Here is a 57,462-nt window from a genome sequence, read left to right as displayed (position 1 = left end):
GCTTGGTAAAAGTGGAGCAATCGCAGCTTGCGTTTGAATACCATTCGCATGAAGTTCTTTAAGAGCTCGTAGTCGCCCTCGGATGGCAGGTGCTTGTGGAGAAAACTGCTTTCGAATCGAATCTTCATCTGTTTCGATTGTGATGCTTACGAGTAGACGGTCCTTTAATTTTTGGAATAAGTCCAAATCACGAGTAACCATTGGACTTCTCGTTTGAATGAATAGAAAGTCAGGTGGGTCTTCAGTAAGTGCTTCTAAGAGATTGCGAGTTAACTCTTCTTTGTATTCAATCGGCTGATAAGGATCAGTACTAGAAGACATAAAAACCGTGACCGGTCCTTTTTGTTTTTCACGTCGTAGTTCTTTTATGAGCAATGATTTAGCATTTGCTTTTACATCAACGTAGTCACCCCACGATTGTTCCCGAAAAAGGGCGATTGGCATTTTCCTTACGTAACAATAAGAACAGCCATACGCGCATCCGACATAAGGGTTCAGGGTGTGACTGTATCCTTGAAGAAAGCCAGAGGCTTTCGTAAGAATCGTTCTTGCTTGTTTATGCAAAATCGTCTTTTCTCGCATGAATGATCACAACCCTTACTGAAGTTTAAATACCGATGAGAGTGAATTTTAGTGTACTAGAAAAAAGGATGAGAGTCTCACAAGAACTTCTTGTCTCCTACACATGAACTACAGATGAGCCCTTTAATGTAAGAGGTAGATCAACAAAATGCTGCCCCCCAGCATTCTCATTTAGACGATGAAACGTTAAGGAAAGTAAGGCATGTTTAGGAAAGGAGCGGATACGTAGTGAGTACCTTCAGTTTAAGGTGCTCACTCTTTTTTTAGATTTAGCACGTAGTGTATAGTAAGAAGTAGATAATGACAGATCAAAGTTGGAGCGTTAAGAACATGAGTAGAATATTAGTAGCTGAAGACGACCTTGAGATTCAAGAAATCGTTAAACAATTTCTAATGGCTAACGGGTATGAAGTGGTAACCGCAGACGACGGACTTAAAGCGTATGAAGCGTTTAAGCGCGAACCATTTGATTTATGTATTGTTGATGTAATGATGCCTAATATTGATGGAATCAAACTTGTTCAAATGATTCGCAACACGTCGTTTGTGCCAATTATCATGTTAACGGCATTAGGTGAAGAACAAGATCAAGTCCGTGGTTTTGAGGTAGGGGTAGATGATTACATTACGAAACCATTTTCATTTACGATTCTAACTGCTCGTGTGGAAGCGGTATTAAGACGCACGAATCACCATCATGAAAAAGAAAAAGACTATTATGTACACGAAGAATTAAAATTAGACGCTCTTGGTTACCAAGTGTGGGTAAACGATGAGGAAATTAGTTTAACGACGAGAGAGTTTGATATCTTAAAACTGCTAATGGAAAACGAAGGAAAAGTCTTGACGAGAGAAACGATCGTTGAGCATGTGTGGGGGTATGAGTACCTTGGAGAAACTCGGATGATCGACACCCACATAAAGAATCTGCGAAAAAAGTTATCAACGGATCGAATTATGACAGTAAAAGGAGTCGGATATAAGTTACATGTTACCGACCATTAAGCATCTTTCACCAAAGCGAATAACAGGTAAAGTTTTTCTCATTACCGCTGTTACACTCGTCACATTAGCACTCGTTTTCTATGCATTGCTGTATTTGTTTTTACCGAGTTTTTATGAACAATACAAAATTCAAGAAGTTGATGAACAGATTGAACGCATCGTCTTGCAAGCGAATGAAGAGGAGGCGACGTTCCAAGAAACGTATGAACAGTTAGAAGCACTTAGTTGGAATCAAAACGTCTACTTTTATTTATTAGATGAGAACTTTCATCCGCTATTTTCCCTGAACGCTCGCACGTTTGAAATTGAAGACGGACTCGGCAATCGCACGACTGCTGTTCAACCTCCTACGTTAGAAGGGTTTTTAGAGGGTTATAGTCAAACCGTACCGATCACCATTGAAGGTCGAGCGTTTCATTTGTTCTTTAATGCATCGTTGCAACCTGTCAGTGAAGCAACGGAAGCGTTATTTTTGTTTTTGCCATACATTCTTATTGTAGCGATTATTTTATCAATCGGTTGTGCGTACTTCTTCTCGAGACAGATTACAAAACCGTTGCTTAAGTTAAATGCATCAGCTCAATCACTCGCAAGGTTGGACTTTTCGAAAACGATTAAGCACGACAGCGATGATGAGATTGGAGAGTTATCGAAAAGCATTAATCAAATGTCAAATAACCTTGAAGAAACGTTGCTACAATTGAAATCTGCAAATGAAAAATTGCAATCAGACATCGAACGAGAGCGTGAGATTGAAGAACGTAGACGAGAATATTTTTCTGCTGCCTCTCATGAATTAAAGTCACCGATCACGATCTTGAAAGGACAGATGGAAGGAATGATCCATAACATTGGCCCTTATCAAGATCGCGATCATTATTTGAAAAAGTCGTTGAATACAACTGAAGAAATGGAGACGCTCGTACAAAACATGATGCAACTGTCACGATTTGAACGAGACTTGCTCAATCAAAAACAAGTCGAAATCGACCTTGTTCACGTCATTCAAACGACGCTTCATAAGTTAGATTACTTTAGAGAAGAGAAAAACATGACGACGAACGTTACGCTTCCAGACGAGCAATTCGTCATCGGAAATGAAGAGCTCGTCAAACGAATGTTGTATAGCGTCATTCATAATGGGTATATGTATTCTCCTGCTGGAGGGAATCTCACAGTTTCAATAAAGGAATCTGGGGATGAAACGATTGTAACGGTAAACAATGATGGTGTTACGTTGAGTGAAGAGGAGCAAGACATGATCTTTAAACCGTTTTATCGTGTTGAGAAATCAAGGAATCGCCATACGGGTGGAAGCGGTATTGGTTTGTATCTCGTTTCTCAAATGGCGAAAGCTTTAGATGTACGCTACGACGTAAGTAGCTCTGAACATGATGTTACGTTTCGGTTTACGTTTCAGAAACGTGAATAGAGGCGTGTCATTAGTGAAAGAGTGAAATTAACTAACAAGCAGACTCAATTACTCTGAGTCTGCTTGTTTTATTCTAATTTATAAAGGTTGGTTTTCTTTTCCTTATAATTCTTGCTTGTGTAGTATACAATCAGTATTACTGCTGGCATCGTTGACCATATTATTTTGATATTATCCAATAGTATAGCTGCGGTGATTATCGTAACAATAAAAAAGGAGCAATAGATACTACGAGTGATTAGCCAATTTTTCAAATTCTTCACGTCTTCTGCGGACAAAACAATACCAACTCCTTTAGTTCAAGTCCTTGATTATGATGCGATTTACCAATCGGATTACCGATTCATGAGGTTCCAGTACCAATATAGAGAAGAATTTGTTAGAAGTAAATAATAAGTTCGAATATTATAAATAAATACATCTTTTGTTTAACCTCTGCTAGTTCCGTAATAATGTCTCTTTTTAACCTGTTCGTAGCTTAAAGAACGTCACGTGATGAACAATAGACGAGCCAAGACTGGCTCGTCTATTGTTCAGCGAATATTTGTTTTTGATCCCATTTTCCGTAACGAAAGTAAAGATAGGCAAACAGACTACCGATGATTAAGCTGATACCCATTCCAATGCCGATGCCAACCTCACCGAACCAATGGGAGAATAGTGCAGTTAACGGATAGCGAAGCACCCAAAACGAGAGGATGTTTAAGATAAGCACTTGGTACATCGCTCCAGAGGCACGTACGATCCCATTCAAAACGAAATTCACACCGAGAAACGGATAGCATAGTGCAACGATTTGCAAATAACGTGTCCCAAAAGCGACTGCTTCTTCGTCTTGTATAAATAGTCTGACCCCTTGCTCCGCAAAAATCACGACAAGTAGAGCGATTGTAAACATAATCGCAAAGTTGTAGAGCACAGCGAGTGTAGCTAGTTGGCGGACACGATCCCAGCTTTGAGCACCGATGTTTTGTCCTGCGATGCTGTTAACAGCAGTTCCTAAAGCCATGGCAGGTAACAAAATTAAACTATCCAAACGTTGAGCGGCACTAAATCCAGCAACAACATATTCGCCAAACCCAGTAACAACACTTAAAATGGCGGCAACACCGGCTGAGATTACGGCCATTTGTAGTCCAGATGGGATGCCAAGACGAAAGATTAAAGATGCTTCGACTCGTTTAGGTAACGTAGGCAAAGAAAATGGGGCAAGCTGATGTTTAATGACATAAAATAGCCCATAAAAAAATGCGAGCCCTTGAGATGCAATCGTCGCATAAGCGGCGCCCTCAATTCCAAGATTAAACCCTACGATAAACAACGGATCGAAGATAATATTTAGAATCACGGCAATAAGTACAATCTTGAGTGGTGTTTTACTATCACCTAACGCACGAAGAATTGTACTAATAAAGTTGTACCCAAATAAAAAAATAATACCGATAAAGGTAATTTGTAAGTAAGCGATTGCTTGCTCTATAATCGACTCTGGTGTACCGATGAGTGAAAGGAGCGATTCTGAAAATACATAGCCTGCAATTCCAAACAGAGTCGCGATGACAGCCATGATGACGACAAAAGCATTTAAGTAAGAACGTAATCCTTGTTCATTATCTTTGCCTCTTTGTTGCGATAGAATGGTTAAAGAGGCATTGTTCAAGCCGATTACAAAAGACAAGACGGTAAACATTATGGTGCTTGAAATGGCGACGGCACCTAGAGAACTTGCTCCTAGTAAATTTCCGACCCAAAGGCTGTCAGTAATTTGAAAAGAAGACTGAAGCAAGTTCGTAATCATAATCGGACCAGAAAAAAACACGAGCGGTTTAAACAATGGACCTTTAGTGAAATCTTGCTGAGTGTGTTTCATGAAGTATTCCTTTCAAACGTTAAGGCGGTTAATCATCATTATACAAAAAAGAATGCAACTTTGTCTTGCAAAGCTGCACGTTGAATTTATTTATCCATTTCATGTTTGGCGTTTGCTTTCGTATCTTGTGCTTTTCCTTTTAATTTGTCTGTCTTTCCCTCTGCTTGCATCTTTTTGTTGTTTGTAGCTTTTCCTGTTGCGTCTTTTACGCTACCTTTCGCTTGGTTCGCCATTCCTTTAAGTTTATCCGTCGCTTTATCGCTCATGATTGATCCCTCCTAGATGTGTTATTCTCTTATTCACTAAAATGCTTACATTTAAACCGATTTGATAATAAATGACAAATTTATACAAATTCCCTATTCATGTATTCTGATGATTGGTATAATATCGATAATGTGATTGACGAGTTATGATGGATATTGTTTGTATTTAGAAATGGTCATGTGTAACATGAACTTCACATGTGAGAACTGTAAGAAAAGGGAGGGCTTGTGTTGAAAAAGAAAGTATCAGTAAGTGGTCTGGCGTTAACGCTCGTTCTGTTATCGGCATGTACGGACTCTGAAGAGACTGCTAGTGCAGAAGACGCGGGTAATGCTGTTGATGGCATAGAGACTTACATTCAAGATTTTCAAACAGAAGCGGAACAATTACTTAACGTTGAAGAAGATTTACAGTTGGATTTTGAAGAAGACTTAGCCAATGATAGTGAGGGAGCATTACTCGAAGGTACGGGTCAAGTAGCTTCGAATTTAAGTGATCGAGAGGACATTTTGCAATCGCTCGATTCAATACATAGCCAAATTAACCAGGAATTGAATACGATCGGACAAGCCATTGAGCATGTAGATGCAGAAGAACTTCCGAACGATATCGAAGAATTTTCAGTAGGGCTTTCAGATTATGGTGCGGAATTATCCCAGTTTATTGATGAATACCGTCACAACTTGAGCGCTCAAAGTGAATACTTTGAAACGCTAAGCAGTGAAGAAGCTGACTTTGCCGATATTACGGATGGGATTGAGAATGTTAACGATACTCACCGCGCAATGAATGCTAATTGGTACGAATTGGAAGATGCATTAATTAATATGCAAGAAATTCTAGCAAACTTTGAAATGCCTACGCCGGAAGAGGAGGGTGAATAAATGATCAAACCGTGGAAGTTGTCAGCATTCGTAGTAGCCGGATTTGTTGTTACAACGTTAAGTATCACAAGCGTGTCTGCTGAGGAAGAAGCTGAAGACACAGAACAAGACGTAGAAGAGACGGAAGAAGACTCAGAAGAAGCTGATGAAGATTCAGACGAAGGTTCAGAAGATGAAAGTGAAGCTAGGTTATTTGCAATTCCAGATGCTGAAGAAGATCTACTTACGTTACCACGTCTGATCCCAGACCGATTTACATATGATAGCGGTGTGAACATTGAGTACCCAGAAGATGGCGTCCGTGGAATTTTCTCAACGGCACACTCGGCTGGTGGCCAGAAATTCAATGAACTCGTTGATTTTGTCGACAGTACAGACTTAAACGCAATGGTTATTGACGTCAAAGATGACGACGGATTTATTACATTCGAAACAGACTCAGAGGATGAGCGTGTTCAAGAGAATTCACGTGATGTGATTACAGATGTCGAGGGAATGATGGATACGTTAGAAGAGTCACAGATCTATCCAATTGCCCGTGTCGTTGTATTTAAAGATACGATTTTAGGAAAACAAGAACCTGAATTGTCGTTTACTGAAGGAGGCAATGTGTGGACAAACCCAGGTGGATCTGCCTTTGTAAATCCATTCTCAGAAGAAGTATGGGAATACAACGTAGAAGTTGCACGCCAAGCGGCAGAAGCAGGCTTTAAAGAGATTCAATTTGACTATGTACGATTCCCAGAAGGGTTTGGCAGTCGTGATGATATGCTCAATTATACAGAAGGCAATTATGCTGACACAGATATGGATCGTTACGAAAAGCGGATCGCTGCTGTAACAGATTTCGTTGAATATGCTCGTGAGGAACTTAGAGAGTATGGTGTCAAAGTATCAGTTGATATTTTCGGAGTAGCAGCAATGTACGATGAACCAAACATCGGCCAAAGCTTTGCAGCAATTTCTGAGAACGTAGACGTCATTTCTTCAATGCCTTACCCAAGTCATTGGGGAGAAGGTAGCTTACCGGGTATTAGATACCCAGATTTGGAGCCATACAACGTGATGGACTATTATTCTCAAGTAGAAAATGAAGTATTAGAAGAACTTGATAACCCACCGGTTTCACGTCCTTGGTTGCAAGACTTTACCGCATCCTATTTGCCAGATGGACAATGGACATCTTATGATGCACCAGAAATTGAAGCTCAAATTAAAGCACTTTATGACAACAATATTTATGAATTCCTCCTTTGGAATGCAGGTAATAATTACACCCCAGGTGTTGATTATAAACTCGGTCTAGATATTGAAATTGCAGGTGCTGAACTCATGGAAGACGATGAAGAAATGCCTGAAGAAGATTCCGAAGAAGAATCGGATGAAGAAGACAGTGACGACGAATAAAACTCATTGCCCTTGCGAAATAAATCGCAAGGGTTTTTAATTGTTTGAGATGCGATCATTTGTTCGTTATAATGAGATTTAGAAAGGGGAGAACATGCAATGTCGAGTGATCTTCAGTTTCCTGAACCGTATAATAATGTATCGAGAAAGATCATTCATGTAGACATGGATGCATTTTTCTCCTCAGTCGAAGAACGAGATAACCCTTCCTTAAAAGGGAAGCCTGTCATTATTGCGAAGCACCCACGAAAAACAGGTGGAAAGGGAATTGTTGCAACTGCCAATTATGAAGCTAGGAAGTTTGGGATCCATTCAGCAATGAGTGCATACGAAGCGTATGAGCGCTGTCCAGAAGGGATTTTTATTGAAGGAAATTACCCTGCTTACAAAGAGGCATCAGAGCAAATCCTACAAATCATGCGAAAAATCACCGATTATGTAGAACCGATGTCTATTGATGAGGCTTATCTTGATGTGACGAACAACAAGTTGCAAATTGATAGTGCTACCGTTGTCGCAAAGCACTTACAACGGCAAATTTACAAAGAGACGAGACTTACAAGTTCTGCAGGTGTATCCTATAACAAATTTATTGCTAAGATTGCCTCAGACCAGAATAAACCTGCGGGCTTAACCGTCATCCCTCCAGAAAAAGCGGTTGATTTTTTACGGGAGTTACCGATTGAAAAGTTTCACGGTATTGGTCCGAAAACAACATTTCGTATGCATGAATTAGGCATCTATTATGGGGAAGACTTGTATCAGTTAGATCAGATGGATTTAGTAAGGTACTTCGGTAAGGCAGGGATGTCTTATTATCGTAAGATCCGTGGAATCGATAACAAACCACTTTCGTTGACGAGAAATCGCAAGTCGGTTGGGAAAGAACATACGTACTTTTCGAACCTTTTCTCTGAGGATGAAGTAAAACGAGAACTCATGAGATTAAGTAAAGAAGTGCAAGCTGCACTCGAACGCCACGGGAAAAAAGGGAAAACAGTCGTTCTTAAAGTCCGTTACAATTCTTTTGAAACGATCACGAGGAGGATCAGTAATGCCACAGATTTCAAGTCAGCAGATAAGATTTATCAACTTGGCCAGAAGTTGTACGATGAAATTGGAGAAACAGATCAAGGAATTCGTTTATTAGGCCTGACGGTTTCTAACATAACAGAAGTTGAGAATGAACAAATGAAGTTGTTTTAAAGGTGATGATTCAAAAGGTTGAACGGAGGGTAGTGTACGTATAGGAGATCTTTACTACTTGTAAAGTTAAGTGTGTAAAGGTAATAATAACAATACGTTCATACTTAAAAGAGGTGCTACTATGATTTATGGATATGTAAGACCATACAGTCGGGATGAAGAAGGTTGGCTTCAAAATCAACTGCTAGAAAAGTATGGCGTCAACACGATTGTCCAAGAAGGGGATTTTGGTGAGGGTTCCGATAAAGAACTACATGATTTACTTGAGCAATTACAACCAAAGGACACGGTTGTTGTCGTTAAGCTTTCTTGTTTAGCCGCTTCGAGCGAATTATTACTTGAGATGTTAACGTATTTCGATGATAATAACATTCGTTTTATTTCACTGTTCGATGAAATTGATACGCTACGCTTAGGATCTGTCTATTTAAATGCGATTAAGCGAATGGATGAATTTGCTTTTGATGTACGTAGTGAGCGGACAAGACTAGGAATTAAGCGTAACAAAAAATAAACTTTATTTATTTTAAAATAATGGGTTTAAGCCGTGGTAGATCCGGGTATATGAGGATGTACCTTATTTGATTACCATCATTATATGGTTTCATACACTCGGATTTGAATCATTAATGAGAAGCATAGCCAAGTAGGCTATGTTTTACTTTCATGAGTTATTTTATCCAACAGAATGTACAATAGACACGCACAAATTTATCTTTAATAACCATTGAATATTACAGATTAGAGGAGAAGAGCATGAACGAGAACAATCAACTGTATACATACATGATCAAACGAAGTGAGGGCATTACTGAGCGCTGGTTTGAAGATTTGGAATCCGATGAAGGTGTGTATGGAAGTAAAAATGAAAGCGTCATTACGAAATTAAAGAAGCAAAATCATGATTTCCATATTCAATTTTTTAATTTATTCAAAGGTGACGGTGTTATACACGTTGATTCTTGGGTAGCGCGAGTAGCAAAGGATGAATATCATCAGAACACCCCATTAGATACAATTATTGGTGAATTTATGAACAACCAATTAATTTATATCGAATTGTTCGAAGAATATTTGCAAACTGTTGATCCGACAATGGATGTTGCTGAACAGCGGCATTGGCTAAAGGCAATTACGAAGCAGATGAATGATGTGATTGTTCAGTTTACGAAAGAATATGAATCTCAGTCGCAAATGCGAACGAGAGCACAACAAAAGACCATTGTTGAATTAAGTTGTCCGATTCTAATGTTGAGTCAAAGAACGGCACTTTTACCTGTTGTAGGAGACATCGATACATACCGCGCAAAGATTATGTTTGAACAAACACTTTCACAAAGTGCTGAGAAGAAAATTACTGAGCTATTTATTGATTTATCTGGTGTACCCATCATTGATACGATGGTTGCTCAACAAATCTTTCAATTAATTGAAGGTCTTAGACTTCTAGGTGTATCAACGACACTTTCAGGATTACGACCTGAGATCGCTCAAACAGCTGTACAGTTAGGAATACAATTTGAGAATATTTCAATTAAATCTTCTCTCGCACAAGTCGTCGAAGAACGTGGGATAATCGTACTGTTACAAAAAGTGAGTAAGGAAGAATCCTTGCTCACTTTTTGTTCAAGTATTCTTAGCCACATGTTAATTAGGTTCAAGATCGATACAAATCTTCATGAGTTTGTTGTCATTAATAACCGGATGATTCTTGATCGACATCAATCGCATCGAACATCGTATACGATTTCGTTTGTAACGGTTTCTCAGCAGGACCTTCAATAACTTCTCCAGTGTATGAAAACCGTGAACCGTGACAAGGACAATCCCACGTACGATCCCCATCATTCCAGTTTACTTCGCAACCGAGGTGTGTGCATGTTGTATCAACGATATGAAGTTGACCATCATCATCTCGATAAGCACCACTTCGCTGACCATTATGTTTAAATACGGTGCCAGTTCCACGTTCTAACTCGCCTAAAGATTGCTTCGTCCCATCTAGCTTTCCTTTAATCAAGTGTGTAGCGACGTTCAAATTCTCACGAAGAAACGTAACAATAGATGGATCTGCATAAAAACGTTTCGGATTATACAAATCGGCATAACGGTTTTGTTTTTGTTCTGCTAAGTCGCTTAAAATCATGGCAGCGAGCGTACCTGTAGTCATTCCCCATTTACGATAACCTGTACTTACATAGGTATTCGGATAATCGTCATGCATCGGCCCGATATACGGTAATTTATCAAGCGTCGTTAAATCTTGCGCAGACCAGCGATCAATCACTTGTTTGATCCCGAACGTTTCTTCAGCGAATTTCTCTAAAGCTAAGTAATGATGGGATACGGCTTTCCCTTGTCCTGCTTTATGACTCTCACCTCCGATTAATAGTACATCTTTCCCTTTATAAGAAGCTTTACGTATCGATCTCGTATTGGGTGATTCAGGATTTAAATACATCCCGTCATCGATCATTTGCATCGGCTCAATCGCAATCACGTAGGAGCGTTCAGCGGTAAGTCTGGAAAAATAAAAATGACTACCTTCATAAAAGGGGAAATGAGTACAAATGTACACATTTGAGCAAGTGATCTGATTGCCATCACTCGTCTCTACAACAGTTTGTTCACCGTGGTTTATGTTGACTGCAACCGTGTTCTCATAAATGGTTCCGCCTGCTCGAGTAATCTCATGAACGAGTGCAGAAAGGTACTTCGTCGGATGCATCTCAGCTTGGTTTGCCATTTTTAATGCTTTCTTTGATGAGAGCATATCAATTTGCGTATGTTCATACGGAATGTTTAACGCATCATAGGCTTTTTCTTCTTGTTCAAGCTTTTGAACGTAGCGATCACTTGTAGCATAAAGAATTGCATCTTTTTTTTCGTAGTCACAATCGATTTCAAGTTCTTGAATGGTTGATTCAATTTGCTTTGCTGCATCAGCAGCACCTTCATAATGGATGCGTGCATTGCTTTTGCCGATGTTTGATTTGAATTCATCGTAAATCAGTGCGTGTTGAGCCGTGATTTTAGCTGTCGTATGCCCTGTCGTCCCATCCATGAGTCGGTTTGCATCGATGAGGGTCACGTTTTTCCCTTTCTTAGAAAGCAAATAGGCGAGAGTAATTCCAGTAATCCCGGCACCGACGATGAGATGGTCAACTTCTATATCGGAATTTACTTTCGGGTAGGTGTGCTCGTGTTCGTCTAGCCAAATGCTCATACTTCTTCCTCCTTGACGGTTTGATTTTTTTAGTATTGATCAAATTGGAAGAAGTATACAGTCAAGAAGATGCTCTTTGAAAACGAACATCAACGAAGCGAATTTCTGAACGACTCCCTAGTCGAATGGGCGGTCCCCACGTTCCAAAGCCGGATGAAACGATCATTGATGTACCGTTATGTGTTTTTATTCCATAGTCTAGCGGGAACTTTTTATTCGTAACAAAGTGTAATGGTGATACTTGGCCTCGATGAGTATGACCGGAGAAGACAAGGTCAATGTGATCGTTAGTTGAAAGTTCTTTAAGATCGAGTGGTTGATGGTCTAAGACGATGCCAAATCGCTCTCGTGAAACATCTTTGACCATTTGTTTAGCCAGTTTACGATTTGTAGGATCTTCAGCATCTTTACGTCCGATAATTGAGATTGAATCTCCGAGGTAAACAATATCATCTTGTAACAAAGAGAAGTTTGCTTCTTTCATTCGTTCAATATATTCATCAACATCTTGACCGTAAAATTCATGATTTCCAAGCACAACAAACGTGCCGAGCTTGGATTTTAAGTGAGATAACTCATCAAACATTTTATTTCTCTTTAGCGGTTCAATGTTGTCTTCCATCACATCGCCAATGAGTGCAATGGCATCGGCATTCAGTCGATTTACTTTTTTTACGAGTTGTTGTATTCGGCGGTTGCCATTGATATTGCCTAGATGAATATCGGTAATGACAGCAATTTTAAATGACAATTCTTTAGAAGTTTTTGTGGACGTAATCGTGTGATGTTGAATAATCGGTGACCATGCATTACGATACATAACGAGTAACAACGTTATAAAGGTTACCAAGCCGACCAGGAGAATAATGTTTACTATTTCAGAGGTGAGTAGTTCTAAGAATTATAAACTAATAAGTAACAAGTCGATCGGAATTGCAATGTATAAAAAAGGTAAAAATAGACTCAAAAAAAGCGCACCGAAGACTTTTATAAAGCGTCCAATTGTCAGGTGGGCGATGAACCGACCAAGGAAAAAGCTAAGTGTAAAGGCGACAAATGGAACCCAAAAATAATACACATTCATTGCTAAAATATAATCAAATAAAAATGCGCCATTAAAACCGATGTACAAGCTAAGGAGAATAAATATTGGCGCAGCATATCGTTTTTTCATGTTCGCTAGCTCCCTATAAACGTTATGATAATGGCTTTTTAATTCCCTACATCATAAGGAGCGAAACGCAAATCCGTGAATATGATACGATGGCACTGAACGCAAATGGAGGTGCAAGGTCATGTTTATAAGACGTGCAACACTGAATGACGTAGAAGGTTTAATCGACATACGAAAGAAGCAATTAATTGATGAAGGTATTACAGCTGATCAGGGAATTGACGATCAATTGCGACAGTTTTTCATGGACAAGATTGAGTCAGATGACCTCATCCAATGGCTTGCTGAGGAACAAGGTGAGATCGTTGCTACGAGTGCAATTGTCTTTTATCAATTTCCACCTACCTATACGAACGTAAGCGGTGTGAAAGGGTATATTACGAACATATATACTAAACCAACACATAGAGGTAAAGGGTTTGGAACAAAAATGCTTGATCTAGCTGTGAATGAAGCGAAAGAGCGGGGAGTACATAAGTTATGGCTTGGTGCATCTGCGTTAGGAAGGTCAGTTTATTTAAGGTACGGCTTTGAAGAAACAGACGAATGGTTAGAGTTAAACGTTCCAAAATAGAAATTATGACGTTACATCTAGCCATCGTTTTGGTTTCATGTATAATGGGTATATAAAAATATACTAGCGCTGAATTGGGGCTTTAATGATGAGCTATGAAGACCGTAAGATTTTTCTAAGGGAGCTAGAATGGCTCGTTCAATTTCAAAATCGACTAAATGATCATGAACACTATGAATGTGCAAAAGCGATCGATGTAGAAATTGAAGAATTAACTGTCTTACTTAGAATCTATTAACTGGAAGCTAGCGAGTCGATGAACGACCATCAGAACTGTCTAAGAGTCATGTATCGTACGTTTATAAACCGTAATTAGAACCCTGGAGGGTTCTTTTTTTTATTAATTCATTAAAAAAAGCTAATTATCTAATATTTATATTGTAATTTGTCCGATAAGTTGTATACTTGTCATACAACTTACTTAAGCGCTTACATAAAGGGGAGGAATTTAGGTGCTCAAGAAAACAACGATTCTTGCAGGACTAGTTAGTACGTCAATGTTGTTGGCATCTTGTAATGAAGGAAATCAATATTTTTCAATTGCCACAGCATCGACAGGAGGTACATATTATCCAATTGGCGTAGGGATGGGAAATTTATGGACAGAAGAGTTGATTGACGAAGGAATACGCGCGACAGGTCAGTCTTCTGCCGGTTCGGTGGAAAATATTGATTTACTTAGAAAAGAAGAAGCGCAATTCGCAATACTTCAAGGGCTAATTGCTGACCAAGCTTATCAAGGAACATCGGTTTTTGAAGGGAACGCTTATGAAGACTTACGTTCCATTACGATGCTTTGGCCAAATGTTGAACACTTTGTTTTGATGAACAATTATGTTGAGACAGGTACGATCGCTGATATTGAAGGTCAGTCATTTTCTGTTGGACCACAAGCGAGTGGAACTGAACAGTCGACGCTTGCTTTAATTAATGGAATCGATCTTTCGATCCAAGATATTTCACCAGATTATCTTGGTTACGACGATACGATTTCATCCATGCGTGACGGTCGATTAGATGGAGGTTCTTTACCAGCAGGGGTCCCAGTAACGGCTATTACGGATATGTTTGCAAGTGGAGTCAATGCTAGTGTACTCGAAGTAACAGACGACCAATTAGATTCAATTAATGACGGACAGCCGGTCTTTTTTAGGTACACAATTGAGGAAGAGTCCTATCCAAGACAAGAAGAACCAATTGAAACGATTGCGCAATCAAATATCTTAGCTGTAGATAAACACCTTGATGATGAAAGCGTTTACCGATTGACGAAGATTTTATTTGAGAACTTAGAAACGATGTATCAAGTTCATAATTCCGCAAAAGCAATGTCTTTAGAAACGGCATTAGACGGAGTTTCTGTGCCGTTACATATCGGGGCGTATACGTATTTTGAAGAAGTTGGAATGGACATTCCTGAGGAACTAATTCCTCCAGAGGCAGCAGAATAATAAAACGGATTAAGGGGGACATGTGATGGCTGTAAATGATGCGACTGAAGTTAAAGAAAAGGACGTTGAGCAAGACCAAGCAATGATGGGAAGACAATTAAAAGGTTGGCAATACAAAACGATGGCTGTTATTGCAATACTTTTATCTGGGTTCGCCATTTACGTAAATAGTTTAATGAACATTCAAGAGATTTACCGAAACATTATCTTCTTGGCATTATTACTAATTTTAGCGTTTTTGTTGTATCCAGCTCGTAAAAAAGGAAATATGAAAAGATTCACAAAAATCGACCTTGCGCTAGCAATTATTAGTATAATAGGAACAGGTTATATTTTAATTTTCTATACGACGATCCATATTGATCGCGTTTCACAAGCGATTCCAATTGATTATGTTTTTGCAATTATTACAGTACTTCTACTACTTGAAGCGTCAAGAAGAACACTCGGAACGTTCATTCCAATTCTAGCTGGCGCGGCGATGATTTATGCTGTTTTTGGTCCTTATTTTCCAGGGATGTTCGGTCATGCAGGGTTCAGCATTGAACGTTTGCTTTATAGAGTGTACATGACAACAGAAGGGGTCTTTGGGTTAACGTTGTCAATTGCCTCTACGTATATCGTAATCTTTATTTTGTTTGGAGCATTTTTAAGTGTTAGTGGAGCTTCGAAGTTATTTAATGACTTAGCCATTGCAGTTGCTGGTCAACGACGTGGTGGACCTGCTCAAGTGGCTGTTATTTCTAGTGCATTAACTGGTTCATTAAATGGTAGTGCAGTGGCAAACGTTGCAACAACAGGTGCGTTTACAATTCCTTTAATGAAGCAAGTTGGTTTAAAGCGTAACTACGCGGCAGCCGTTGAAGCGACGGCATCAACAGGTGGTATGATGATGCCTCCGATCATGGGTGCAGCGGCATTTATTATGGCAGGGTTTCTTGGGGTGCCGTATGCAACCGTTGTTTTTGCGGCAATTATTCCGACATTCTTGTATTTTATTGCCCTCGTGTTTGCGATTGATTTAGAAGCGAAGAAGCAAGGGTTAAAAGGGATGAGTAAAGACTCTATACCACAAGTGTGGACGGTGTTAAAAGAACGAGGAGTTTTGCTATTTCCGATTCTCATCGTAATTGGGACGTTACTTGCAGGGTATACACCGTTATTTGCAGGCTTTGCTGGGATTATTTCAGTAATTGTTGCAAGTTGGTTAACGAAAGATAAAGAAACACGAGTAAACATATCGAAAGTTAAAGAAGCGTTTATTGGCGGGGCTAAAAGTTCTGTTCAGGTAGGGCTTGCGTGTGCGTCCATCGGAATTATTATCGCTGTTGTCACAATGTCAGGACTTGGATCAGCGATTGCATACAACGTCTTAAATGTAGCAAACGGCATGCTTTGGATTGCGTTATTACTCGTCATGGTAACGTGTATCGTATTAAGTATGGGTCTTCCTTCTACAGCTCTATACATCGTCGTTGCTGTAACTGCAGCACCAGCACTTATTGAAATGGGCATTAACCCAATTGCAGCGCATTTCTTCGTATTCTGGTTCGGTGCACTTTCAAATATTACACCGCCGGTAGCACTGGCTTCTTACACAGCAGCGGGTATTGCAGGTGCAGATGCAATGAAGACGTCTTGGACATCTGTAAAGTTAGCTTTACCAGGGTTTATCATTCCGTTTATGATTGCGTACAACCCAGTGATGGTCTTACAAGAGACGAGTACACACTCAGTGAATGCTCTGACAGTTACAACCACGGTTGTGACATGTGTAATCGGAGTGTTCGCGATGGCTGTCGCTTTAAGTGGCTATCTATCAACGGATTTGCAATTAATAGAAAAAATTACTTTCTTCGTTGGTGCAATTCTTTTAATTGCTCCAGGTATGATGACGAATGTCATCGGATTTATTCTAATTGGATTAACGATGGCTTGGCATATGATGCGTTCAAAACGTGAGGCAGCAGTAAACATGACCTCCTAAAAGGTGTGATCAAATGAGCAAAGTGTTTATCGAGCGTAAACACATTTCACAACAAGTGTTAGAACAATTAAAAGAAATGATTCAGAAAGAACCGTATCGTCGAGGGGTTAAACTACCTTCTGAACAAGAACTTTCTGACTTATTTCAAGTCAGTCGTTCACCGATTCGTGAAGCATTAAGCGTGTTAACCGCAGCAGGCGTTATTGAATCGAAACAAGGTGGCGGCAGATGGGTGAAAGATGTAAAGCTCGTCGATATGCTCTCGAATTTGAAAATGGGGCTCATTTCTATGGAGGAAGTACATTCTCTCCTAGAAATGCGTCACATCATTGAAACAGAAGCGGCGGCACTAGCGGCGACTCGTGCGAATGAACGTGATCTCATTCGCTTAGAAACCGCCTTATTACAATTTAAAGAAACGGTTCAAGATGAAACGGTCATTGGTAGTGAAGCGGATACGCATTTTCACTATGAAATTGTACGTGCATCAAAGAACCCCTTTCTCGTGTCATCACTTGAAAACATCGGGGAGTTGTTAAATCAAGCGATTGAGTATTCCCTTCGATTTAATATTGGAAAAACCGAGAAGCGTAGAGACGTTTATAAAGAACACGAAAACGTATTTCTAGCTATACAAAAAAAAGATGCATCAGGTGCTAGAGAAGCAATGAATATACACATTACGAATGTTCGTAAAAAACTAGGTGATAAGAGTCTGGATTAAAAAAGGATGAATATAGGATGAATGAGAACCGTAACGCAACAGAACTCGTTCAAAGGTTACGAGCGAAACAGCTCATTAATGAAAGTCGGATTTTAACGTCACTGTCTGATCGTGCGTCATATGCTTATGACGCATCGTTCGGACATCACATCCCTGAAGTTGTCATACAACCGACAGCTACAGAAGAAGTTTCAGAGATTGTTACACTCGCGAATGAATTACATGTTCCTGTGTATCCAAGAGGCCAGGGGACATCGTTAAGTGGTGGCCCAATTCCGGTGTATGGTGGCGTCGTGTTAGATTTCTCTCAATGGGACGATCGATTAGAAATTTATCCTGATGATATGATTGCAGTCGTTTCCCCAGGGGTGATTACGGGTCATATCGATGAAGCTGCAAAAGCTTTTTCAATGATGTATCCCCCAGATCCGAGTAGCATGAATGTCTCTACAATTGGAGGCAACCTCGCCGAAAATGCTGGTGGACCGAGAGGTTTAAAGTACGGTGTAACGAAAGACTACGTACTTGGCCTAGAAATTGTCACCGCAAATGGTGATATTATTCGTACCGGAGGTCAAACGGTCAAAAACGTCACCGGCTATGATTTAACGAAACTAATTGTCGGTTCAGAAGGCACACTTGCTGTTATTACAGAAGCAACACTGAAACTTGTCCCACGTCCAAAAGCAAATAAAACGATGCTCGTTTTATTTGACGATCTCATTGATTCTGGAAAAGCAATTAGTGCGATCTTACGTGAAGGCATTACCCCTTCAAAGCTTGAGATTATGGATCAAGCTTCAATAAAAGCTGTCGAAGCTTATCAACCGACAGGGCTGCCGATTGATGTTGAGGCACTACTCTTAATTGAGATTGACGGACACCCACTAGCCATTGAAGAAGAAGCTGAGCAAGTGCGAGGGTGTTGTTTGAAGAATGGGGCTAGGGAAGTACAAATTGCGAAAAGCGCTGAAGAAGCGAGTAAGTTTTGGCAAGCAAGAAAACTCGTTTCTCCTGCGATTGTGCAAGTGAAACCTACGAAAATCTCAGAAGATGCGACCGTTCCAAGAAGTAAGATTCCAGAGATGTTTCGTATTTTAAAAGAGATTAAAAACGCGAATAACATCGATCTTGTTGTGTTTGGACATGCTGGAGATGGCAATCTTCATCCGAATATTATTGCTGATGTTCGCGATGAAGAAGAGATGAAACGTGTAGAAAAAGCTGTAGGAGAGATCTTTGAAGCTGCGATTGAACTCGGTGGCACATTATCTGGAGAGCACGGAATTGGCACGATGAAAGCACCGTTTATGGAAATGGAACTCGGAGCAAAAGGTTTAGCAATGATGAAGACAGTAAAGGAGAGCTTTGATCCGAATAACATCTTAAACCCAGGAAAGATTTTTCCTGAAAAAGGCCAGAAGTTGGTGTTACGCGATGGTTGATAAACGACTTGCCTATCAAGAGACGTTTGATTGTGTTCAATGCGGATACTGTTTGCCTGCTTGCCCGACGTATCAAACGATGAACAAAGAAACGCATAGTCCAAGAGGGCGAATAAATCTCGTGAAAATGGCAGCTGAAGGAAAGATTAGTTACGACGATTTAAAAGAGCCGATTGACATGTGTCTCGGCTGCCGTGCATGCGAAACCGCATGTCCGACCAATGTTCAATATGGATCGATCTTAGAGTCAGCAAAAGAAGTTTTGCGCATAGAAACGAAACGTTCAAAACGTGAACGGTTCATCGAAAGCGCACTCTTTGAAAAGCTACTTCCTCATTCATCTATGCTTGCAATAGCAAAGTTCGGCTTATTGTCTTATCAACGACTACCTTTGCAATTTGTTGCACGAAAAACGGGTATTTTGAATGTAGTACTTCCTAAAGGAATGGTAGCTTTTGAATCAATTATACCGATGGCGGAGCGTTCTAAAGAAAAGAAAGCTTACGAAGAAGACGCACCACAGGGAACCGTTAAAGTCGCGTATTTTCTCGGCTGCTTAATGGATACGATGTTTTCGACGATTAATGACCAAGCCATTCAACTGTTACGAAAAGCTGGTGTTCATGTAACGGTTGTCAAAGACCAATCGTGTTGCGGTGCGCTTCAGTCGCATGGTGGAGATCTTAAAACGGCACGTCAGTTAGCAAAGAAAAACATTGAAGCTTTTGAAAGCGGATCGTTTGATTACATCGTGTCAAGTATCGGTGGCTGTGGTGCGATGCTCGTTGAGTATGATCATCTGCTTAAAGATGAACCCGCTTGGAAAGAACGTGCAGAACGATTTTCTAAAAAACATGCGGACATTTCTATGGTGTTGGCACAAAGCAATTTAACATATAATCACCACGTTCATCATACAGCTGTCTATCAACCGTCTTGTCACATGACTCATGTTCAAAAAAATGTCGATGCACCGTTGGAGTTAATCGCTAAAGTCCCTGGCTTAAATTATGTGCCAATGGACAAACAAGACCTTTGTTGTGGTTCAGCAGGGATCTACAACATCGTGAACTACGAAGCGTCAATGGACATTTTAGATTACAAAATGCCAGCGGTCGTCAGTGCGAAACCGAATTTGATTATTACGACAAATCCAGGGTGTCATTTACAAATGAAAATGGGTGTTGAGCGTGAAGGAATGAGTCATCAAATTCAAGTGAAACACCTCGTTGAAGTCATCGCAGAATCTTGTTTATAGGAGAGGGATAACATGCATGATTACACAATTATTGGGGGAGGAATTGTCGGTTTAAGCGTTGCTTACAACCTTCTAAACAACAATCCTAACTTAAAGGTTCAAGTCATCGAAAAAGAAAAAGAAGTAGCCTCACACCAAACTGGTCATAACAGTGGTGTCATCCATTCAGGTATTTATTACAAACCTGGCAGCTATAAAGCAAAGTTCGCAAAAGCTGGTAGCGAGTCAATGCGTGCATTTTGTCAAGAACATGACGTAGATGTGGATATATGTGGCAAAGTCATTGTCGCAACAGATGAATCTGAGTTAACAAATTTAGAGAATCTATATGAGCGAGGAAGAACGAACGGTCTTGATGTTGAACTCCTAGATGAAAAGCAATTAAAAGAGATCGAACCTCACGTTAATGGTATTAAAGCTATTCGTGTTCCAACGGCTGGAATCGTTAGCTACAAACACGTATCTGAGAAATTAGCAGAATTACTTAGAGTTAGCGGTGGCGCCATTCACCTAAGTGAAGAAGTGACATCCATTGTAGAATGTAATCAGTCTGTTACGGTTAGAACGAACAACAAAACGTATCATTCTCATTACCTCATTAATTGTGCGGGACTTCAAAGTGATCGTATTGCCAAGATGGCGGGGTATCATTTAGATATGAAGATCGTGCCATTTCGTGGAGAGTACTATAAGTTGAAGCCCGAGAAGCGTTACCTCGTTAATAATCTCATTTATCCTGTACCTAACCCAGAGTTTCCGTTTTTAGGGGTTCACTTTACGCGTATGATTGATGGAGAAGTTGATGCAGGACCAAATGCTGTTTTGTCGTTTAAACGCGAAGGGTATAACAAGACGGACTTTAACGCGAAAGACTTGTCTGAAGTGTTAACATACGGAGGCTTTTGGCGAATTGCCCGCAAATATATGAAAACGGGCATCGGTGAAATGGTTCGTTCCTACAACAAAGATGAGTTCGTAAAAAGCTTGCAACGTCTTATTCCAGAGGTGCAAAAAGAAGATCTCGTTAAAGCGCCAAGTGGGGTTCGTGCACAAGCACTCACAGTTGAAGGAAAAATGGTTGATGATTTTCATTTAGTGAATGGGAAGCGTTCACTTCATGTTTGCAACGCACCATCCCCTGCTGCAACTGCATCTTTAGAAATAGGGAAAGAAATTGCAAAGCAAGTCCTTATTCCTAAAACAAGCTAGAGACTATGAATTTCAGCAGTATTATACAGACTTTTGGTTGCTAATGTTACAAACGTATGATAGTTTAACATTTCGAATTCAAACTAATTACATCTTTTTACAATTTGTTTACAAGCGTATAATATATACTGAGCCAGAAATCAAGGAGGATCAGTGTGGTCGTATTGACTTGGGAGTTATACGCTTTGGAATACGAAATTCACGACATCAGGAACGAACTTAAACGATTACAAGAAGAGGCAGACCAAATAAAGCAAGCATTTCAAACGAGGCAACTTGAAAAGTAAGCGTACACGTGATGTGTGCGTTTTTACTTTGTTACAAAACTGTAAGAATTACGCAAGACAAATGACTACGTTTTTATTGGCTTGTTCGATAAAGTAGTAGATATAGCAGTGAATGAAGGAGGAGCATTTCTTGAACATGAATTTCGTGTTGCTCGTAGCTTTTTTTATTCTCGTTGTGGGAACAGTTGTTATTTTTCAAAGAATTGGGTGAGGAGACGTTTCATGGATGTGTTAAATCGGTTTGGATTGTTTAATGTATTTATCGTATTCGGAGGGTTGGTGCTCATCCTTCTTTATGTCGATTTTGACAATCCACTCGTGTTAGATGTAGTTATGCTCGTTGCATACGCGTTAATCGTTGCGATGCACTTAACGAGACTTGTGATGATTTTGAAGAACCGTTGACAATAAATTAGGAGTATGGCATGCTTTAGCTAAATCTAAGAAAGGAAAGGTACAACGTCGAATGTGGAACTAATTCTATTACAAACAGACAATAGTAATACAAATATGTATGAATCATGTCTAGAGATAGGACTAGTCTGCCCAAATGTACCCTTTCCAATAAAGCGAAAGAAAATGAATTCAAACGTGATTATGCGTTTGTTTTATTCGTGTACGTTTATAATGGATTAAACTCTCTCTAGACAACGCTGGAGGGATTTTTTGTTATTAAGAGCAAATCATTTAAGTTACTCAGTCAAAGGGAAATCATTATTCTCAATTGAACAGTTGCACGTATATGAAGGTGAACGAATCGGGTTGGTCGGCAAGAATGGTGTTGGAAAGACGACTTTATTACAAGTGCTAGCCAACATGAAATACGTTGACCAAGGTGAAGTGATTCTTAAAGGTACGTCCGCTTTTGTACCTCAAGAAGATGATCTGCCTAGTTTGGAAGCTGAGCACAAAGAAAGACATTTGTGGAATGTACCGCAGACGCCAAACAGTGGTGGGGAGAAGACTCGTTTGAAGATCGCACATGCGTTTGCAACGGAGGCAGAACTTCTCATTATGGATGAACCGACAAGCCATCTTGATGTAACTGGCATTGAACAATTAGAAGAACAAATCGTTAATGAATCTCGTACCGTTATCGTTACGTCGCATGATATCGCGTTTTTAAATAATGTTTGCACGACGATTTGGGAATTAGACGATGGGAAGTTGACGGCATTTACGGGCAATTATGATGCGTACAAAAAACAAAAACGCGAGAGGGTTGACGAGCAAGCTTTTCAATATGAGCAATATGTAAAAGAAAAGAAGCGGCTGCAACAATCAATTGAAGGAGTAAAGAAAAAGTCGGCTTCTGTAAAAAAAGCTCCTTCACGGATGGGGAATTCAGAGGCGCGCTTGCATAAGCGTAGCGCTGGTGAAACGAAAGCGAAGCTAAATCGGGCAGGAAAAGCAATCGATTCAAGAATACAGCAATTAGAAGTGAAAGAAAAACCTAAAACTGAAGCATTGCTTGTCTTTAATGCTGCGCAGTTTACGCCACTAAATGCAAAATACGTGTTGCAATTTCAAGATCAGCAATTGATAATTCCAAATCAGAATGTAGCTAAAAAGCTATCAGGTCATGTTCAACGTGGAGATAAACTAGCAATTATTGGTGAAAATGGAAGTGGGAAGACGACGTTACTGCGTAACATGTATAAAGACCGAACACGCTTTTCGGTTAGTAAAGCGGCGAATATCGGTTATTTTGATCAGCATCAAGAACAGGTTGATGGGGCTCGTACGATTTTAGAAAATGCGCTAGATCATAGTCCCTATGAAGAGTCTTTTGTACGTACGGTATTGGCTCGACTACAATTTCGTGGTGATGAGGTGCATCAACGAGCCGCTTACCTAAGTGGCGGTGAGCGGGTAAAGTTGTCACTCATTATGACGTTACTCGGTGAGCACAACGTTTTGTTTCTAGATGAGCCAACGAACTACCTTGATTACGCTGCCAAAGAAGAGCTTATAGAATTATTAATCGCTTTCCCAGGTACAATCATTTTTGTCACTCATGATCGCCAATTTATTGATGAAGTTGCGAGTCATACGCTCGATTTAAGTAAAGATGAAGCAAGGGTAAAAGATGTGAAGCACGTAGAAACTACACAAGAGCCAGAGACAATGGACCACATGCAATTAGACTTGCAAATTACAGAAACGTTAAGTCGACTTGCGACAACAGTTGATGAAGAGGAAAAAGCATTATTAGATCAGAAGTTCCAAGAACTGATGAATCAAAAGAATCGTCTGAAGTAGCGGGAAATGTTCCCTGTTAACGTTTGTCACCTATGAGGATAAACCACTTCTCGCAAGAAAACACTAACAAAAACGAGAAGGGTGAGATGATGAAACGAATTGTATTCCTATTTTTTCTGCTCGTCTTAATGACAGCTGCAGGTTGTCAAGAAGCATCACCAGATGTAATCCCTGATGATGAACTAGGTCGCTTGCAATACTTGAATTTGAATTCTGCCTATGATGATGGTGATGAACGTTATCCAAACCGAGGGCAATATGAATTGCCGGATTTGTACATTCATTATATTGATGTCGGTCAAGGAGATGCGACACTTTTGCATTCGGAAGATTTCACAGCACTCATTGATACAGGTAGACACGATCAAACGGATGTAGTTGATTATTTAGAAGAACAAAACGTAAACGAAATTGATTTATTAATCGGCTCCCACGTTCATGCTGACCACATCGGACAAATGGATAAAATTATTGAAGGATTTAATGTAAAAGAAATATGGATGAACGGGGATGACCACACGACTGCGACATTTGAACGAGTTGTAGATGCAATCCTTAATGCAGATGTTACCTACGAAGAACCGAGACACGGTGACTCAGAAATTTACGGGAATGCAACGTTTACCGTACTCCATCCTGAAACACTTACAGAACACAAAAATAATAACTCGCTCGTCATTAAAGTCGCTTATGGTGACCAAAGTTTTTTATTTACAGGTGACATTGAAGAAGGGGCAGAAAATGAACTTCTAAAACGTGATGTTACCTTACAAAGTGATGTACTCAAAGTATCACATCACGGTTCAAGCTCATCCAATAGTGAAGCGTTTCTTAATGCAGTGGAACCGAGTTTAGCGATCTATTCTGCAGGTGAAGGAAATCCATTTGACCATCCACACGATGACGTGTTAAATCGTCTAGAGGCGATTGGTACAAATGTGTATGGAACAGACGTTTCAGGCAATATCGTCGTAAAGACAAACGGTCGTGATTATTCGGTAAAAGCAAGTGAAGAAAAAGACGCAGGTACGTGTTACGCTGGTATGGTAGCTGTGAATCGTGCGACTGTTGAAGAGCTACAAGAAATTAGCCAAATCGGCCCTGCAAGAGCAGAACAGATTCTAAACTTGCGACCTTTCACATCTTATGAAGATTTTCTTCGGATTGAAGGAATTGGACAGGAACACCTTACATCGATTGAGCAACAAGGGTTGGCTTGCTTTGATGATTAGGAGGGATGAGCGATTACAGAAAAGCGTGCTGTTCTAGATCGTATTGAAGACGGGATTGCAGTCTTATTAGTCGGGAAGAGTGAACAAGAATATCATGTAAAAGCAAATGAGTTACCTGAAGGAGCTACAGATGGTACAGTTCTTGACGTTCAAATTACGAACGATCAAATTGTAGACATTGCAATTAATCAAGAAGAAACCGCAAATCAAAAAGCAAGAATCTCTGCTAAAATGAACCAATTGAAAAAGAAAAAAGGTGGAAGGTTCTCATAAAGAAAGACCGTCAATTTTGACGGTCTTTCTTTACCTTCGTCCTGTTAATAATTGAAATATAAAAATAACGAGTGCAACGACGAGTAAAATGTGAATAAGGTTGCCTGCAACATCAGCGATAAAGCCTAATAGCCATAATACGATAATCACGAGAATGATTGTCCAAAGCATTGCGTACCTCCTGGCGTTTTGGCCTTATTGAAAAGTACCCTTATACCTATGAAAACAAACCAGTAATAATGACCTGTTTTTATGGGAGGAAGATGTTGACAGTGTTTAGAAACTATCATATAATATAGTTGTCGCTGATAATGTTCCGTTAGCTCAGTTGGGAGAGCGCCACCTTGACAGGGTGGAGGTCACTGGTTCGAGCCCAGTACGGGACACCATAAGTGAATCTATAACTCGTTTTGAGTATAATAACGTAACCGCATTCTGCTACTAGTAGCAGAATGCGGTTTTTTAATGTGTGTTGTTCTTCAGTTCCTCAGGATGATTTCTATTTTGTTGAAAGTTGTATAAATGATAAATATACAGACATTTTTTGTCAAATATGTAGAAGTCGATTTGGTCTATGTGATAGGATGATGCTGAAAAGGGGAAAGGGGACTGGTTATGGATAAAGAAACACGGGCAGACCAACTACTAAAAATAATGGAAGCATTGAACTATTATACAGTATTAACAGGAAAAGACACTGACCAAGAGTTTCGTTACATTGCAGAAATGCTAGAAGAGGAATTGCAATTAAATATCGCAAATTAATCGTCAGAAATTCCCTCATTGAGGGAATTTTTTGTTATTGTTAGATAATAGAGGAGGCGATGATATGAAAGCTTTTTATAATGGAACGATTTTAAAAGGGGATGGAACCGAAGTTCATGACTCGGCTTTACTCATTGATCGAGGCAAAATTGTTGATATTGTAGGCGAAGATACGATTCCTGAAGACTCCACAAAGATCGATGTACGAGGCGGCTACATAACACCAGGTTTGATTGATGTTCATACGCACTTAGGGGTTAGCGAACAAGGAATTGGTAAGGAAGGTGCTGACTTTAATGAGACGAGTCACCCTGCCACCCCAGAAATCCGAGCGCTTGACGGGTGCAATCCACGTGAAGAAGGTTTTCTGCATGCATTAGCATCTGGCGTCACGACAGTTCAAGTATTACCAGGAAGTGCAAATGTCATAGGTGGAGAAATGTTTACGATGAAGACGGCAGGGGAGATCTTAGATGAAATGGTCATTCAGTCTCCGTCTGGAATGAAAGCAGCTTTAGGAGAAAATCCTAAAGGTGTGTATGGAGGCAAAGGAAAACGTCCAATTACACGTATGGGTGTTGCAGCAGTTTTTCGTGAGCAACTTTATGGAGCGATCGATTACATAGAAAAACGAAAACAAGGCAACGCAGACGTTCATTTAGGCTATGAACAACTTGCTAAAGTTCTTCGTAAGGAAATACCGTTTCGAATACACGCTCATCGAGCAGATGACATTATTACAGCGCTGCGTTTACAAAAAGAGTTTGGGTTTAAGTTAACGCTTGAACACGGGACAGAAGGTCATTACATTCCAGACTTCTTGAAAGAACAAGGTGTTTCTATTTCTGTAGGTCCGACGATGTCACCTAAATCTAAAGTAGAAACGAAAAACAAAGGTTGGCAAACTGTGATGGAGTTTGAACTTCGCAACATGAACTATGCGATCACCACAGATCATCCTGTCATAGCCATTAATTATTTAGTTCAAAGTGCAAGTGAGGCAGTAAAAGCGGGTCTAAAACAAAGCGCTGCGTTTCGTGCGATTACGTCTAACGCTGCAAGGCATTTAGGGTTAGAAGACCAAGTCGGTGAGTTACATTCGGGAATGGATGCAGACGTTGTTATTTGGACGGGCCATCCGTTTCTTTATACAACGACGCTCGTTAGCACGTGGATTCATGGAGAACGAGTCCATTCTTTTGAACAATAACTCGTTTTGCATGTATAGACGCCACCTGTTTGTGTCAAGGATACGAGTATACGAACGGGAGGCGTTTTTATGAAGAAGCTCTTAGTCGTTTTACTTGCAATGTTAATTGTAGGTTGTGCAAATGACGAAAGTGCACCTGAAAATGAAGAAGCTTATGAAGTAAGCGCAACACAGCAAGACCACGCTCCGCTTAGACCAACTGCCGTTGCAGAGGTTGTGAATACGAATTATGACCAAATTGGTGAAGCGAACTTTTACCAAGATAGCCAAGGGAAAACGGTCGTTCATACGAAAGTAGAAGGTTTAAAACCTGAAGGGTTCCATGGGTACCACATTCATGAAAATGGTGTGTGCGAAGTTGATGCAGAGGAAGGTCCGTTTATGAGTGCAGGTGGTCATTTCTCTTTGTCTGACCATGATCATGGACATCATACAGGCGATTTGCCATCACTTTACGTAAATGAAGATGGAACCGCTCAAGCGACATTTATGCTTGATCAATTTACACCAGAACAATTATTAGAAAACGATGTATCATTAATTATTCATGAAGGTCGGGACAATTTCGCCAATATTCCAGATCGCTACCAATCAAGTGAAAGCGACGCACCAGGTGCAGATGAAGAAACACGCTCAACTGGAGACTCGGGTGATCGAATCGGTTGTGGTGTCGTTGTAGCACCAGAGTGATGAAAAGCAGGACCGGTTGGTCCTCAGATTGTCTGATAAGATATGTACTGAAAAAGTGACTACTGTGGCTACGTTTACAAAAAGCGTAGCCACAGTAGTCACTTTTTATTGTGGGTACATCATCTCTATAACGTTTTGTTTGTTAGTGATTAAGAGGAGAAAGCGGATCTTTTTTAATTCAAATGGGATAGAGATTCGTCGTTATGGACAACTTAACGAAAACAGGAGGAATGATTCATGAGTCATTACGTATGTCCAGCGTGTAAAACGAACAAAACGCGTTTTCACATTATTGAACAGTCACCGCAAGCGGTGAAATTAGATCCTCAGAACGGGGACGTTGTTCAGTCGTATGAGCAAAGCGATCTTGATCCGTTTCACCTTCCTTATAAAGGACCACATAATCGAATTCAATGTGGAGCTTGTGGTTTAAACGAAGATGAACGCCAATTTATGAGACAATAATCGTACGTTAGTTTCAAAAATGAAGTCATAAAGAAAACCCTCTGCATCATGCAGAGGGTTTTCTTTATGACTTCGCGTATTGATCAATGACTTTCATGAGCTCATTTAACGTTTCTTCTTCTTTGCCGTTTTTAATGTCATGGACAACACACGTCTTGGCGTGGTGTTCTAAAAGCGAATACCCGACTTTCTTTAGTGCAGCTTGAACTGCGCTAATTTGAATTAATATATCTACACAATAGCGATCGTCTTGGACCATGTTTTGTAATCCGCGGATTTGTCCTTCAACACGGCGTAATCGCTTTAACATACGTTCTTTATCAGCATTCGGTTCAATAGGGTGTTTGGAATGTTCGTGTTCCATCATTTCTACTTCCTCATCCATCATCGTAACCTCCCTGTCATGCAACTTCTACTAACAGTATAACGGAGCAGAAGATGAATATCCATCGTATTATCGTGTTAGGCCGCATCCCGGAGGAAACGAGGGTAAAGGAAGAGAGCGATTGCAAGGCAAATGATTGTAAACACTAGCAATATCACTAATGAAGGAAGAATATTCACAAGTGTTCCACTTGATGCCATGACTTCTAAATATGCTTGATGAGCCCAATATTGTGGGAAGAAAACGCTCGCTTGTTGGACAAAATTTGGCATAAACTCGATTGGCATCCACAATCCAGAAACGATTGCTCCTCCTAAAGCGAGTACTTGTGTAATGGCGATCCCAGAGTTCTCTGAACGAACAGCCATGCTAATAAGTAAACCAATGGCAGTTGCTGTCATTGAAAGAAATAGTGAGAGTGTGAAGATCGCCATAAGATGACCAATCTGAACATCGTATACGAGCCATCCAAAGCCAAGGAGAATGACAATTTGCAACATCACAACAACGATAAACGCAAACCATTTTCCTAGTAAATAATGTAACGGGTGTTTTGGACTCGTCGCAAGTCTTGAAATCATACCTTGACGAAGATCTTTTAAAAGTGAAGATACCATTGATATACAGATGAAAAAGGTAAACATAACTGCGTAACCTGGCACGATGTGTGTAATTGCATCAACAGACTGGTCCTCGATTGTCACTGCTTCAAGTTGGAACGGCGCTGTAAACCATTCTTCAGCGAAAACATCCTCACCAACAGCATTACTTACGTTTTGCTGGCTTGCTTGTAAATGCAGTTGTTGGGACACATTGTCAATGATGCCATAAAGAGCGCCAGCAGTGTCTTCTTGTGTACCATCATAATGAAGTGTTAGCTGCTCTCCATTTATTTCAAGTAACGTCGAAATGTCGCCACTTTCGAGAAGTTCATTTGTTGAATGGGTTGAATCGATTTGTTCAAAATCAATCGTGTCAATGTGCTGTAGCTGTTCAATGAACGGATCTGTTAACATCGTGGAATCAGTTACAACGACATGGAGTGAGAGTGATGTTGTGTTCGATTGATTGCCGAAAATGGATGCGAAAATGACAATGAAGAAGATCGGTAACAATAAAGTCCAAAAAACCAAGCCTTTGTCTCGGAGCATTTTCTTTAACTCAAGTGAAAAATGTGCATTCATGACTGACCCTCCTCAGATAATGACTGGCCTGTTTTTTGTAAGTAGATGTCTTCCAAAGAGGGGGTCACCATTTGTAAATGGTGTACGTCAATGCGGTGTTCTTTCATTGTTGCTGTCAGTTGATGAATGAGTCGTAATGGATCGTCGCTAGGAAATACATAGCCATTTTTACTCTCTTTTGGTTCTCCTAAATGTTGAAAATGTTTGAGGTCACTCGTTTTAATGGACACTTCCACGGCTTTTGTCGTGTTTTTTTGTTTAATCGTTTGTGGAGAATTCATATCAATTACTTCTCCTTGATTGAGAAAACATACGAGGTCACAAAGTTTCTCAATCTCTTCCATATAGTGACTACTATAAATCACGGTTTTGTTCGATTTGATTAACGTTTTGACAACGTTATAGATTTCGTTTCGTGAGTTAGGATCGACACCGACAGTTGGCTCATCCATAATCAAGAGCAACGGATCGTGGAGCAACGTGCATCCAATGTTTAAACGGCGCTGCATCCCGCCAGACAATTGCTTGACGATCGTTTTTTTGCGATCTTCCAATTGAATCGTTTTGAGAACATGATCTATTCTCTCTTTTTGAATGGAGGAAGGAACATTGTAAACTTGGCTGAAAAATTTTAAATTATCTTCGACCGTTAACGTTTCCTCTAAACAGATTTCTTGAGGGACGTAACCGAGTTGTTGTTTGATTTTCGCAGAATTCCGTTTCGTACTTTCACCTGCAATCGTAATTTCACCGTGATCCGCTGACAGAATCATCGTAATTAACTTTAATAATGTAGATTTGCCCGCTCCGTTCGGTCCAACGAGACCGAAGCAAGAACCTTCTGGAATCGAAAGTGATACGTTTTTAATGACTTGTTTCTTTCCGTAAGACTTTGACACTTGATCAATCGTTATCATATTTGTTCACCTCACGTCTTGTTACTAACAATGGTACGTGAGTGTACCGGAGTTAATTATAAGTAATGAATGAGAGAACGAGGAACGAACATAAGAGGTTAAGAAATGAACATAAGAAGCGGAAGGTTTTTGATCACGGTGTTGTCCATGGTACGATAGAGAAGAGGAGGGATCGATATGAAAGACACATTTTCGGTACAAGGAATGTCTTGTAATCACTGTGTACAAGCAATCGAGACGAGTGTCGGTCAACTTGATGGTGTTACACGTGTTGATGTAGATTTGAACAAGCATCAAGTAGGGGTCGACTACAACGAAAAAACGATCTCGAAACAAGCAATCGTAGAAGAAATTGAAGATCAAGGATACGATGTCATCTAAAAACGCCTCGCACAGCGAGGCGTTTCACCGTATTGGGGGATTAGCATGAAGGTAATTGATTTAAGTCAGACCATTCATAATGGAATGGATGTATACCCTGGAGATCCAGAAGTTACAATCAATACGGTTTGTACGCTTAGTGAAGATGAGTACGTTGTTCGTCAACTGACAATGGGTAGCCATACGGGCACACATGTGGATGCATTTTCACATATGCATGAAAGTGGCTTAACATTAAGTGAGATTCCTCTTCAGCAGTTCCTCGGTCAAGCTGTACGGATCGATCTACGACATCCATTTCCAGAAAAAACAGGATTAATCTTTGCTGATTGTGTAGATCTTGATCACTATGAAAAAATTGTAAAGGTCCATCCTCCATTTGTTGGTGGTGAAATTAGCGAGAAGCTTGAGCGCGCGCTATTAAAGAAACAAATTGTGACCTATACAAATCTAGCCTCGTTAGAGAGTCTTCCTAAGTTAGAACCGTTTTTGTTCGTTGGGCTACCACTTAAAATTAAAGACGGTGACGGTTCGCCCGTTCGTGCAGTCGCAGTTTTTTTATCGTGAAACTATACCACCACAGTGGCGCTTGTATCCGCGAATCTTTGTGATGTCTTCAATTAGCTTGAGGCAAGCCCGGTCTTTTGCTTTAGCTTCAATCATATCATCATTTTCAAATGTCATCTGTTTTGCAATCGCTTTAGGAATTGATTGGATATTGTGTGAAAAGCGTTTGATCGCTTCAGATCGATCATTGTAGGTGCCACCAACATGGATGTTTATGCGAATGTCTTCATGAAGGTTCATCGCTTTACTTAATGCGTAATGATACGTTAAATCTTTGATGGCGTTATCGGTGACGTGCTGTTTTGGACTTGTGAATAGTGTAAATTGATTCGGGTGGAAGCTCGTCCGCAATTGATTTGAGTTAACAATTTCGCCAATTTCTTCGTATAAGTGCCTAAAAGGAGTAATATAATCAAAATCGACATCATAATGAGTCGCAAGCGGAACGATTGATGAAGAAAAACGATATAAAGGAATTTGTTGTGCGACAGTGTAAAGAAGAATGCGGCGAGTGCGACGTAAGTTTTCTTCGGTAATCGCATGTAATTGTGAAAGAGCATCCTTTGGATCTAATGATTTGAATCTTGAGAACGTCATCGTTTTTGCAGGGGATGCTTCGTAGAGATGTAAAGCGTTAGAAACAAACCCAAATCGAATGTGCATGTATGCCTCCTTGCGCGTTTTTGTCTTAGAAAGGGTACCCATCTGGATGAAAACTAAACCTGTGAGCGCGCCTAAGACTTTTCAGAAAAAAGAATTAAATCCGAGTAAACGACTTGACGTTATCAATAAAGTGCAGTAGGATAGAAACATAATAAAATAAATTGGTCTTCGGGGCAGGGTGAAATTCCCGACCGGCGGTGATTCACGATCGTTGTGATTAGTCCGTGAGCTGCTTAAATGTTTAAGTGGTTGATCTGGTGAAATTCCAGAGCCGACAGTAAAGTCTGGATGGGAGAAGATTGCAGAGAATCGTTTGCGATTCTAAGCTTGTATCAATTGTTGATACATGTTTATTTTGCGAATCATTTGTTTTGATATTTAAGCCCCTTTGTTTTTAAACAAAGGGGCTTTTCTCGTTTTTATCATCAAAACAATGATGCCTCTGTTATCCCTTTTTTACCGAAGAAGGGAGAGATGAGTTATGAATCAACAAACAAAGACGTTTCGGCTCGTAAGTTACGCAATATTAGGTGCGATGGGAACTGCGTTTATGTTTATTAGTTTCCCAATTCCGTTTTTACCGGCAAACTTTTTGAGTTTGGATTTTAGTGAGATTCCAGTTCTTTTAGCAGCGATTTTATTCTCACCGGTTGCAGGCATTGCAGTTGCTGGGGTTAAGATTGCATTGTACACATTGTTTATGGGAGCAGGCGACCCAATTGGTATGGTTACGAACTTTATGGCAAGTTTAGCGTTCGTTTTGCCGATTGCATACATTTATCGTCGTTTCCGTACGACGAAGAGTCTCGTACTCGGAATTGGTGTCGGTACAGTGTCCTTAACGGTAATTCTTAGTGTATTAAATTACTTTATCTTCTTACCGGCATATGTATGGCTCGTTGGAATGGATCTTTCTAGCGGTATGATGCTTACGATGGTGTTAGGTGGTATTTTACCTTTTAACTTAATTAAAGGAATTGTCGTCGGTGCGGTTTTTGTGCCTGTATTCTTAAAGCTATACCCACTCCTCAAAAAACAGCGTGTGGGTGCAACGCTTAAGAAGCCGACCGTTCATGAACAATAATACAAAACGATGAACGGCCAAAGTGCCATTCATCGTTTTTTTATTGCCGTAACTGCAGTAAGCCCATGCTTAGGAAAGGGAAGAACGTGACAATAAGCACGTTGATAATCATCATTAAGAGAAATGGTGTAACCGCTCGTACGACACCTTCGAATTTCGTTTCTCCGACTTGTGCCGCAACAAATAACGATACACCAACCGGTGGGGTAATCAAACCGATCGATAAGTTAACGATCATAATGATACCAAAGTGCACCGGGTCCATACCGATGCTAGTAACAATCGGAAGGAGTATCGGTGTGAGAATGATAACAGACGCAATCGTTTCCATAAACGTTCCGATTAATAAAAGCATAACGTTAATTAACAAAATAATCATAATCGGTGATAACGCTGAGTCCATAATCAGACCTGCGAACGATTGAGGAACTTGTTCTCGTGTTAAAATCATTCCAAATAAAGCTGCAGTTGAGATGATGAACATAATCACTGACGAAGTGACCGCAGATTCTACGAGTATTTTTCTCATAACGCCAAGCGTTAATTGCTTGTATACAAAAATACCGACCAAAAATCCATATACAACCGCGATTGCCGAGGCTTCGGTCGGTGTAAAAAAGCCACCGTAAATACCTCCTAAAATAATGATGGGCATTAGTAAAGCGAGAAAAGCATCTTTAAATGACGTGCCGATTTTTCTGATGTTCGTTGGTTCTGAAGCGGCTCCGTACCCTTTAATTCTAGAGATAATATAGGCGACGAGCATTAACGACAAGCCAATCATAATGCCTGGTAAAATTCCAGCGATGAACAATGCACCAACCGAGGTACCCGCTGAAACACCGTACAACACTAATGGTACGCTAGGTGGAATAATAATTCCTGTCGTTCCACCGGCTGCATTAACCGCTGCTGCGAAATTGCGGTCATAACCGTTTTTAACCATCGATGAGATTAAAATGGCACCAACTGCGGCGGTCGTTGCGGATGCTGAGCCTGAAAGTGCAGCAAAGATTAAACAAGAGACGATTGCAACGTGTGCTAAACCTCCGCGAAATTGTCCGACAAGGCTTTTGGCAAAGTCAACGATCCGCTGTGATATACCACCATGTTCCATCAACTTCCCAGCTAAAATGAAGAAAGGTGCAGCCATTAATGGAAACGAGTCTAACGCTGCGAACATTCGTTGAGGTAACGTAATTAAGTCGGTTTGTCCACTTGCAATGAAGACGATGACAGATGCAAGGCCGAGGGCAATCGCAATTGGGACGTTGATCAGGAATAATACGAATAGTGCGACAAATAAAAGGATAACCATTTATTCCACCCCTTCGATGCCCTTCTTTGTTGAATCGGTTTGTTCTGGCTGCTTAAGTGCTTTCATAGTGACGTCAATGAGGTTAAGAATCATTAAACAACCGCTTATAGGGATGACACTATATACATAGCCCATAGGAATGCCGAGTGCTGCGGATCGCTGAATCATAGAGCGGTCCATCATTTCGATTCCCTTTACGATTAAGATGAAAAAGAAAGCTGTACAGACAATAGCTACAATGACATGAAGAATTTGCGACCATTGTTGTTTTAGTCTCGAAACGAAAGCCTCGATACTAATATGTGCACCATATTGAAAAGCAAAACTAGCACCGAGAAACGTCACCCAAATCATTAGGTAGCGGGCAAGTTCTTCGGTCCAAGGAAACGACATATTAAATAACGCTCGGCTAACGATCTGCACGAAAACAGCGAGCACCATGAGTGCAAGCAAGAGAGCAGTTATATTTTCAACGATGCGATTGATTTTTGTGATGATTTTGTGCCACAATCTGATCCCTACCTTCTATAGTCAACGGTTTAGATTCGTAATGCGCTCAACATAGTCCCCAAAGGAATCAGCATGGCGATCGTACACAGATTGAACCGATTCACGAAACGCTTCAATATCGACTTCTGAATGATCAACAATTTCCATGCCTTCATCAATCATATGTTGTTTTTGTTCGACTTCCATATCTTGATTAATTGCTCGCTGTTCACTAGCAAACGAACGACCTAACGTCTGTAATGTATCTTGTAGATCTTCAGGTAACGAGTCGAATCGGTCTTGATTCATAATTAAGTAAGCGGATGCATAATAGAGATTTGTTTCAGTATAGTAGTCTTGAACTTCAAATAGATTCCCACTTTCAAATACCCCGTAAGACGTATCAAGACCATCTACAATTCCTTGTTGAATTGAAGAGTACGTTTCTGGCCAAGCAATTGGAGTTGGTGACGCGCCTAATGCATTGTACGTATCAACATGCATATCATTTTCAATCGTACGCATTGTGAGACCTGATAAATCATCAGGATGTACAATTGGATGCGAATCGTTCGAGAAATGACGGAAACCGTTTTCCCAAATTCCGAGTCCAACCATGTTGGCGTTCTCCATATATCCTAGTAACTCATCGCCGATTTCACCGTCAACGGTTTCATATACATGATCGGTACTTTCGAACAGAAAAGGCATTTCTAATACCGCTAGTTCAGGTACAAAATTGCCGACGGGACCTGAAGTGATTAGCCCCATGTCTAACGTACCAAACGTAATTTGTTCAACCATATCCCGCTCGCCACCGAGCTGGCCCCCACCGTAAATGGAAAGCTCGATGCTACCATCGGTCTCTTCTAGCAATTGTTCGGCAAATGCTTCCATGCCGATGGAATACGCTTCATTCGGTGGAGCAACGTGTCCCACTTCAATCGTAATGACATCTTCATTGTTTTCGGATGAACCTTCTGTTTCGTCGGGTTCTACGTCTTCTTCATCAATCGTCTCTGCGCCAGTCGGTGATTCGCCCTCGGAAGTGTCCAAGTCATCACTGGCAGAATCGATGCCACAACTAGCTAAAACAAATGACGATGTAAGCGCTACCAAAAAGCTGATTCGCAATGGGAATTTAATCATGATATGCCCCCTTTTTAATTTTCTGAATTGAATTACTATTATATTGGAAATTAAATAGAACTACAATATAAAATACGAATTAAATCTGATTGCTTCGGGTTCAGAAGCAGTTTTTTGCGATTTTTACTCGTATTTGTCATAATCAGTTCATGTTGTAGGTATACACTAAAGGGATTAGGAGGGGTTTGATGTGGCGACAATCCTTGTTGCTGATGATGATGCACATATTCGAAAGTTAATCCGTTTATACTTAGAAAATGCAAGTTATAAAGTAATCGAAGCTTGCGATGGGAAAGAAGCACTACTGTACATGAAGCAGCAAGACGTCTCACTTGCATTAATTGATGTAATGATGCCGAAACTTGATGGCATTCAATTAACGAAATCCATTCGAGAACAGTCGTCAATCCCAATCTTAATGATTACGGCAAAAGGAGAGTCTAAAGATAAGATCAACGGATTTAATGCCGGAACGGATGATTACTTAGTGAAACCGTTCGATCCGATTGAAATGACGTTACGAGTGAAAGCTCTACTAAAGCGTTCAGACAGTGGAAGTCACCAGGTCACGACAATTGGAGCGTATACGATAGATTTAGATCGCCTCCAAGTCATAAAAGACGATGACGTTGTGGTCTTAAAGAAGAAGGAATGTGAGTTACTTTTTCATCTAGCGAAATTTCCAGGGAAGATTTTTACGAGGGAACAATTAATAGAATCGATTTGGGGAATTGATTTTACAGGTGACGATCGAACGGTAGATGTACATATTAAACGTTTACGTGAAAAAATTCGCCATCTACCAGAGTTATCAATAAAAACTGTGCGCGGGCTAGGTTATGCACTCGAGGCGATGAATTAAATGTTATTTCTACTGTGGCGTCAACGTTTTCATGTGCGCATTGTTATTACGTTTATCGTCGTTTTATTTGTCAGTTTATTGATCGCTTACGTTTATGCTTATTTCATGTACCCGGAACATTATCAATCTGAATTATCGGTTACGAGTATTGAATCAGGAATGAATACCGTACTTCAAGCTAAAGAGCTTGATTCATTTGGAGAGATTGAGGAACTAGTAAAGTTATATCAAGCTGAAGTGATTGCAATTGATGGGGATCGTGATGTAGCTTTTTCAACCGAACAGGCGAGCTCTATATCAACGACTTCCATAAATCGTATAAATCATCTCGACGAATTAGAAACGGCGTTTACGTTTCGAAGTGATGTAGACATGTTTGAAGTCGTTGCCCCAAAAGAGATTCAGGGCGAAAATTATACGTTTGTTTACCAGTTTGATATCACAGAGGAGTCAGAAGCGGTTCGGCATATTGTCCTAGTCGTATTGATGATCGTATTAATTATTGGTAGCTTAGGATTTGTAGTAGCGTCTACCCCGATTATCTCACCGATCAATCAATTATCCAATGCAGCTAGAAAAATGGCGAAAGGTGATTTCTCGGTTTACATTAAGAAAAAAAGGGAAGATGAGATAGGCGAGCTCGTCGACAATTTTAATTATATGTCCAAAGAACTACAACAAATTGAAACGATGAGACAAGAGTTTGTTAGCAACGTTTCGCATGAATTTAAGTCCCCAATGACGACAATTAATGGATTCGTTCAGGCAATTCGTGACGGTGTTGTAAAAGAAGATGAACAAAAAGAGTACTTAGATATCATCCATTCAAGTACACAACGACTTTCACGACTGAGTGATCATTTACTCCAACTCGCTTCGCTCGAGTCAGAACATCATCCCATTGAAAAGCACGAATACTTAGTTGATGAGCAAATTCGACGTGTCGTTCTTTCCACCCAATTGTTATGGGAACAAGAAAACATAACGATCAACATTGACCTTCCTCAAATTATGATCGTTGCCGATCAAGATTTAATGGAGCAAGTGTGGATGAACTTACTAACAAATGCAATTAAGTTCTCCGACCGAGATGGGGTCATTGATATTGAAGCGAAAAATGACCGTGGAAAATTTACAATTGTTTTTCGAGATCAAGGCATGGGCATCCCGAAAGAACACCTGCCATACGTGTTTGAGAGATTTTACACGGTGGATACATCGAGAACACCACAGATCAGTGGTAATGGGCTCGGGCTCTCCCTCGTTAAGCGAATTTTAGATTTGCATAAGTTTAGTATTAAAGTAGAAAGCAAACGTAACCTTGGAACGAGCATGTACGTGTCGATTAACGAAACAGAAGATGAAAAATAAAAATGTGAACGACTGATGACAAATGTACCAAGTCATATACAGTTCATGTTTCATGTGTATGATCAGTAAAGATAGAAATGAAATAGGGGTGGAGTGCATGACGAACTTTTCCATAAGGCGTCCGGTATTTACGATTGTGGTCATGATTCTCTTTATTATTATGGGTATCGTGTCCTCAACTAGGTTGCCTTTGCAACTGATTCCAGACATAGAACCACCAGTTGCAGCAGTTGTTACGAGTTATCCAAACGCAGGTCCTGAAGAAGTATTATCTGAAGTGACCGAACCAATTGAAAATCAGCTTTCCAGAACGACTGGATTAGAATTAATGCAGTCGAACAGTATGGAAGGAACTTCCATGATTATCTTACAGTTCGATTGGGATACATCCATTAGTGATGTTGAGCTGGAGATTATTAATACACTAAGGCAAGTTGATTTACCAGATGACGTGGATGAGCCGAGCTTTTTACAGTTTGACCCATCGATGTTCCCGATGATGCAACTCGCGGTTACTTCTGGTGACGATGTGATTGATTTCCAAGATGATGTACTTAGTCTTGAAGATGAATTATTAAACATTCCTGGTGTTGCTAGCGTTGACGAAGCGGGAAGTTTAAGTGAAATCGTTGAAATAAATCTTGATCGAGAGCTTATGGACGATTATTCACTGACACAAGAAGATATCACAGGTGCCATACAGGCGAACAACGTATCAATGCCTGGTGGAACGGTTGAACAAGACGAACTTAGTTTAACGACCCGTGTAATCAGTGAACTTACAACTCTTGAAGACATACGAGAAGTCGTGGTTGGCGTTGATCCAGGAAGTGGGGATCAAGTAACAGTCGATGATGTTGGTGAAGTAGATGTCGTTACTGAAGAACAATCAACGATTACACGAGCCAACTTAGAAGAAGCCATTACACTGTCGATCATGCAAGAATCCAATGCAAACACGACACAAACGTCAAATGCAGTGAACGATCGACTTGATGAATTATTAAATGATAGTGACTATGAAGATTTAGAAGTCGTTACTTTATACGATGAGGGTGACTTTATTAACCAAGCGATTAATAGCGTATTATCAGCGTTAATTCTTGGTGGTGTGCTCGCGATGTCGGTGCTTTTCTTATTCCTTCGAAACTTGAAAACACCATTCATCATCGGGCTTGCTATTCCATTTTCAGTCATTGTAACGTTTGCGTTTATGTATTTCTTAGACATTGGCCTAAACATTATGACACTCGGTGGTTTAGCACTCGGGATCGGTCTTGTAATTGACAATGCGATCGTAGTGATCGAGAACATTTACCGTCACTTATCGAAAGGCAAGAATCCTAAAGACGCAGCACGCGAAGGAACGAAAGAAGTCTTTGGTGCAATTGTCGCTTCGACATTGACGACTATCTCTGTGTTCCTACCAATTGTCTTTATCTCAGGCATCGTAGGAGACATCTTTAGAGAGCTCGCTTTAACAGTATCGTTTAGTTTATTGTCTTCATTACTTGTTGCAATTACCGTCGTACCGATGGTTGCAAGTCGTGTGTTAAAAACACCAGATGAAGACATTGAAGATAAACGTCGTAATTCCAAATCGATGAACTGGCTTGAAAATATGACCCACTGGTCGCTTGCTCATCGTAAATCAGTAATTGCCATCACATTCTTGCTCTTATTTGGTGGTATTGCAGGACTCTTTACCGTCGGTACGGAGCTCTTACCAGAAAGTGATCAAGGCTCGTTTAATGTTGACGTTGAAATGGAGCCAGGAACCAGTCTTGAAAGAACGGATGAAGCCGTTGCGGCAATTGAAGAAGTACTCGATGATTACCAAGAAATTGCCGATTACTCTGCGACCATCGGAGGCTCTTCAATGGATATGGGCGGAAATGGTCAATCTCATGTTGCGGAGATTATCGTTTCACTCGTACCGATGGATGAGCGAACATTAACGGATGCGGAATTCGTTGAATCGATTACTCGCGATCTAGAACGTGCCGATGATGGAGTCGAGGAATTAAGTGCATATACGATGTCTGCTGCGATGGGCGGCGAAGCGAATACCGTACCATTTATCGTTTCCCATGAGGATCGCTCAGAGTTATATGACTTTGCATACGACTTAGAAGATGAATTACTCGATTACAACATCATAAATGATGTTGAACTTAGTATCGAAGAAACGATTCCAGAAATCGCGATCGACGTTGATTCTGATGAAGCATTAGAAAATGGGTTAACGCCTGCTGAAATAGCAAGTCAAGTGAGTGAAGCAACTCGCGGTGAAACGATTGCACTCGTTCAACTTACGAGCAATGGCGATGACGAAGACGAGGAAGAGAACGACGAAAATGCTTCGTCTTCCACATATGAAGTTGTCGTTGGTTTAGATAGTAGTTATACCGATACGATTGAAGAACTTGAAGTATTAACCATTCGAAACAGTGAAGGTGAAACGGTAAACTTAGGAGATGTTGCTGAGATATCTGACGGTGAAAGTCCAGCGTCAATTCAACGAGCAGATCAAGAAGAAGCCGTAGAGTTTACAGTAAGTTACACGACCGCTGCTGTTTTAAGTGATGTATCTGCATCAATTGAGGAAGCTGTTGCAGAAATTGAGTTGCCAGACGGTGCACAATTCTCATTTGGTGGGGAACAAGAAATTTTAGATGATGCGATTGCGAGTATGATTTTGGCGCTCGTATTAGCGATTATCTTTATATACCTCATCATGGCAGCGCAATTCGAATCCTTTAAGTTACCATTCATTATGATGCTTACTGTACCGCTCGTCATAATTGGTGTTGCAATTGCATTAACTGCAACGCAAACAGCAATCGGTATTACCGCGTTTATCGGGATTATTATCCTCGTCGGTATTGCCGTTAACAATGGGATCGTTATGCTCGACTTCGTAAATCAACGTAAACGAGCAGGGATGTCAACGTATGATGCTTTAGTTGAATCCGTTCAATTAAGAACGAGACCGATTGTGATGACGTCTGTTACTGCGATTCTCGGTATGGTACCAATTGCAATTGGTATGGGTGAAGGTGCAGAGATGCAACAGCCGATGGCGATTGCGGTCATTGGAGGCTTAATTAGTAGTACACTACTCACGCTCGTGTTCATTCCAGTTATGTACAGTTTGTTTGATAAAGAAACGAGATCAAAAAAACCGTATGTCGTCGTTGATGATCGCGATGGTGAAAGAAGGTATTTAACAGCTACAAAAGAGAACAACAAAGATCACGTAGACCGACAAAACGAACAACATGCAGAAAACGAAACGCGTCAAGATGAACCTCGTTACGCAACAGAAGAAGACTTAAATGACGCTGAAGAGAAAACAACAACTGACGAAAAATCTACCGATGATTCGTCACCAGTGTCAGAGCAAAAACGAGAAACTCGTGCTGATGATTTAAGCAAAGATGAGATTCTTGATCTTCTAGATACGATTGTTCGTCGTAATAAAGACGAAAATAAAAACGACAAAGAATAACGATTTTTACTGCTGAGGAACAATTTCTCAGCAGTTTTTTTGTTCCATCATAAAGACGATGGTCTATGAAACTACCCAATTTCATAGACGTTTTGCTCGTTTTTTCTTTAATCTAGGTCTTTCAATTACAAAGCATGTTCCATTGCTACATAGAATTAACTGTAAGCAAAAATATGGTTGATTAAAGGAGAGTAAATAAATGTCATTTAATCATTGGGATAACTTATTCGGATGTTTTGGTGGTAACAACAAAGGTGGTCGTGGTCATGGTCGCGGCTGTGGTTGTGAGCGCCGTCGTCACTGTGGATGTAAGAGAGATTATGATTATGATTATGATTGCTGTGAGAAAAAAGACAAATGTAGACGCGAAGAGCGTTGCCGCATTCGTTTTGAAATCGAATGTGACGACTAATCTTTAATCTGTACTAGGAGCACGTACTTCGTGCTCCTTATTTTCACGAAGGAGGTGTATTTAAATGGGAAAATCTCGTCATCACTGGAACGGGTGTTCATGTCGTGAGGATCGTAATCGCGAAGATCGTAACCGTGAGGATCATAATCATGGCTACGGGAACGACGATAACGTTTTCGAAAGTGGCTATCAAAAGCCTGCTGCACCTTGGTACCCAAAAGAAAGAGAATCTAGACCTGATGGTGGTCGAAAGCCAGAAAAAGAAAAAAGCCGTTCACGTCTTAGAGGAACGATTTATATCTCTTGTGATCGTTAATGATTAAAGTCAGTAGGCAATGACGGAAATATTGCTAGAGTAGGTCAAGTCATTACTAGAGTATAAGGTAGCTTGCATAAGATATCGTATGGAAGGAAGTAGACATATCCGCCGATGTTTTACTTCTTTCCATCGAATGAAATTGCCATACCCCCGGTCTGTATCAGTGACATGTAATTCCCTCCTATATATGAACGGACCCATTGAAACGAGGCTTTTGCCTCGTTCTTTTTCTTTTTGATTGCAACATCTCAAACAATCAGCTAACATATTCTTAAGTGCATATAAATATGCATTAGATAAATCATACTTAATGATATGGATGGAGGAAGATGCTGATCATGGATGACCAGATTGACGATTATTTGCGTCATTTAAAAGAAGTGGTAAGTACGGTTCTTAAGGACCGCCTCACAGGCTTGTACTTGAGTGGCTCGAAGGTTTTAGGTGATTATGACGAGGAGGTTAGTGATTTAGACATATTCTGTGTCGTAAATCGTCCAATTCGTGCAGAAGACCAACAGAGATTACTGGAATTGTTAAGTGAGGAAGAACTTGAAGTACCTGGAAATGGACTTGAGTTTTTATGTGTTCTTGAAGAAGAAGTAACCCATCCTCATTCATTGCCATCTTATGAATTCGTGCTAATTAAAAGGCGAGGTCTTGACGCTGTGATGAAGCATGAAGGTATGGATGAAGGTTTGCTGATGGATTTTACCATTTGTTATCAATCTGGAAAACTGATCGCAGGAAAGCCTGCGCAAGAAGTAATTGGTGAAGTGCCTGTGCCGTGGTTAAACGAGGCAATGAAAGGGTCACTTCGTCAACATAAACTAAATGTATTTCACCCGTTTTATGATCCGTACGGTCATGAAGCTGTCCTAAATGCTTGCCGTTCTTGGTGCTTTAAAGAGCTCGGGCGAATGACTTCCAAAACTAAGGGCGCGATTTGGGCGTTGAAACGTTGGAAGAATTCGAAAGTGATTGAACAGGCATTGTTAATAAGAGAAGGCAAGTGGGATAAGCGATTGGACGAAGGGGCAGTACATGAATTATTAGATCATGTACTTACATTAGAACGCATAAAAGTGTCAACATGACAATGAATAAGAGATCAGACGATGGGGGAATCGAATGATTCTCTCTTTTTTCGTTTTGGAGGTTCACATGGTTGAATTATATTATGAGTCAATAGAGAGTTACCCGTGGTTAAGGTTTGTGTTTGCGTTTTTAATCATCTGTATGTTTTTATTCCTGCGCAAATTATTTACGCGATATGTCTTTGCCTTCGTTCTAAGAATATCTAGGAAAAGTCAAAGTGAAGTCATTCCAAACTTCTTACTTAGTTATCAAAAGCCGCTCCGGTTTTTCTTCGTTACGTTAGGGCTTTATCTTGCTTTGTTGTACTTATTTCCAGCAGACCCAACTGCCGTAGAAACTAGACGCTTTGACTTAATTACGACGTTGTTTAGAACGACGATTATAATTACGATCGGTTGGGGATTATTTAACTTCTCAGGAACGACGTCTAACATGTTTAAAAAGCTTAGCATGCGTTTAGACGGGGACGAAGACAGTATGCTCGTACCGTTTTTATCAAGGATATTACGAGCGATTATCATTGCCCTAACGTTAACTGTGGTTTTAGATACGTGGGGTTTCGATATTAACGGGTTTATCGCAGGTCTTGGTTTAGGTGGATTGGCCTTTGCCTTAGCTGCTCAAGATACGATCGGGAACTTCTTTGGTGGTATTATCATCGTTACAGAGCGGCCATTTAAGAAGGGAGATTGGATTGAAACACCAACTGTAGAGGGGATTGTCGAAGACATTTCGTTTCGAAGTACAAAGGTACGGACGTTTTCGGAAGGGCTCGTAACGGTCCCAAATTCTACACTTGCCCATGAACCGATTACGAACTGGTCTGAAATGAATAAACGGCAAATTGCATTTGAAATTCAATTCCCATTTGAAACACCCATTGCTTCTTTAAAACGTTCACGTGAACGTATTGAAAACGAGTTGAAAGAGCATGAAGGAATTGATCAAGAGACAATTTTTGTTCGATTACACGATTTTAATCAGTCGGGAATTGAATTAATGTTTTATTTCTTCACGAAAACGACGGCTTGGAGTGAATGGTTAATCGTAAAAGAAGAAATCAACTTGCGCATTGTGGAGATTTTACATGAAGAAGGGGTAGATTTCGCGTTGCCAGCACGAGATCTCTACGTCAAAACTCATGATAGCCTAGAAGAGATCATTGAAGACGAAGAACACGTGGAAGGTGAGCGTTCGCGAGAACCTTAAGCTTTTGTTCACACTACGAATGTGATAATCTAGAATAGGAAAATTGATACTACGAGAGTGTTTGGAGGAAATGAATAATGAAGATGATGGACGGACATGAGATTGTTAAGTTTATTTCTGAATCAGAGAAATCAACACCGGTAAAAGTGTACCTTAACGGTGATGTATCTAATAGTAATTTCGGTGAAGGTGCGAAAGTTTACCCGAATGAAAAGGGAGCTGTCGTATTCGGTGAGTGGAAAGCAGTTCAAGCTGCATTAAACGAAGCGAAGATTGAAGACTATGTCGTTGAGAACGATCGTCGTAACTCTGCGATTCCTTTGCTTGACATGAAAAACATTAAAGCGCGTATCGAGCCAGGCGCAATCATTCGTGACCAAGTTGAGATTGGTGACAATGCTGTCATTATGATGGGTGCAAGCATCAACATTGGATCCGTTGTAGGCGAAGGTACAATGATTGATATGAACGTTGTTATGGGTGGACGAGCTACGGTCGGTAAAAACTGCCATATCGGAGCAGGCGCTGTATTAGCAGGCGTTGTAGAACCACCATCAGCACAACCAGTGATCGTGGAAGACGATGTTGTGATCGGTGCAAATGCAGTCATTCTTGAAGGCGTACGTGTCGGTAAAGGATCTGTTGTCGCTGCAGGTGCAATCGTTACAGAAGATGTACCAGAAAACAAAGTTGTAGCTGGTACACCAGCGCGTGTTATCAAAGACATTGATGAAGGTACACGTGGCAAGACTGAAATCAAGCAAGAACTTCGCAAGTTAAAAGAAGAAGAATAATCGTATGCTCCCGTTTGGCTGACAAACGGGAGTCTTTTCAATCATGAGGTGAGACGATGATCTATAGTGATGACGTAATGATCGAATTAAGAAGGGATTTTCACAAAATTCCTGAACCTGGATTCGAAGAATTCAAAACGAGTGCTCGAATTAAAAAACAAGTGGACGATATGCCTCAAGAGTACTTAACGATTGAACCTTGGGAGACAGGATACTTTATTAAAGTTCAAGGTAGTAATCCGTCCCAAACCATCGGTTATCGAACGGATATAGATGGACTTCCTGTCGATGAAAAAACAGGACTACCTTTTGCCTCAGAGCATGAGGGGTTTATGCATGCATGTGGTCATGATTTTCATATGACGATTGCGCTTTCTCTTTTGAATCATTTTGCTCATGAGCAGCCAAAAGACAATCTATTGTTTATTTTTCAACCTGCAGAAGAAGGACCTGGTGGGGCAGAGCCGATGATGCAATCAGCAATCTTTAAACAATGGAAACCAGATTGGATGATGGCTTTACACGTCGATCCACTTCGCCAAGTAGGAACGATCTCAACGAAGCCTGGTTTGTTATTTGCAAATACTGGAGAATTTAATTTACATTTAGAAGGAAAAGGTGGCCATGCTGCATTCCCACATGATGCGAATGATATGGTTGTCGCTTCGAGTTACATGGTGACGCAACTTCAATCGATTATTTCAAGAAGAATCAACCCATTAGATAGTGCAGTCATCACCATTGGTAAAATCGAAAGCGGAAAAAAAGAAAACATTATTGCAGACCGTGCAGATACTGAAGGAACGATTCGAACACGCTCAAAAGAAGCGATGCAACTCGTGAAGCAAAACATCCTAGACATGGGAGAAGGCATTTCGAAAAGCTTTCAATGTAACGTTGACGTTGAGTGGGGATCAAGCTACAAACAAGTGTGGAATGATGAAGCGCGCGTATCATCATTTATGAACTTCGTAGAGGCGGACCCAAACGTCCAATTTGAATTGAGCAAAGAGGCGATGACAGGGGAAGACTTCGGATTCTTTCTTGATGAAATTCCAGGATTCATGTTCTGGCTAGGCGTAGACGGAGAAGCAGGGTTACATGAGCCAACATTAAACCCTAAAGAAGCCGCAATTCCAATTGCAGTCGAAACAGTCAAAAACTATTTAACGAGCGAAATGAAACGCTAATACAAAAAGGTGTCACAACGGGATCCGTGTGGCACCTTTTATAACATTACTTATAATCAATGGAGGTGTAGTGGTGTTTATCGCACATCGAGGCTATTCACATATCGCACCAGAAAATACGATCACAGCCTTTCAAGAAGCCATCAAGCATGGAGCAACAGGGATTGAGTTGGATGTTCACTTAACGAAAGATAACAAGCTTGTGATTATTCATGATGAAGCCCTGCAACGCACGACGAATGGGGAAGGTTTGGTGAGTGAATATGAACTTACAGAACTCCAACAACTTGATGCAGGAAGTTGGTTTCATCCTAAGTATAAAGATGAGACGCTGCCAACCTTGGGTGAAGTAATTGAGGCGCTACCTAAAGACGTGCTCATCAATGTTGAGATTAAAAACATCCCGTCCTTTTATAAAGGAATTGAAAAAGCGGTTGTCGAAACGATTGAAAGGTACGGACGATTTGAACAAACGATCGTTTCTTCGTTTGACCATAGTTGCCTGTACAACGTAAAACAATTGAATGAATCGATTAAAATAGGAGTACTTGTCAATCAGAAAATGCATAACATTCGACACTATGTCCAGGGATTTGAGCCTTATGACGTGTATGCCATTCATCCTCATCATCGGTTAATTTCAGCAAAAGACATTTCAGAATTTAAAGAAATAGGTTTAAAAACGTTTGTTTATACCGTAAATGACGAGCATGAAGCAAACGAGTGGTTACGATCTGGAGTTGATGGCATAATTTCTGATTGTATCATGAAGAAAACATAAGATTCATAAGCTAAATAACTGAGAAGGAGGGGGGATACAATCAAGTGAAACTTTTTAATGAAGAATTCAATGACATTTATCGACAATTGCTTAAAATGGGAAATCTAGCGAAAGAGCAAATGACAGATCTTCCTGATGTGCTGTTTAAGCAAGATCAAAACACGATTCATTCACTAATCAAAGGAGATCTAGCGGTTGATCATTTGGATCAAGATATTCATCAACGAGTGTTGGAACTTATTGTATTTCAACCTCCTATGCCAAGTGAATTGCAACAATTATCAGCGATTATGCGTGTTGCACGAGAAATTGAACGAATTGGGGATCAAATTGTAAACATCGCTGAAGTTGGGGAAACATTTCGCAAAAATGGAGTCCTTGAAATTGGAGGAGAGATCGAAAAAACCATTAAAGAGATGAATGAAAAAAGTGAAACAATGTTTAATCAAGCGTTAATTATGCTCGGGGAACGAGATTACGGACAAGGAGAAACGATTGAAGAGCAAGACGAAGTTGTTGATCATTTATTCCAGCGCATTCAAGCATTAATCCAAGAAGAGATGAAATTAAATGTTCAACGCATTCCTCAGCTATCGCCGCTGTTTTTTGTGATTCGTTATTATGAGCGGTTAGCGGACCATGTCGTTAACATCGTAACGAAAATGAAGGAGAGCCAAGAAGAAGGTGCCGGCTATGGACTGGTTGACGATTAGTTTACAAATGGCTGGTGGTCTAGCCATTTTTTTGTATGGAATGTATATCGCAAGTGACGGTTTAAAGCGAGCAGCGTCTAGTCGCCTTCGAACATTTTTGCAACGGGTGACAAAAAACCAACTGTACGGAGCACTAGCAGGGATTGTGTTAGCGGCTGCCATGCAATCTTCAACAGCTGCTACTGTGATGACAGTTGGTTTTGTAAACGCAGGTTTAATTAGTTTAAGGAGAGCACTCGGGGTGATGCTTGGCTCTGCGGTCGGCACGACGTTGACCGTTCAATTAATTGCTTTTTCGATTACAGATTACGCCCTTGCGTTTGTAACGCTAGGCGTTTTATTGTTTCTCATTAACATTCGCATTCGTTCTTACGGTTCAATTATTCTAGGTTTTGGTTTTGTGTTTTTTGGGATGGGCCTAATGACTGGAGCGATGGAGCCGCTCCAGTATGACGAACAGTTTACGCAGCTAATGACACTTCTTTCAGGTAATTTATGGCTCGCAGTATTCGCTGGTATTGCTTTTACAGCTGTGATCCAAAATAGTGCTGCAACCATTGCAATCGCGATGACGCTTGCTTCAACGGGTGCAATTTCCTTAGAAGCAGGAGTAGGAATTGTGTATGGAGCAAATTTTGGCACTGTATTTACGGCAATGATCTCTAGCCTTACAGCAACAATTGATGCGAAAAGAGCAGCGGTTGCCCATGCGATCTTTAAGTTTATCGGTGTATTAATTTTTCTTCCATTTACGACGCTTTTTATCCAATTGCTTACCCTTATAGGTGGTGATATTGAGCGGCAATTAGCAAATGCACATACGTTGTTTAATGTTGTGAATGTGATTGTTCTATTGCCGTTTTGCAATCGGTTTGCCATATGGATGGAAAGACTTATGCCAAAGTCCGAACGCAATAAAACTAGCCATCATAAATACATTGATCAAACGACAGCGAAGTTTCCGGCAGTTGGGCTTTTGCAAGCGCGAAAAGAGATTGAACATATGTTGGAGCGTGTGCAAACTAAGATGTTTCCTGAACTTATGCAAATGTTAGAAAGTGATAAAGCTCGAAAAGCCATTATGGAGGAAGAGAAGGTGATTGACTCACTCTACAAAACGACGTTCCATCATTTAAGAAGAATTACAGAACAACATTTAAAGGATTCAGATACGAATGAGGCCATTAAACTGTTATCAATTAATAATGATGTTGAACGACAAACGAACGTGATGAAAGAGATGGCTCGTGCGTTAAGTAAATTAGAAGCGAGACAAAAAGTGCTCAATCATTGGGAGCGTGCAAATATTGAAGCGCTCTACAAAGAAGTAAGTGAAAGTTTTGTCCATACGTCCCGAGCTTTTGTAGAACATGACAAACAACTAGCCATTCGTGTCATTTACAACAACCCAAAAGTTCAACGGATGGAACGGGAAATGCGTTACGGACACTTTTATCACGGTTCGGGTTCTAGCAGTACGGTGAGTATGATTTATGCTGATGTAATGAATGGGATGTTGCGTATTCACCAGCATAACGTAAATCTTTCGCAAACGTTATTAGATCGTGTCTAAACTTCAATGTGCCCGTAACCAATGTTCGCCTTAATGAGTACGATAAACCACATCGGTACTTATGAAAGGGGACATGAAAATGGGACTTCGAATTGGTTCAGAGATGCCTAAGTTAGATAACATTAACTGGGTAAGTGGCTATCCGGAACAGCAAGCCAGTAAACCGTATCTCGTACACTTTTGGACGTTAGATTGCAGCTCTTGTATTGAGTTAATGCCAGATGTTGCAGCGCTTTTAAACCGTTATGACGGACTCATTCATACCGTTTCAATTAATTTGGAAGGTGAAGATGAGGAAGAAGTGATTGCAAAGGCGAAGAAGGCAGGAATTGAAGCACCAGTTGGAATCGATGAGGAGACGCTATTGTCGGATGCATTCGGTTATAATTTCATCCCTGCGTTCTATTTATTCGATGCAAATGGCAATATGAGGTACTTCCAGCAAGGCCAAGATCATGTTGCTACATTAGAACAAAGAATTAAACGATTGTTGCGGTAAGTCAAAGCGAATAGAAGTATGTATGGGTTCAGTTCAGTGAGCTCCAAACTGTCAAGGTGGCGCTCTTGTCGATTCTGCAATTACAAATTAATCTAGAAAGATCAAATTGTGTATGTCTTAATAAGCGCGCTAGATGGTGGGCTGAGCTGGAAAGATACACAGATCAGTCGTCGTTCCAGCGCGCAAACTATCATTTTCTTACCAATGTTGATGGAATTATCAATCTTAGCTAAAAAGAAAACCTGTAATGCTTGTCCATAGAGAGGTAAACCAGTTCCCTGAACTTGAACCACCCATGCCTGTTTGAGGCATTTCTGTTGGCATAGTGGCTTTTTCCATTGCAGCGTTTTGAGCATATTCATCTAGCTGCCCACGTATTTCTCCGTCAGGATAATCTTCTGTGTGAATGTTTGCATACACGTCACCTGCTACAAGGGCCATTGAAAATTCTTCCCAACTTAAATCACCAACAAGATCATCCGCATGTAAAGTGCCTGAAGCGATATCGCCATTATAATCCATCGGTTCATCATTGTGGAACAAAAATAATTCTACTGGTCCGTCTTCGTCAGCGGAGCCACTATGCAAATGTCCAGCAGTAGCACCTTCTAAATATTCAACGTGAATCCAATAGTCAAGGGTATCGCCATCGTCACTAACTTCAAAATGTGCTGTTCCCATTGCATCACTTTCAACATTCATTACTTCATTTTCTGGGCTCAGCTCAACAAAAAATTCCCGTCCTTCGTGATCAGCGGAAGCCGTGCTCGCGAATGTTGTGACAGCTAATACTCCAGCTAACGGAAGCACCATTGCTTTTTTCATAAGAAATCGCTCCTTTTGAAATTAATGAAATCACAACTAGCTATGTTTAAGCTAATGTGTAATCTCTTAATAAAGCTAACGATTGGCTTGTCAATTTGGATCACTTTTTCTAATAATTTATTATTTTTATAATTATTGTTTAAACCACGCGCCTAGTTAAAAACTAAATATGAAAGTGTTCGTGACATTGATTATTAATGAATGAGCAGAAACCAGGGTGCAAGTTAGGCGAGCACAAAAAAGCGTAAAGATCACATTGATCTTTACGCTTTTATTTACTAAAGAGACTTTCACTTAAACTTCCATAATGATTGGCAAAATCATTGGTTTACGTTTTGTCTTTTCGTAGAGGAACGGTGCTAACAATTCAATGATCTCGTTTTTAATTTCGGACCATTGGGTTGTTTTTTGACCCATTAAGTCTCTTAAGTGTTTGTCGAGCATTTTCTGAGCGTCGTGAATGAGATGGGAAGATTCACGCATGTAGACGAATCCTCTTGAGATGATGTCAGGTCCAGCTGATACTTTGAAGTTCTTCATATCAAGTGATACGACAACAACAACGAGGCCTTCTTCAGATAGAATGCGACGGTCTCGTAACACGATGTTACCGATGTCGCCGATTCCATTTCCATCCACATAGACGGCTCCAGAAGGAACTTTGCCGATTTTCTTCGCTTCGTCGCGCTTTAATCCTAGTACTTCACCTGTATCCATAATGAAGACGTTCTCTTCTGGAATTCCACAATCCATCGCCAATTTCTTATGGCTTACGAGCATGCGGTACTCCCCATGAATAGGGAAGAAGTACTTTGGTTTCATGAGGCGAAGCATGAGCTTTTGTTCTTCTTGGCCACCGTGTCCAGACGTGTGGATGTCATTAAGTGGGCCATGAATAACGTTTGCTCCTGCACGGAATAGTTGGTTAATAATCTTATTAACGCTAAGTGTATTACCTGGAATTGGTGAACTTGAGAATACGACCGTGTCTCCAGGAATAATTTGAATTTGACGGTGTGTTCCATGAGCAATTCGAGAAAGAGCTGCCATTGGTTCACCTTGTGAGCCAGTACAAAGAATGGTCACTTCATTATCTGGAATACGACTTAGTTGGTTCGTATCAACGAACGTGTCTTTTGGCGCTTGAATGTAGCCAAGTTCTTGTCCGATTGTAAGTGCAGACTCCATGCTACGTCCAAATACGGCGATTTTTCGGCCGTGCTTAACGGCGGAAGTGACGACTTGTTGTAAACGATAAATGTTTGAAGCAAATGTCGCGAAAATAATTCTTCCATCAACTTGTTGGAAGATATTCTCGATGCTATCGCCAACTTTACGCTCAGACATCGTAAATCCAGGTACTTCACTGTTTGTACTATCAGATAGTAAACAAAGTACGCCTTCATCACCAAGTCGAGCCATTCTCGTTAAGTTGGCTGGTTCACCGACTGGGGTGAAGTCAAATTTAAAGTCACCAGTATGGACAATGTTGCCTTCTGGCGTATTGACGACGATCCCGAGAGCATCAGGAATGCTGTGTGTCGTACGGAAAAACGAAAGGGTAAGATGCTTAAATGAAATCACATCGTCTTCATTAAGTTCAATCATCTTCGTTCTACGTAATAACCCGTGTTCTTCAAGTTTGCCTCGAAGCAATCCATTTGCGAGCTTTCCACCATACACTGGCACATTAATCTCACGCAATAAATAAGGAATACCACCAATGTGATCTTCGTGACCGTGAGTAATAAATAGTCCGACAATCTTGTCTTCATTACGAGCTAAATACGTATAATCAGGAATAACATAATCAATGCCGAGCAATTCATCTTCAGGGAACATAATCCCTGCATCTATAATGACAATTTCGTCTTTGTATTCTATGGCATACGTGTTTTTACCGATTTCGCCAAGCCCTCCTAAGGCGAAAACTGCTACTTGATCTTCTTGCAATTGCTTCATTACTTATTCTCCAATTTAAAGTCAGGACGACTTTGCTCATATTCCAAATGTGCACCTGTTAACGGTTGAATAAATTCAATGTTATAGTTGTCGGCAGCAAGTTTACGACGTACGTCGCGCTCATCTTGTGCTTCAATGTATAACGCTTCTGTTTTTTCGCGTACAGGTACTTCAGATGCTTTCGTTTGATACATTACTTTATAAATCATTTATATCTCTCCTTATTCTCACAAAAGTACAACGTTTATTATTAAGTAGCATCGTGTATTCTACTTAATCGTTGTTATCTGTACTGTTATCTCTGAACTTTACAGACATTCCGTTCATGATTGGGGTTTATCTAGTAGAAGTGGTCCCTTAAAGAATATCCAATGCTCGGCCGATGAGATTCCAAAAGGGGAGGGCACTGCCACGAAAACATAAACCCAGCAGACAGTCTCTTTATTTTAGCGTATTTCCTGTTTGTTCGCAAATAAACCTACCATATAATTCCTCGTCTTAAGCCGTCCATCTTGTAGTGTACCCAATAGTTTAGACAGAAAAAAAGCAGTTAAAACATTCTAGAGGGTTTTCAGTCATAAACTTATCCGACATAATAATAGGAGAATAGGGCAATGAGGAGTGAGAGTATGAACCAAAAGATCGTTTTTTTAGACATAGACGGAACGATTTACAACGAAGAGAAACAAATGTCAAAAGCTACAAAGCATGCAGTAAAACAACTTCAAGAACAAGGGCATCATGTTGTTATTGCAACTGGACGCGCTCCTTTTATGTACAATGAGCTCAAAAAAGAGCTAAACATTACAACACATATCGGCTTTAACGGCTCTTATGTCGTACTTGATGATCAAGTTGTACTAGCGAAGTCGCTCGATAAAGATGCGTTAAAAGCAATTCGTTCAGACGCTCATGAAAAGGGTCATCCAATGGTTGTTATGGACCATTTAGGAGCAAGAACAAACATCGCCGCAAGTGATCGAATTCGAGAGTGTATGGATAACTTGCATCTTCCTTATCCGAATGTTGTCAACGATCCATTTGAAGGTGAGATTTATCAAGGGTTGTTGTTTTCTAAAATTGAGGAAGCACATGGCTACGAAGATAATTATCCACAGTTCGATTTCGTACGTTGGCATGAATTATCGCTTGATCTTATTCCGAACGGTGGTTCAAAGGCTGTTGGCATTAAGAAAGTTGCGGATCTCTTGCACATCGATATGAAAGATACGATTGCGTTTGGTGACGGTCTTAATGATATTGAAATGCTCCAAGCAGCTGGAACTGGAGTTGCAATGGGAAATGGAAAAGACATCGTTAAAAGTGTAGCTGATTTTACGACAACGCACGTTGACGACGAAGGAATTTACGAAGGTCTCAAAAAGCTAGCACTGCTTTCATAGACATAAAAAGCGCGACGGGGAAAATTCCTCGTCGCGCTTTCTAATGCATTAAATCGGTAGTGGTCGTTTGTGTGGTCCATCGTATTCTTCAATACGGTCATAAAACATAATGCCGTTCAAGTGGTCCATTTCATGTTGAATTACGATTGCGATATAACCACGAAAACGCATCCGAATGTGCTCTCCGTCCAACGTGTGTGCGTCAAGGGTAATACGCGCATGACGCGGTACGAGCCCCTCAACTGGTCGATCAACAGACAAGCAACCTTCACCGTTCTCAAGACTCGTTTCTTCCACAGAATGACTGACAATTTTAGGGTTAATAAACCCGTAACTGTGTAATTGATCTTTCTCATCTGTCGTGTGAATGGCAAACATTCGTTTTGCTACACCGATTTGAGGGGCTGCGAGGCCACTACCAGGTCGTAAATCGTATTTTTCTGCAATTGCTTGGTCTTGACTGTTCGTTAAATACTCGTGCATTTCTTTAAGGACCGCGAGGTCTTCGTTACTTGGAGGAAGTGCGACTTCCTTCGCGACTTCTCTTAAAACAGGGTGTCCTTCACGGACAATTCTGTCCATCGTAATCATCCATTGTTCCTCCTTATGTGTAAAACCTTGATGTATGAGTACATAAATCGTTGTTTACGGGAATAAGATACTTCGTAAAGTATAGCAGATGTACGTGGATTTAGACAAAGCAATCAAGAAAAATAGCAGTCACATTGTGTGACTGCTATAAAGGGAAAAGCTGTTATTTTTTATCTCCGTAACAAGCACCAACGATGACTAAAAGAATGAAAAGTACAACGATGAGTGCGAAGCCTTTTCCTGCTCCGAATCCACCGCCACCACCGTAGTTGCCGTAACCATAACCACCGTAGCCGCTATAACCGCCATAACCATATGACATGGAGAATACCTCCTTTTGTATTCGCTTTACGCGTTACCTTTACAGAGTATGCAAAGCGTGTAGAAATGGTTTGGATTTTTGCCTAAAAAAAGCGAAGGTGCCTTGTTAACAATTACCAAATATACTTTGCAAATGCTACTTTGTTCTTATATGATAAATGAAGACGAAAGTCAGGGAGGGCACTTGATGACAAAACGCATGACGATATGGGCAGCGATGCTCGGACTATTGCTCATCGTATCCGCTTGCGGGAACTCCGCTGAAGAAGAACTGTTCGAACATATTGAAGAGGCGATCGCATTAGAGCTTGAATTCGAACAACAACAAGAACCGTTAGTTGAGGCTGAAGAACGAGAACATGAATTGTTTGAAGAGATGGTGCAATTAGGTTTAGGTGAAATGGATGAAATTGAAGAGAAAGTTAATGAAGCACTTGAGCTTGCCTCAGAGCGTAAAGAACGAATGGAAACTGAACGTGAGAGCATTGAGTCAGCGTATGCCCAGTTGATGGAAGGCGAAGAGATGATTGAAGAAGTTGAGTCAGCACATCAAGATGAGGGAAAGGCTGTGTTTGAAGCAATGCAAGGTCGATATGAGGTTCATAAGGAATTGTATGACAATTACTTACAAGCAATTGCTTTAGACGAAGAGCTGTATACGATGTTCTTGAATGAAGATTTATCATTTGAAGAACTTGAAGAACAGATCAATGACGTAAATGAATTGTATCGTACGATTAATGAAAACAAAGAAGCATTTAATGATCAGACAGAACGTTTTAATGAAGCAAAAGAACAATTTTACGAGTCTGCCGAACTGCTAGAATCGTAATAGAGAACGAGAAGATGTACTCATCATTAAATAAACTTAATAAGCAAAGCTTACGACACATTAGAAAACGGACTTAAGGTGGTGCCGCACCCCAAAAGTTAGAGTTAAAAACTCACTTTTGGGGTGTTTTGTTTGGTGAAATATAGTGACACATTTAAAGAAAAAGTTGTTTAT

61 protein-coding genes, 1 tRNA gene and 1 riboswitch (1 of these 63 only partly in view) are annotated in these 57,462 nt (G+C 40.4%); of the genes, 43 read left to right on the top strand and 19 right to left on the bottom strand.

The window, feature by feature from the left end; translation table 11 throughout:
- Window positions 1-582, bottom strand: the 5' portion of a protein-coding gene (locus JOD17_RS18070; RefSeq protein ID WP_204699425.1) for an SPL family radical SAM protein. 246 nt of this gene lie to the left of the window's left edge; the window shows 582 of its 828 coding nt (coding positions 1-582); it begins with the start codon at window positions 580-582; the stop codon falls past the left edge of the window.
- Window positions 583-882: 300 nt separating this feature from the next.
- On the opposite strand from JOD17_RS18070, the gene JOD17_RS18065 reads away from it, so the two are divergent.
- Window positions 883-1,587, top strand: a complete 705-nt coding sequence (locus JOD17_RS18065) for a response regulator transcription factor (RefSeq protein WP_042415251.1) — start codon at window positions 883-885, stop codon at window positions 1,585-1,587.
- Window positions 1,571-3,019 (top strand): sensor histidine kinase, encoded by a 1,449-nt coding sequence (locus tag JOD17_RS18060; protein WP_204699424.1) that lies wholly within the window; start codon window positions 1,571-1,573, stop codon window positions 3,017-3,019. The genes JOD17_RS18065 and JOD17_RS18060 overlap by 17 nt, the downstream gene beginning before the upstream one ends.
- Before the next feature lie 526 nt (window positions 3,020-3,545).
- Here the strand turns inward: JOD17_RS18060 and JOD17_RS18055 are convergent.
- Together JOD17_RS18055 and JOD17_RS18050 are read right to left on the bottom strand one after the other, a co-directional pair.
- Window positions 3,546-4,889, bottom strand: coding sequence for an MATE family efflux transporter (locus tag JOD17_RS18055; RefSeq protein ID WP_204699423.1), 1,344 nt, complete (start codon window positions 4,887-4,889; stop codon window positions 3,546-3,548).
- Window positions 4,890-4,975: 86 nt separating this feature from the next.
- The gene (locus JOD17_RS18050; RefSeq protein WP_204699422.1) at window positions 4,976-5,155 is read right to left on the bottom strand and encodes a CsbD family protein; all 180 of its coding nucleotides are present in this window, start codon (window positions 5,153-5,155) and stop codon (window positions 4,976-4,978) included.
- A 231-nt stretch (window positions 5,156-5,386) separates the two neighbouring features.
- On the opposite strand from JOD17_RS18050, the gene JOD17_RS18045 reads away from it, so the two are divergent.
- The 5 genes from JOD17_RS18045 to JOD17_RS18025 all read left to right on the top strand — a co-directional run bounded on the left by JOD17_RS18045 (window position 5,387) and on the right by JOD17_RS18025 (window position 10,438).
- The gene (locus tag JOD17_RS18045; RefSeq protein ID WP_204699421.1) at window positions 5,387-6,040 is read left to right on the top strand and encodes a YkyA family protein; all 654 of its coding nucleotides are present in this window, start codon (window positions 5,387-5,389) and stop codon (window positions 6,038-6,040) included.
- Window positions 6,041-7,447, top strand: a complete 1,407-nt coding sequence (locus tag JOD17_RS18040; protein WP_204699420.1) for a putative glycoside hydrolase — start codon at window positions 6,041-6,043, stop codon at window positions 7,445-7,447.
- 99 nt (window positions 7,448-7,546) lie between these two features.
- The gene (gene dinB, locus JOD17_RS18035; RefSeq protein WP_204699419.1) at window positions 7,547-8,653 is read left to right on the top strand and encodes a DNA polymerase IV; all 1,107 of its coding nucleotides are present in this window, start codon (window positions 7,547-7,549) and stop codon (window positions 8,651-8,653) included.
- Window positions 8,654-8,774: 121 nt separating this feature from the next.
- Complete coding sequence (locus tag JOD17_RS18030) at window positions 8,775-9,167, top strand: recombinase family protein (RefSeq protein WP_204699415.1); 393 nt, start codon at window positions 8,775-8,777, stop codon at window positions 9,165-9,167.
- A 242-nt stretch (window positions 9,168-9,409) separates the two neighbouring features.
- Window positions 9,410-10,438 carry an STAS domain-containing protein gene (locus tag JOD17_RS18025; protein ID WP_204699413.1) on the top strand — a complete coding sequence of 343 codons (1,029 nt, stop codon included), beginning with the start codon at window positions 9,410-9,412 and terminating at the stop codon, window positions 10,436-10,438.
- On the opposite strand, the gene JOD17_RS18020 is transcribed toward JOD17_RS18025, so the two are convergent.
- From JOD17_RS18020 to JOD17_RS18010, 3 genes are all read right to left on the bottom strand, one after another.
- Window positions 10,347-11,879 carry an FAD-dependent oxidoreductase gene (locus tag JOD17_RS18020; protein WP_204699411.1) on the bottom strand — a complete coding sequence of 511 codons (1,533 nt, stop codon included), beginning with the start codon at window positions 11,877-11,879 and terminating at the stop codon, window positions 10,347-10,349. The two genes, JOD17_RS18025 and JOD17_RS18020, sit on opposite strands and share 92 nt — an antisense overlap.
- 61 nt (window positions 11,880-11,940) lie before the next feature.
- Window positions 11,941-12,699, bottom strand: coding sequence for a metallophosphoesterase (locus JOD17_RS18015; protein WP_204699410.1), 759 nt, complete (start codon window positions 12,697-12,699; stop codon window positions 11,941-11,943).
- 81 nt (window positions 12,700-12,780) lie between these two features.
- Window positions 12,781-13,053 (bottom strand): hypothetical protein, encoded by a 273-nt coding sequence (locus tag JOD17_RS18010; RefSeq protein ID WP_204699409.1) that lies wholly within the window; start codon window positions 13,051-13,053, stop codon window positions 12,781-12,783.
- Window positions 13,054-13,174: 121 nt separating this feature from the next.
- Between JOD17_RS18010 and JOD17_RS18005 the strand changes: the two genes are divergently transcribed.
- The 13 genes from JOD17_RS18005 (at window position 13,175) to JOD17_RS21875 (ending at window position 25,755) form a co-directional block, all read left to right on the top strand.
- A complete protein-coding gene (locus JOD17_RS18005) occupies window positions 13,175-13,627 on the top strand; it encodes a GNAT family N-acetyltransferase (RefSeq protein WP_204699407.1) in 453 nt (150 codons plus the stop codon).
- Between the two features lie 88 nt (window positions 13,628-13,715).
- Window positions 13,716-13,865 (top strand): hypothetical protein, encoded by a 150-nt coding sequence (locus tag JOD17_RS18000; protein WP_193745043.1) that lies wholly within the window; start codon window positions 13,716-13,718, stop codon window positions 13,863-13,865.
- A gap of 214 nt (window positions 13,866-14,079) precedes the next feature.
- A complete protein-coding gene (locus JOD17_RS17995) occupies window positions 14,080-15,078 on the top strand; it encodes a TAXI family TRAP transporter solute-binding subunit (protein WP_338028826.1) in 999 nt (332 codons plus the stop codon).
- A gap of 25 nt (window positions 15,079-15,103) precedes the next feature.
- Complete coding sequence (locus JOD17_RS17990; protein WP_204699405.1) at window positions 15,104-17,065, top strand: TRAP transporter permease; 1,962 nt, start codon at window positions 15,104-15,106, stop codon at window positions 17,063-17,065.
- Between the two features lie 13 nt (window positions 17,066-17,078).
- A complete protein-coding gene (locus JOD17_RS17985) occupies window positions 17,079-17,789 on the top strand; it encodes a FadR/GntR family transcriptional regulator (protein WP_204699403.1) in 711 nt (236 codons plus the stop codon).
- Between the two features lie 17 nt (window positions 17,790-17,806).
- Window positions 17,807-19,234: an FAD-binding oxidoreductase gene (locus JOD17_RS17980; protein WP_204699401.1), complete on the top strand. Its 1,428-nt coding sequence runs from the start codon at window positions 17,807-17,809 to the stop codon at window positions 19,232-19,234.
- Window positions 19,227-20,492 carry a (Fe-S)-binding protein gene (locus JOD17_RS17975; RefSeq protein ID WP_204699400.1) on the top strand — a complete coding sequence of 422 codons (1,266 nt, stop codon included), beginning with the start codon at window positions 19,227-19,229 and terminating at the stop codon, window positions 20,490-20,492. Before JOD17_RS17980 ends, JOD17_RS17975 begins: the two co-directional genes overlap by 8 nt.
- Before the next feature lie 12 nt (window positions 20,493-20,504).
- A complete protein-coding gene (gene lhgO / locus JOD17_RS17970) occupies window positions 20,505-21,701 on the top strand; it encodes an L-2-hydroxyglutarate oxidase (protein WP_204699399.1) in 1,197 nt (398 codons plus the stop codon).
- Between the two features lie 155 nt (window positions 21,702-21,856).
- On the top strand, window positions 21,857-21,988 hold the full coding sequence (locus tag JOD17_RS21625) for a hypothetical protein (RefSeq protein ID WP_255343347.1): 132 nt from the start codon (window positions 21,857-21,859) through the stop codon (window positions 21,986-21,988).
- Between the two features lie 222 nt (window positions 21,989-22,210).
- Window positions 22,211-22,393 carry a hypothetical protein gene (locus JOD17_RS17965; protein ID WP_204699398.1) on the top strand — a complete coding sequence of 61 codons (183 nt, stop codon included), beginning with the start codon at window positions 22,211-22,213 and terminating at the stop codon, window positions 22,391-22,393.
- Between the two features lie 261 nt (window positions 22,394-22,654).
- Window positions 22,655-24,250, top strand: a complete 1,596-nt coding sequence (gene abc-f / locus JOD17_RS17960; RefSeq protein ID WP_204699397.1) for a ribosomal protection-like ABC-F family protein — start codon at window positions 22,655-22,657, stop codon at window positions 24,248-24,250.
- Between the two features lie 89 nt (window positions 24,251-24,339).
- Window positions 24,340-25,482 carry an MBL fold metallo-hydrolase gene (locus JOD17_RS17955; RefSeq protein WP_204699396.1) on the top strand — a complete coding sequence of 381 codons (1,143 nt, stop codon included), beginning with the start codon at window positions 24,340-24,342 and terminating at the stop codon, window positions 25,480-25,482.
- Window positions 25,483-25,494: 12 nt separating this feature from the next.
- Window positions 25,495-25,755 carry a DUF3006 domain-containing protein gene (locus JOD17_RS21875; protein ID WP_204699437.1) on the top strand — a complete coding sequence of 87 codons (261 nt, stop codon included), beginning with the start codon at window positions 25,495-25,497 and terminating at the stop codon, window positions 25,753-25,755.
- Between the two features lie 30 nt (window positions 25,756-25,785).
- Here the strand turns inward: JOD17_RS21875 and JOD17_RS17945 are convergent, their stop codons facing one another.
- Window positions 25,786-25,926, bottom strand: a complete 141-nt coding sequence (locus JOD17_RS17945) for a lmo0937 family membrane protein (protein WP_152549339.1) — start codon at window positions 25,924-25,926, stop codon at window positions 25,786-25,788.
- 142 nt (window positions 25,927-26,068) lie between these two features.
- Here JOD17_RS17945 and JOD17_RS17940 point away from each other — a divergent pair.
- From JOD17_RS17940 to JOD17_RS17920, 5 genes are all read left to right on the top strand, one after another.
- Window positions 26,069-26,144: transfer RNA gene (locus JOD17_RS17940), tRNA-Val, on the top strand.
- Window positions 26,145-26,370: 226 nt separating this feature from the next.
- Complete coding sequence (locus JOD17_RS17935; RefSeq protein WP_204699395.1) at window positions 26,371-26,520, top strand: hypothetical protein; 150 nt, start codon at window positions 26,371-26,373, stop codon at window positions 26,518-26,520.
- A 64-nt stretch (window positions 26,521-26,584) separates the two neighbouring features.
- Window positions 26,585-27,730, top strand: coding sequence for an amidohydrolase (locus JOD17_RS17930; protein WP_204699394.1), 1,146 nt, complete (start codon window positions 26,585-26,587; stop codon window positions 27,728-27,730).
- Between the two features lie 69 nt (window positions 27,731-27,799).
- Window positions 27,800-28,420 (top strand): superoxide dismutase family protein, encoded by a 621-nt coding sequence (locus JOD17_RS17925; RefSeq protein WP_042359874.1) that lies wholly within the window; start codon window positions 27,800-27,802, stop codon window positions 28,418-28,420.
- A gap of 237 nt (window positions 28,421-28,657) precedes the next feature.
- A complete protein-coding gene (locus tag JOD17_RS17920; RefSeq protein WP_042359873.1) occupies window positions 28,658-28,885 on the top strand; it encodes a hypothetical protein in 228 nt (75 codons plus the stop codon).
- 64 nt (window positions 28,886-28,949) lie between these two features.
- Here the strand turns inward: JOD17_RS17920 and JOD17_RS17915 are convergent, their stop codons facing one another.
- The 3 genes from JOD17_RS17915 to JOD17_RS17905 form a co-directional block, all read right to left on the bottom strand.
- Window positions 28,950-29,273 (bottom strand): metal-sensing transcriptional repressor, encoded by a 324-nt coding sequence (locus tag JOD17_RS17915; RefSeq protein WP_373902440.1) that lies wholly within the window; start codon window positions 29,271-29,273, stop codon window positions 28,950-28,952.
- Window positions 29,274-29,347: 74 nt separating this feature from the next.
- Entirely contained in the window at window positions 29,348-30,454 is a 1,107-nt protein-coding gene (locus JOD17_RS17910; protein WP_204699393.1) for an ABC transporter permease, read from the bottom strand.
- Window positions 30,451-31,371, bottom strand: a complete 921-nt coding sequence (locus JOD17_RS17905) for an ABC transporter ATP-binding protein (RefSeq protein WP_204699392.1) — start codon at window positions 31,369-31,371, stop codon at window positions 30,451-30,453. The genes JOD17_RS17910 and JOD17_RS17905 overlap by 4 nt, the downstream gene beginning before the upstream one ends.
- A 177-nt stretch (window positions 31,372-31,548) precedes the next feature.
- On the opposite strand from JOD17_RS17905, the gene copZ reads away from it, so the two are divergent.
- A complete protein-coding gene (gene copZ / locus JOD17_RS17900; RefSeq protein WP_204699391.1) occupies window positions 31,549-31,752 on the top strand; it encodes a copper chaperone CopZ in 204 nt (67 codons plus the stop codon).
- Window positions 31,753-31,797: 45 nt separating this feature from the next.
- Window positions 31,798-32,319, top strand: a complete 522-nt coding sequence (locus JOD17_RS17895; RefSeq protein ID WP_204699389.1) for a cyclase family protein — start codon at window positions 31,798-31,800, stop codon at window positions 32,317-32,319.
- Here the strand turns inward: JOD17_RS17895 and uvsE are convergent.
- Window positions 32,311-32,982, bottom strand: a complete 672-nt coding sequence (gene uvsE, locus JOD17_RS17890; protein WP_204699387.1) for a UV DNA damage repair endonuclease UvsE — start codon at window positions 32,980-32,982, stop codon at window positions 32,311-32,313. The two genes, JOD17_RS17895 and uvsE, sit on opposite strands and share 9 nt — an antisense overlap.
- Before the next feature lie 160 nt (window positions 32,983-33,142).
- A riboswitch (FMN riboswitch) is annotated at window positions 33,143-33,286 on the top strand.
- A gap of 177 nt (window positions 33,287-33,463) precedes the next feature.
- On the opposite strand from uvsE, the gene JOD17_RS17885 reads away from it, so the two are divergent.
- Complete coding sequence (locus JOD17_RS17885; RefSeq protein ID WP_042359868.1) at window positions 33,464-34,066, top strand: ECF transporter S component; 603 nt, start codon at window positions 33,464-33,466, stop codon at window positions 34,064-34,066.
- Between the two features lie 40 nt (window positions 34,067-34,106).
- Here JOD17_RS17885 and JOD17_RS17880 read toward each other — a convergent pair whose 3' ends face one another.
- Genes JOD17_RS17880 through dctP form a run of 3 tightly spaced genes read right to left on the bottom strand, consistent with a single transcriptional unit; the run spans window position 34,107 to window position 37,022 of the window.
- Complete coding sequence (locus tag JOD17_RS17880) at window positions 34,107-35,384, bottom strand: TRAP transporter large permease (RefSeq protein ID WP_204699385.1); 1,278 nt, start codon at window positions 35,382-35,384, stop codon at window positions 34,107-34,109.
- A complete protein-coding gene (locus JOD17_RS17875; RefSeq protein WP_204699384.1) occupies window positions 35,385-35,894 on the bottom strand; it encodes a TRAP transporter small permease in 510 nt (169 codons plus the stop codon).
- Between the two features lie 21 nt (window positions 35,895-35,915).
- The gene (gene dctP, locus JOD17_RS17870) at window positions 35,916-37,022 is read right to left on the bottom strand and encodes a TRAP transporter substrate-binding protein DctP (RefSeq protein ID WP_204699383.1); all 1,107 of its coding nucleotides are present in this window, start codon (window positions 37,020-37,022) and stop codon (window positions 35,916-35,918) included.
- Window positions 37,023-37,212: 190 nt separating this feature from the next.
- Here dctP and JOD17_RS17865 point away from each other — a divergent pair, with 190 nt between their 5' ends.
- The 13 genes from JOD17_RS17865 (at window position 37,213) to JOD17_RS17805 (ending at window position 51,354) form a co-directional block, all read left to right on the top strand.
- A complete protein-coding gene (locus JOD17_RS17865; RefSeq protein ID WP_204699382.1) occupies window positions 37,213-37,884 on the top strand; it encodes a response regulator in 672 nt (223 codons plus the stop codon).
- On the top strand, window positions 37,885-39,255 hold the full coding sequence (locus JOD17_RS17860) for a sensor histidine kinase (protein WP_204699381.1): 1,371 nt from the start codon (window positions 37,885-37,887) through the stop codon (window positions 39,253-39,255). It begins immediately after the preceding gene.
- Window positions 39,256-39,352: 97 nt separating this feature from the next.
- Window positions 39,353-42,766, top strand: coding sequence for an efflux RND transporter permease subunit (locus tag JOD17_RS17855; RefSeq protein WP_204699380.1), 3,414 nt, complete (start codon window positions 39,353-39,355; stop codon window positions 42,764-42,766).
- A gap of 266 nt (window positions 42,767-43,032) precedes the next feature.
- The gene (locus JOD17_RS17850; protein WP_204699379.1) at window positions 43,033-43,185 is read left to right on the top strand and encodes a hypothetical protein; all 153 of its coding nucleotides are present in this window, start codon (window positions 43,033-43,035) and stop codon (window positions 43,183-43,185) included.
- A 57-nt stretch (window positions 43,186-43,242) separates the two neighbouring features.
- Window positions 43,243-43,494 carry a hypothetical protein gene (locus JOD17_RS17845; protein ID WP_204699377.1) on the top strand — a complete coding sequence of 84 codons (252 nt, stop codon included), beginning with the start codon at window positions 43,243-43,245 and terminating at the stop codon, window positions 43,492-43,494.
- Window positions 43,495-43,835: 341 nt separating this feature from the next.
- On the top strand, window positions 43,836-44,594 hold the full coding sequence (locus JOD17_RS17840; protein WP_052361099.1) for an aminoglycoside adenylyltransferase domain-containing protein: 759 nt from the start codon (window positions 43,836-43,838) through the stop codon (window positions 44,592-44,594).
- A 67-nt stretch (window positions 44,595-44,661) separates the two neighbouring features.
- A complete protein-coding gene (locus tag JOD17_RS17835) occupies window positions 44,662-45,804 on the top strand; it encodes a mechanosensitive ion channel family protein (protein WP_204699375.1) in 1,143 nt (380 codons plus the stop codon).
- Window positions 45,805-45,881: 77 nt separating this feature from the next.
- On the top strand, window positions 45,882-46,598 hold the full coding sequence (dapD, locus tag JOD17_RS17830) for a 2,3,4,5-tetrahydropyridine-2,6-dicarboxylate N-acetyltransferase (protein ID WP_042359865.1): 717 nt from the start codon (window positions 45,882-45,884) through the stop codon (window positions 46,596-46,598).
- Window positions 46,599-46,654: 56 nt separating this feature from the next.
- A complete protein-coding gene (locus tag JOD17_RS17825) occupies window positions 46,655-47,788 on the top strand; it encodes an N-acetyldiaminopimelate deacetylase (protein ID WP_204699374.1) in 1,134 nt (377 codons plus the stop codon).
- 73 nt (window positions 47,789-47,861) lie between these two features.
- Complete coding sequence (locus JOD17_RS17820; protein ID WP_204699373.1) at window positions 47,862-48,569, top strand: glycerophosphodiester phosphodiesterase family protein; 708 nt, start codon at window positions 47,862-47,864, stop codon at window positions 48,567-48,569.
- 44 nt (window positions 48,570-48,613) lie between these two features.
- On the top strand, window positions 48,614-49,282 hold the full coding sequence (locus tag JOD17_RS17815; protein ID WP_204699372.1) for a PhoU domain-containing protein: 669 nt from the start codon (window positions 48,614-48,616) through the stop codon (window positions 49,280-49,282).
- Window positions 49,263-50,855 (top strand): Na/Pi cotransporter family protein, encoded by a 1,593-nt coding sequence (locus JOD17_RS17810; protein WP_204699371.1) that lies wholly within the window; start codon window positions 49,263-49,265, stop codon window positions 50,853-50,855. Before JOD17_RS17815 ends, JOD17_RS17810 begins: the two co-directional genes overlap by 20 nt.
- A 79-nt stretch (window positions 50,856-50,934) precedes the next feature.
- Window positions 50,935-51,354: a TlpA family protein disulfide reductase gene (locus JOD17_RS17805; RefSeq protein WP_204699370.1), complete on the top strand. Its 420-nt coding sequence runs from the start codon at window positions 50,935-50,937 to the stop codon at window positions 51,352-51,354.
- A gap of 225 nt (window positions 51,355-51,579) precedes the next feature.
- On the opposite strand, the gene JOD17_RS17800 is transcribed toward JOD17_RS17805, so the two are convergent.
- The 3 genes from JOD17_RS17800 to JOD17_RS17790 form a co-directional block, all read right to left on the bottom strand.
- The gene (locus tag JOD17_RS17800; protein WP_204699369.1) at window positions 51,580-52,179 is read right to left on the bottom strand and encodes a CHRD domain-containing protein; all 600 of its coding nucleotides are present in this window, start codon (window positions 52,177-52,179) and stop codon (window positions 51,580-51,582) included.
- 294 nt (window positions 52,180-52,473) lie between these two features.
- Window positions 52,474-54,141: a ribonuclease J1 gene (gene rnjA, locus JOD17_RS17795; protein ID WP_204699368.1), complete on the bottom strand. Its 1,668-nt coding sequence runs from the start codon at window positions 54,139-54,141 to the stop codon at window positions 52,474-52,476.
- Complete coding sequence (locus JOD17_RS17790) at window positions 54,141-54,350, bottom strand: DNA-dependent RNA polymerase subunit epsilon (protein WP_042415324.1); 210 nt, start codon at window positions 54,348-54,350, stop codon at window positions 54,141-54,143. Before JOD17_RS17790 ends, rnjA begins: the two co-directional genes overlap by 1 nt.
- Window positions 54,351-54,770: 420 nt before the next feature.
- Here JOD17_RS17790 and JOD17_RS17785 point away from each other — a divergent pair, with 420 nt between their 5' ends.
- Entirely contained in the window at window positions 54,771-55,544 is a 774-nt protein-coding gene (locus JOD17_RS17785; RefSeq protein WP_204699366.1) for a Cof-type HAD-IIB family hydrolase, read from the top strand.
- Window positions 55,545-55,592: 48 nt separating this feature from the next.
- Here the strand turns inward: JOD17_RS17785 and def are convergent, their stop codons facing one another.
- Together def and JOD17_RS17775 are read right to left on the bottom strand one after the other, a co-directional pair.
- Complete coding sequence (def, locus tag JOD17_RS17780) at window positions 55,593-56,135, bottom strand: peptide deformylase (protein WP_204699364.1); 543 nt, start codon at window positions 56,133-56,135, stop codon at window positions 55,593-55,595.
- Between the two features lie 163 nt (window positions 56,136-56,298).
- Entirely contained in the window at window positions 56,299-56,457 is a 159-nt protein-coding gene (locus JOD17_RS17775; protein ID WP_081833646.1) for a YjcZ family sporulation protein, read from the bottom strand.
- Window positions 56,458-56,643: 186 nt separating this feature from the next.
- Between JOD17_RS17775 and JOD17_RS17770 the strand changes: the two genes are divergently transcribed.
- Window positions 56,644-57,288 carry a YkyA family protein gene (locus JOD17_RS17770; RefSeq protein ID WP_204699362.1) on the top strand — a complete coding sequence of 215 codons (645 nt, stop codon included), beginning with the start codon at window positions 56,644-56,646 and terminating at the stop codon, window positions 57,286-57,288.
- Window positions 57,289-57,462 lie beyond the last annotated feature (174 nt).

This window comes from Geomicrobium sediminis (genome assembly GCF_016908595.1).
Lineage (GTDB): Bacteria > Bacillota > Bacilli > Bacillales > Marinococcaceae > Geomicrobium_A > Geomicrobium_A sediminis.
The sequence above is the reverse complement of the archived record's forward strand: the minus strand, read 5'-3'. Positions and strand labels throughout refer to the sequence as shown.

Bases quoted from the DNA above. Each gene is read 5' to 3' on its own strand.
- JOD17_RS18065 (WP_042415251.1), top strand. From the start codon at position 883: ATGACAGATCAAAGTTGGAGCGTTAAGAACATGAGTAGAATATTAGTA.
- JOD17_RS18060 (WP_204699424.1), top strand. From the start codon at position 1,571: ATGTTACCGACCATTAAGCATCTTTCACCAAAGCGAATAACAGGTAAA.
- JOD17_RS18055 (WP_204699423.1), bottom strand. From the start codon at position 4,889: ATGAAACACACTCAGCAAGATTTCACTAAAGGTCCATTGTTTAAACCG.
- JOD17_RS18050 (WP_204699422.1), bottom strand. From the start codon at position 5,155: ATGAGCGATAAAGCGACGGATAAACTTAAAGGAATGGCGAACCAAGCG.
- JOD17_RS18040 (WP_204699420.1), top strand. From the start codon at position 6,041: ATGATCAAACCGTGGAAGTTGTCAGCATTCGTAGTAGCCGGATTTGTT.
- dinB (WP_204699419.1), top strand. From the start codon at position 7,547: ATGTCGAGTGATCTTCAGTTTCCTGAACCGTATAATAATGTATCGAGA.
- JOD17_RS18030 (WP_204699415.1), top strand. From the start codon at position 8,775: ATGATTTATGGATATGTAAGACCATACAGTCGGGATGAAGAAGGTTGG.
- JOD17_RS18025 (WP_204699413.1), top strand. From the start codon at position 9,410: ATGAACGAGAACAATCAACTGTATACATACATGATCAAACGAAGTGAG.
- JOD17_RS18020 (WP_204699411.1), bottom strand. From the start codon at position 11,879: ATGAGCATTTGGCTAGACGAACACGAGCACACCTACCCGAAAGTAAAT.
- JOD17_RS18015 (WP_204699410.1), bottom strand. From the start codon at position 12,699: ATGTATCGTAATGCATGGTCACCGATTATTCAACATCACACGATTACG.
- JOD17_RS18010 (WP_204699409.1), bottom strand. From the start codon at position 13,053: ATGAAAAAACGATATGCTGCGCCAATATTTATTCTCCTTAGCTTGTAC.
- JOD17_RS18005 (WP_204699407.1), top strand. From the start codon at position 13,175: ATGTTTATAAGACGTGCAACACTGAATGACGTAGAAGGTTTAATCGAC.
- JOD17_RS18000 (WP_193745043.1), top strand. From the start codon at position 13,716: ATGAGCTATGAAGACCGTAAGATTTTTCTAAGGGAGCTAGAATGGCTC.
- JOD17_RS17990 (WP_204699405.1), top strand. From the start codon at position 15,104: ATGGCTGTAAATGATGCGACTGAAGTTAAAGAAAAGGACGTTGAGCAA.
- JOD17_RS17985 (WP_204699403.1), top strand. From the start codon at position 17,079: ATGAGCAAAGTGTTTATCGAGCGTAAACACATTTCACAACAAGTGTTA.
- JOD17_RS17980 (WP_204699401.1), top strand. From the start codon at position 17,807: ATGAATGAGAACCGTAACGCAACAGAACTCGTTCAAAGGTTACGAGCG.
- JOD17_RS17975 (WP_204699400.1), top strand. From the start codon at position 19,227: ATGGTTGATAAACGACTTGCCTATCAAGAGACGTTTGATTGTGTTCAA.
- lhgO (WP_204699399.1), top strand. From the start codon at position 20,505: ATGCATGATTACACAATTATTGGGGGAGGAATTGTCGGTTTAAGCGTT.
- JOD17_RS17965 (WP_204699398.1), top strand. From the start codon at position 22,211: ATGGATGTGTTAAATCGGTTTGGATTGTTTAATGTATTTATCGTATTC.
- JOD17_RS17955 (WP_204699396.1), top strand. From the start codon at position 24,340: ATGAAACGAATTGTATTCCTATTTTTTCTGCTCGTCTTAATGACAGCT.
- JOD17_RS17945 (WP_152549339.1), bottom strand. From the start codon at position 25,926: ATGCTTTGGACAATCATTCTCGTGATTATCGTATTATGGCTATTAGGC.
- JOD17_RS17935 (WP_204699395.1), top strand. From the start codon at position 26,371: ATGGATAAAGAAACACGGGCAGACCAACTACTAAAAATAATGGAAGCA.
- JOD17_RS17930 (WP_204699394.1), top strand. From the start codon at position 26,585: ATGAAAGCTTTTTATAATGGAACGATTTTAAAAGGGGATGGAACCGAA.
- JOD17_RS17925 (WP_042359874.1), top strand. From the start codon at position 27,800: ATGAAGAAGCTCTTAGTCGTTTTACTTGCAATGTTAATTGTAGGTTGT.
- JOD17_RS17920 (WP_042359873.1), top strand. From the start codon at position 28,658: ATGAGTCATTACGTATGTCCAGCGTGTAAAACGAACAAAACGCGTTTT.
- JOD17_RS17915 (WP_373902440.1), bottom strand. From the start codon at position 29,273: ATGATGGATGAGGAAGTAGAAATGATGGAACACGAACATTCCAAACAC.
- JOD17_RS17910 (WP_204699393.1), bottom strand. From the start codon at position 30,454: ATGAATGCACATTTTTCACTTGAGTTAAAGAAAATGCTCCGAGACAAA.
- JOD17_RS17905 (WP_204699392.1), bottom strand. From the start codon at position 31,371: ATGATAACGATTGATCAAGTGTCAAAGTCTTACGGAAAGAAACAAGTC.
- copZ (WP_204699391.1), top strand. From the start codon at position 31,549: ATGAAAGACACATTTTCGGTACAAGGAATGTCTTGTAATCACTGTGTA.
- JOD17_RS17895 (WP_204699389.1), top strand. From the start codon at position 31,798: ATGAAGGTAATTGATTTAAGTCAGACCATTCATAATGGAATGGATGTA.
- uvsE (WP_204699387.1), bottom strand. From the start codon at position 32,982: ATGCACATTCGATTTGGGTTTGTTTCTAACGCTTTACATCTCTACGAA.
- JOD17_RS17885 (WP_042359868.1), top strand. From the start codon at position 33,464: ATGAATCAACAAACAAAGACGTTTCGGCTCGTAAGTTACGCAATATTA.
- JOD17_RS17880 (WP_204699385.1), bottom strand. From the start codon at position 35,384: ATGGTTATCCTTTTATTTGTCGCACTATTCGTATTATTCCTGATCAAC.
- dctP (WP_204699383.1), bottom strand. From the start codon at position 37,022: ATGATTAAATTCCCATTGCGAATCAGCTTTTTGGTAGCGCTTACATCG.
- JOD17_RS17860 (WP_204699381.1), top strand. From the start codon at position 37,885: ATGTTATTTCTACTGTGGCGTCAACGTTTTCATGTGCGCATTGTTATT.
- JOD17_RS17855 (WP_204699380.1), top strand. From the start codon at position 39,353: ATGACGAACTTTTCCATAAGGCGTCCGGTATTTACGATTGTGGTCATG.
- JOD17_RS17850 (WP_204699379.1), top strand. From the start codon at position 43,033: ATGGTCGCGGCTGTGGTTGTGAGCGCCGTCGTCACTGTGGATGTAAGA.
- JOD17_RS17845 (WP_204699377.1), top strand. From the start codon at position 43,243: ATGGGAAAATCTCGTCATCACTGGAACGGGTGTTCATGTCGTGAGGAT.
- JOD17_RS17840 (WP_052361099.1), top strand. From the start codon at position 43,836: ATGGATGACCAGATTGACGATTATTTGCGTCATTTAAAAGAAGTGGTA.
- JOD17_RS17835 (WP_204699375.1), top strand. From the start codon at position 44,662: ATGGTTGAATTATATTATGAGTCAATAGAGAGTTACCCGTGGTTAAGG.
- dapD (WP_042359865.1), top strand. From the start codon at position 45,882: ATGAAGATGATGGACGGACATGAGATTGTTAAGTTTATTTCTGAATCA.
- JOD17_RS17825 (WP_204699374.1), top strand. From the start codon at position 46,655: ATGATCTATAGTGATGACGTAATGATCGAATTAAGAAGGGATTTTCAC.
- JOD17_RS17810 (WP_204699371.1), top strand. From the start codon at position 49,263: ATGGACTGGTTGACGATTAGTTTACAAATGGCTGGTGGTCTAGCCATT.
- JOD17_RS17805 (WP_204699370.1), top strand. From the start codon at position 50,935: ATGGGACTTCGAATTGGTTCAGAGATGCCTAAGTTAGATAACATTAAC.
- JOD17_RS17800 (WP_204699369.1), bottom strand. From the start codon at position 52,179: ATGAAAAAAGCAATGGTGCTTCCGTTAGCTGGAGTATTAGCTGTCACA.
- rnjA (WP_204699368.1), bottom strand. From the start codon at position 54,141: ATGAAGCAATTGCAAGAAGATCAAGTAGCAGTTTTCGCCTTAGGAGGG.
- JOD17_RS17790 (WP_042415324.1), bottom strand. From the start codon at position 54,350: ATGATTTATAAAGTAATGTATCAAACGAAAGCATCTGAAGTACCTGTA.
- JOD17_RS17785 (WP_204699366.1), top strand. From the start codon at position 54,771: ATGAACCAAAAGATCGTTTTTTTAGACATAGACGGAACGATTTACAAC.
- def (WP_204699364.1), bottom strand. From the start codon at position 56,135: ATGATTACGATGGACAGAATTGTCCGTGAAGGACACCCTGTTTTAAGA.
- JOD17_RS17775 (WP_081833646.1), bottom strand. From the start codon at position 56,457: ATGTCATATGGTTATGGCGGTTATAGCGGCTACGGTGGTTATGGTTAC.
- JOD17_RS17770 (WP_204699362.1), top strand. From the start codon at position 56,644: ATGACAAAACGCATGACGATATGGGCAGCGATGCTCGGACTATTGCTC.